Consider the following 57,671-nt stretch of genomic DNA (forward strand, 5'->3'; position numbering starts at 1 on the left):
CTGGCGGAACACCGGGCTCTGCTGCGCGCGGTCGAGCTCGATCTCGAGGGCCGCGGCGGCGGCGTGCCACCAGGGCGATCGCTCCGGACGCCAGCAGGAGTCCGGCGATGACGATCAGCGGCGTGGAGTCCGCACCCGTGATGGCGAGCGACGTGTTCGATCCGCCCTTGGGGGTGGTCGGCTTCGTCGGCGGCGTGGTCGGCGGCACGACGGTGACCGCGTTCTCGAGACCGATCTCGACGAGTCCGGCACCCTGCGTGAAGGTGGCGGTGCCGTCACCGTTGTCGGTGACACCGGTGCCCGAGAACTTCGGGGTGGCGAAGGTGACGCCCGGAGCCGTCGCCTTGACCTCGCTCAGCGTGACGACCGTTCCCTCGGGAACCTCGAGGATCGAGTAGACCGTGCCGTTGCGCACCTCGAAGGTGTCTTCGCGGGGCTCGGTCTCGCCCGGAACCATCGCGCTGTAGCTCACGGAGTACGACATGTCGACGACCTTGGCCGCACCGTCGCCGGTCACGGTCTTGGTCACGGCGAACGAGTACAGGTTGAAGTTCACCGGGTTCTCGAGCCCGACCGAGATCGTGCCCTCACCGATGGTGACCGACGCGGAGCCGTCACCGTTGTCGGTGACACCGGTGCCCGTGTAGACGGGGGTGCCGTAAGTGACGTTCGCGGCGGTCGGTGCGACCTCCGAGAGCGTAACGACGGTGCCGACCGGCAGCTCGGCGAGACCGTCGGTCTCACCGTCGGCGATCACGAGCGAACCGGTGACGGTCTCGCCCGCGGCGATGTAGGAGTAGTTCACGGTGTACTCCGCGTCGGCGACGACGCCCGCGCCGCTGCCCGTGACGACCTTGGTCACGTCGAAGCCGCCGAGCAGCTGCTCGACCGGGTTCTCGAGACCGATCTCGATCAGGCCGTCGATCATGGTGACCGTGGCCGTGCCGTCGCCGTTGTCGGTGACGCCCGTTCCGGAGAAGACCGGTGTGCTGTAGACGACGCCCTCGCCCGTGGCCTGGACCTCGGAGAGCGTGATGACCGCGCCCTCGGGCACGTCGTTCAGGTCCGCGGTCTGACCGTCGGTGACAGTGAGCGTGCCGTTCGTCGTGCCGTAGGAGTAGTTCACCGTGTACGAGGTGCCCGCGACCTGCGGGGCACCCGAACCGGTGACGGTCTTGGTGAGCGCGATGTCGCCGAGGTTGTCACCCTCGCCGCCACCGCCGGCGCCCGCGTACGGGAGCGGGGTCGCGTTGTAGGTCGTGCCGTTCACGACGGCGCTGTTGTTGAAGACGTCGCCGTTCTGCGCGCCCTCCGGCCAGTCCATCACGACCTGCACCTGGTAGATGCGGGTGCCGTCGGTATTGGCACCGTTCAGCTGGACGTCGAAAGCGGTGTCAGCAGGGCGGTCTGTCAGCGTGTAGGAACCGGCTCCGGTGCCCTGACCGAGGTAGGTCCACTTCGACGTGTCGCTGCGCTGCTCCCAGTCGACCTTGGCGATCGAGCGGACCGTCAGGCGTGACGGGTCGAACACGAGCGGGGAGTCGTAGTCATCGGTGATGATCGGGTTGGGACCGGCGCCGAGGTCTTCGCTCGGGACGTCGATGTTCCATGTCATCGAGGTACCGTCATCGTTCGGGTACCCGAACTTGGTCGGCGAACCGGGAGCGGTGTCGGGCCCAGCCGTGCCGACGCCTCCCTCGACATCGGTGACGATCGTCACGTTGTTGCCGGTCGTGAACTCGATCTGCTCCTCGGTGAACGTCTCGACGAACTTCGCGTTGAAGTTCAGCGTGCCGTGCACGTTGTTGTGATCGGCCACGAAGTCGGTGAGCGTGCAGACGAACTGGTTCGCGGTCACCTCGCAGGTGCCCACGATGTTGCCATCAGCGTCCGGCAGGTTGATCGAGGCACCGAACCCGACGAGCGCATCGGGGAAGTTGAGGGTGAAGGTGTCGCCCGGCTGCGCCGAGTCCGGCACAGCCCAGGTCGCGGCGACCTGGTACTGCGCATCCTTCACGTACGGCGGCGCGTTGACGATGTCGACGGCAGTCACGCCGTTTACCTCGGCGGCGTTCGCCGGCTGTGCCGCGAGCACCCCCGAGAACATGGCGAGGACCATGCCCATCAGTACAAGAAGTGCGCCGGTCGCGCGCGAGCGCTTTCGGAGCACTGCAGAATTCCCATTCATCCCAGTTCCCTTTTCCCGTTTCGAAGCACAGCGGTCGGCGTAAGCCCCCCGACAATAAGACGCCGTGCTCGCGCGTTCATTACGCGCTTCGTTCGTTTTTCTCCGGGCTACGGACTCTCCGTCATCGACGAGCGGCATCCGACAGAGCGTCCACACGTGTGGTGAACACCCCTCCACACGTGGTGCATCGGTGCCGCGCGCCCCAAGTCAGAACTCCGGGCCCACTAAGCAAGACGTGGTCGCTTCGGGAATCGGTCGGCGGGCGCCAAAACATTTCACTGAAGGTTTTGAACGACCGGTTCGGTAGGAGGTGGCGGCCGCCCCTAGGAGGAGGGACGGCCGCCTGACGCCGGCACCGTGGGGGCCCGGCTCTCCCGGCGTCACTAACCAAGACGAGATGGGATACCGAATATGTCGGTCGATCCGCGATATTCCCATAACCCGTTTCGCTACCCCCGCTCGGGACGCAAAAGCGACGGCCGGCCCCGCAGCAGGAGGGCCGGCCGTCGTCGAGTGGTGCGCATCCAGAAAGATGCGGATCCCCCCGATTTGCTCCGACGGGATGGGAGGACGTCGGAGCAGCACCCCGGAAGCAGGAGTCCGAAGGCGCCACTTGTAAGACGGGTTCGGGGGTGGAATCTGTCGGTGGGGCGGTGGATTTCTTGTGGTGCGGCTAGCGCGGGCATGAGAACGCCCGGGCCGGCGTGAGCCGAGCCCGGGCGTTCGGGAGGTGGATCAGGCGGTCTCGTCCAGGCGGCGACGGCGGAGCGTCAGCACGAGGCCGAGGGCCAGGGCGGCAAGAGCGGCGATCGAGACTCCGATGCCGACCATCGTGCCACCGGTGATCGCGAGGCCCGCGGTGGGAGGCGTGACGCCTCCGCCCTCTCCCGGAGCCGGCGGCACCGGGATGTCACCGCACGCCTTGTCGGTGACGGTGGTGCCGTCGACCGTGAGCTCGGCTTCGTTCACGAACCCGCCACCGGTCTCGGTGGTCGTGGTCGTGCACTCCGCCTCGACGACCGTGATGCTCGTGGCGACCGTGGTCTCGATGACCACCCGGTAGGTGTGCGTCGTCTCACCCGGCAGCGTCACGTCCGACGCGATGGTCGTGTCTTCCACGCCGTCGTAGTCGGGGTTGGTGTCGACCTCACCCGGGGTGATGTTCTCGACCTCGACATCGCCGATCTCGACGTCGCCACCGAAGTCGAGCGCGTCGACCAGGTCGTACACGCCATCGGCGGTGCCGTTGTTGACCACGTCGAGCTCGTAGGTCACGACCGAGGTGTTGTCGTCGCTGAGCTCGGTGGCTCCGACGTAGCGCTTGTCGAGCACCATGTCGAAGTTCCGGTCGATGATCACACCCGCGTCGAGCGAGAGATCGTCGGTGTCCTGCCCGAGGGTGAACACCTGCGTGGCACCGGTGGCGGTGTCGGCATCCGAATCGAGGTTCACGTCGCCCGCGTGCTGCGTCGTGAACGTCGTGTTGGAGTTCAGCCCGTTCGGGTCGAAGATCACCTGGTACTCACCCGAGGCGAGGTTGCCGAACGAGTAGAACCCGTCGGCGTCGGTGACGGTCTCGAGCGAGACGGGGTTGCCGTCGACGTCGGTTCCGACCAGGCGCACGGGGAAGCCCGCGATGCCCGGCTCGCCCTCGGACTGCAGCCCGTCGGCGTTCACGTCTTCGAACACCAGGTCGCCGACCGACGACGAGATGATCCGCACGGTGCGGATGGCGGGACCGACGCCCTGGGTGACGCCGTCGGCGCGACCCGCGGTGACGTTGTTGTAGACGTCGCCGCCGGCGTTGCCGACCGGGGTCATGGCGATGTCGACCTGGAACGGCGTCGCCGGGGTGAAGGCGCCCGCGCGCTGGAAGCGCAGGCCCGTCACCTCGTCGTTGGCCGTCGGGCAGTCGGCCGCGGTGCCCGAGCCGGACACCACGTTGCCGGAGATCGCGTCGCACCAGACGGTGGCGCCGCCTGCGGCGTTGGACGCGTGCCCGGGGGCGACGTTCAACGAGGCGGATGCCGTGGCCGTGTAGAGGATGCGGATGTTGTCACCGGCGACCGCGGTCGCGGAGTCGAGCACCAGCTGACCCTGGAAGTCGCTGTTGTTCACTCCGTTGGCGGGCAGCACATCGATCACGTCGACGTTGCTGACGTTCTGCGGGGAGTCGACGTTCGCGAAGAACACGCTCCACTGCACGGTGCGCGGCGTCTCGACACCCTCGGGGTTGACCTCGATGACGGGCTTGTTGACCGTCTTCGCGACCTTGATGCCCGTCGGTACGACCAGCTGGATCTGCACGTCGTCGTCGCGCAGCGAGGACGGGCTGTTGTCCGCTGGCGACGAGACCAGCACCTGGTTTGAGTAGACCCCGTTACGAGCCGTCTCGATGATCTCGGCGGCCACGACGATCGGAGTGATCGCGACGCCGGGCGCGAGCTCACCGAGGTCGAAGCGCACGTACTGGCGGTTTGCGGCGCATCCGATCTCCGCATCGTCCGGCGCACCCATCTGAACAGCCGCGGGGGTCACACTGGTTCCACCCTGAGTAGAGGACTCGTATACCTGGTACAGCGGAAGACAATCCTCGACGATCACGAGCGCTGGCGACCCCTCGCCCAGGCCTGTCGAGGTCAGCGACGGATCGAGGCGGTAGGTGATGGTGTTGCCCGCGGTGAACTGCGGTACGACGTTGTTGACGAACTCGCCCGTAGTGGGATTCTGAACCCACTTCTCCACACGCACTACGGCTTCGCCCTGGAAGATCCGGTCACCGAAGTTCCCTCCGTGAGTCTCCGGATTGTAGGTCGGGAGCGTGGTCTGACGCGCAGAATCCGACGCCGCCTGCGCCGCGGTCTTCACGCCCTGCGAGATCATGCGCGATGCCCAGTTACCGATCGGCGCGGGGTCGTCCGAGTCGAGCACGACCTGGCCGATCGCGAACTGCAGGTTTACATCACCGAAAGTCGTGCCGATGGGCCACTCCGTGTTGAACGTGATTCGAACGCGGTTGACTCCCTGCCAGACAGTTCGGCCTTGGCCGTCAACAGTCGGCGTCACCAAGTCGCTCGGGTCGGTCACCCACGTTCCCGTCGCGCAGTTCGCGTCAGCGCCCGGGCCCGCAGGCCCCGTGCTGTATTCGATCGTGACGTTACGCGCCCCGGACGCAGCCGTTCCCAGAACGCTAGCCGGCGTAATGACGTTGGCCTGGGTGTAGTGCGCCAGATACACCGGTTCATTGTTTCCGGGATAAAACGTCGGGTTCCACCCGTTCCATGATGGGTGGGCCGCGAGCGCGAGACGGTCAGCCTCCCACACGTCACAGGAGATGACGGTGCGCGAAAGGCCCGTTCCGGTCCCTGCCGGAGCCGACTCGCTGACGTTGATCACGCTCTGAACGGCTTGTCCCGCCATGACCACGCTGTTCCCGTCCTTACGAACGCCCGAACCGGGAGGGCCCTCGAAGGTCTGATTGCCCGAGAAAGCGCTCGCCGGTGTATTTCCCGCCTGACCATAGATCCCGGTGAACGACTTGTCGTATGTCCCTGCGGCTTGAAGTCGGATCGCAGCATCTCGTGTGTTGTTCGCGGGATCATCGACCCCTGGGGTGCCATCGATGCCGGTCATTCGAATGTTCGTGTATTCGTTGTGCGTGCCGATGACGAATCCGTTTCCGTCGGCACCGAATTCGAGGATCGCCGCCTGCGGCACGTGCACTCGAAGCTCGAACGCGGCGATCACACCGAAGTTCGCGGGCAGGGCGACCCCGCTGCCCGTCGTTGTCGGCACCGTCGTACCGCTGGTGTCGGTTCCGGTCAGTGTGATGACACCGTTCTCGCCGGGCGCTCCACCGACACAGCTGACAGCACCCGTGTCGCGGGCAGAGTTCGTTGTATTTGCGTAAGACCCCAGCGAGAGTCGAGAGTAAGGGAGTGTCGCCCGGTACCCACTTCCGGAGGTGACCAGACTGCAGTTGCGGAAGACCGGTGCGTAGGCTGCGGTCGCGGCTGCTTCCGACCCGGCAGCCGCAACCATCTGACCCCACATCGCGGCCCCGTAGAAGGAGGCCGGATCGAGGTTGTCTTCGAAGATGATCGGCGAGCTCAAAGGAGCGACGCCCTTGCCGCCCGTGGGAACGGAGATCGACACCGGGTAGGAGAGCTCGCGGCACGCCTTCAACGCATCGTTCACACAAGGAACGGTATTGAGGAAGAGCGGTCCCTGGTTCGGGTCCGTTGCAGTGGCGCGCTTCGACAGATCGAACCGCGGAGCCGCGGACACCGTCTGCGACACGGGCTCGGTCGACACGGCATCCGGGATCTGGTCGCTGGTGACGTCGAAGACGACGGGATCCATCGTGGTGCCGTTGGTCACCTCGGGCTTGACCCGCGTGACGAACGGATAGTTGAGCGAAGTGCCACCGGTCTGGTCGTCGAGCACACAGACGACCTCCTGGGTGGGGTACGACTGCCACGACGTTCCGGTGATCGGCGGGGTCAGCGCGGGCAGCGTCTGCGGCGTCGCCCCCGAACCCGGCAGGCAGAACGGTGGCAGGCTCACGAGCTCCTGGCCACGCGGAACCGTGAAGCGCACGGTCGGGGTGGTCTGGTCGTCGCCCTCGAAGCGGATGCCGAGGTTGTACGAGATCGTGTCGTTCGTGCGGATGATGTCGTTGTCGGCACTCGAGTCGTTGCCGGCGGCGTCATCGGCCGAGAACGGCGCGGTTCCCGTCGTCTGGCTGATCGTCAGCGCGAGCGTCGCCGCCGCGGATGCCGGAGCGGCGACGATGAAGCCGGCGCACAGCGCGCTCAGCGCCGCCGCCACCCCCATGGTCCTGGTCAAAGCGCGCGTGCGCGCGGTCGTGCGAGTCATGATGGCCCTTCCCCTAGCCAAGGTGATGCGCAAACAGATGCTCCCCGTGAGCAGAGAACTTCGGACGTTCTCCACCTGGTGAGACTTCGGGTAGCGCTCATTATTACGCGAAACTGGAAACTTTGTGTGAATAAATCTGTCGTTAAGTGAGGACGCTCTTAGCGCGCACGTGCGCGAGAGTCTTCAAAGCATCGGTCGCGGCCTGCGATGTGGTCACGATGTCGTCGTAGTGGTGCACGAACCCGTGCGCGTCTTCGATGACGACGGTGACGCGCACCTGCTGCGTGTCGAGTTCGGCGGGCGGGGTCGGCGACCCCACCCGCTCGAATCGCCCGCGGATCACTCCGGCACCGCGTGGTTCCGCAGTGCGGTGTCGTCGGCGAGGGTGGACAGCATCCGTCCTCTGGCCTGTGACAACCCGCGCACGCGATGCAGGTCGTGCCCGCGTTCGCGCGTGAGCACGCCCCGTTCGGGCGTGCGGTCGTGTGCCGCTGCCTGCGGCGAAGAAAGTGCTGCCATTCGAATCCCGCTCCCCCATCCATTGACCCGCTCCCGCGATCCCCGTGCCGACTACTGCAGAAAAGCTGGGTGGAGGCGAGCCGACTTGGGGAGGCTTCTCCACCCAGCCACCCGAACGAACGGGCTCGACACTGGGGAGGGTCGAGCGGGAAGAAGACTCCCCGCACTCATGTGACGGGGTCGACCCCGGAATCTGTCGGCGGAATCCGAAAGTCAGTCGCCGACGGTGCCGCGCGACGTGCCGTTGAGCATCGAACCGCCCGCGGTGCGACCGTCGAACCCGATGTCGAACGTGACCTCGGCGGCAGGGGCATGCGTCACCTCGAAGCGTCCGCCGCTCGGCGACTCGCGGTCGGTGGTGCACGATACGTCGCCGCCCTCGACGAGGCAGGTCCACCCGCTCGGGGCGGTGATCGACGCGACGTCGACCGAGAGATCCATGCGCAGCGTGCCCAGCGTGAACGACTCGTCCTGCACGGTGAGCGCCATGTCGAACTCGCTGTGCTCGGCGTCGACCGCCTCCGAGGTCAACGCCAGCGACCCCAGCGGGGTCTCGTCGAAGAACCACGTCTTCGTGACGAAGGTCACCACGACCACCGTCATGAGCACGAGCGCGGTCGCGGCGGCCGCGAGCATCGCCGTCGTGCGCGCCCACTCCTGCCAGATCGACGACCCGGAACCGCCATCAGAAGGCACATCGGCGGGAGCATCCGCCGGCGTCTCCGGCACCGAGGCATCCGCCCCATCCACCGGCAGCTCGTCGGCCTCGGCCGAGCCCGACGGGCCGGCCAGTGCCACCGCTCCCGCGAGCGGCAGTGCGGCGAGCGTCGCGAGCCCGGCGAATCGCTTCCACGACCGGCGACAATACGGGCACGTGCGGTAGTGGTCGGCCGACCGGCCGCCCTTCGTGCCCTCGGGGGTGTCGCCCACCGCATCGGGCAGCAGCTGCGCCGCCGCCACGCACTCCGGTCGAGCGTTCTCCTCGAGCAGCAGACGCAGCGTCGTGCGCCGCAGATTGCCCTTCGCCCGGCGCGACAGCGAATAGATCGCGGATGCCGGACGCGCCATGTGCTCTTCGAGATCCCGCGGCTTGCGCCCTTCGAGCACGGTCGCGACGAGCACGCGCTGCTGGTCGGACGGCAACTCGGCGAGCGCCTTGCGCACGATCGCCAACTCCGATTCGATCTCGAGCTCGCGGATGCGCGGATCGGCGTTCGACGCCGGCTCCTCGACGTTGTCGAGCGGGGCGACCTTCGACCGCGGCGAGCGGAAGTCGTCACGGATGCGATTGCGCATGGTCTGCGCGATGTACGCCGGCACGTTCTCGGTCGGGCCCGTGCCCTGCGACCACTTGGCGAGCACCATCAGCAGCGCATCGCCGAGCAGATCGTCGGCGTCGTGCGTGATGCCCGCGACCCGCTTGGAGGTGAGGGTCAGCGAGGGCATCATCAGCGCGAAGTACTCGCCCGCCGCATCGCGATCGCCGGATGCCGCCCGGCGCACGAGCTCTGCCGTCGCATCGGAATCGAGGGCAGGCGAATCGACGGCGTCGTCTTCGGGCGCCGCATCGGCGCCGGAAGCGTCGGGGGGAAACGCGTCCGTCATCACTTTCCTCATCGATTCGCAGGGGGCGGGGCGCAGCACATGCAACGCGTGCTGCCGCCGAGCGGAAACGATACACCGCCGAGCCGACGCGTGGCATCACGAAGCGTCGGCTCGGGGGCGAACTGTGGATAAGTGAGGGCGATTGTTGCGGGCCCTTTTCGGGTGGGCCCGCACTCTCAAGACGAGATCGACCCGCGAATCTGTCGGGTCGGATGGCGCGTCAGACGGCGGAGATGCGCCAGGCCGCCTCGTGCGACTCGCCGGGCTCGAGCACCACCAGGTCGACGCCCGAGTTGAAGGCATCCGGCGGGCAGGTCATCGGCTCCACGGCGAGGCCGACCCGGTTCGTCTCGGGCAACGGGGTGTCGGCCGTGTGCACCTGCACCCACGGGCAGCGCTCGTCGAACGTGATCGCGACGCCGTGGCCGTCGGCCGCGAGCACCGTCACCGCGGCGACGCCCGACGGATGCCGCTCGAGAGACGTAAACGCGTGGTCGATGAACGTCTCACCGATCAGTCGCTCCTCACGGAAATCGAACTCGGGCACCAGCTCGACGGCTTCGACGCGCACCGGGCTCAGGCGATCCTCGGTCACGAGCAGCACCTCGGATGCCGGCAGGCTCAGCGTCCAGGCATCCACCCCGCCGTCACCCGCCCACAGGTACGGGTGCGGTCCCGTGCCCCACGGCGCGGGCACGTCGTCGACGTTCGTCGCGGTCACCGTCTGGGTCAGTCCGTCGATGCCGACCGCGTACTCGGTCTGCACCGTCACGCGGAACGGATAGCCGTCCTGCGCGGGGATCGTCGCCTCGAGCGTCAGCCGATCGGATGCCGTCGACACCACGCTCCAGTCGACCCAGGCGAGCAGCCCGTGCAGGGCGTGCCCGCGCGCGGGTTCGGTCAGCGCGAGCCGGTGGTCGACACCGCCGAACGAATAGATGCCGTCGACGACGCGATTCGGCCACGGGGCGAGGGTCGCCCCGCGGTAGGCGGGGCGCACGGCATCCGCCTCGAAGGGAACGACCAGATCGCGACCCTGGAACGTCAACGCGCGCAGGGAGGCGCCGACGCTCGCGATCGTCGCCTCGTAGCCGTCGGAGAAGATCGTGAACTGGCGGCCGGAACGGGGGGTGGTGGTCATTGGATCCACGTTACTTGTGTCCTTCGTCTCGCTTCGCTCGCTCAGGAACCGGGTGTCTCACCGGTCCCTGAGCGAGGAGCGCAGCGACGAGACGAAGGGTCACAGGCCTTGGGCGAGGCGGTGGTAGGCCTGGTTCCAGCGCACCTGCTGCTGGAACTCGGGCAGGCGGGTCGTGTCGTCGATCACGAGCAGTTCGACCTCCGCCATCTCGGCGAAGTCCCGGAACGCCTCGATGCCCACGGCCGTCGACATCACGGTGTGGTGCGCGGCTCCGGCGGTGAGCCAGGCGGCGGCGCTGGTCGGGAAGTCGGGCTGCGGCTTCCAGACGGCACGGCCGACAGGGAGCTTCGGCAGCGCCGCGGTCGGCTCGACGTTCTCGACGACGTTGGCCGTGAGGCGGAACCGGTCGCGCATGTCCGACAGCGCCACCACGACCGCCGGGCCCGGGTCGGCCGTGAACACGAGGCGCACCGGGTCGTCCTTGCCGCCGATCCCCAGCGGATGCACCTCGAGCGTCGGCTGCTGCGACGACAGCGACGGCGAGACCTCGAGCATGTGCGCCCCGAGGATCACCTCGTCGCCCGGGGTCATGTCGTAGGTGTAGTCCTCCATCAGGCTCGCGCCACCGGGCAGACCCGCACCCATCACGTTGGCGACGCGCACGAGCAGCGCGGTCTTCCAATCGCCCTCGGCGCCGAAGCCGTACCCCTCGGCCATCAGGCGCTGCACCGCGAGACCCGGCAGCTGCGTCAGCGCGCCGAGGTCTTCGAACGAGGTCGTGAACGCCCCGAAACCACCCTCCTCGAGGAACGAGCGCAGACCGATCTCGATCGCCGCGCCGTCGCGCAGGGACTGGTGGCGCTCGCCCCCGCGACGCAGTTCGGGAGCCACGGCGTAGAGCTCTTCGTACTCGGCGACGAGAGCGTCGATCTCGGCATCCGAGGCGGCGGCGACGGCATCCGCCAGGTCGTTCACGCCCCAGGTGTTGACCTGCACGCCGAAGCGCAGCTCGGCCTCGGTCTTGTCGCCCTCGGTGACCGCGACGAAACGCATGTTGTCGCCGAACCGGGCCAGCTTCAGCGACCGCGCCGCCGCGAGGCCCGCCGCCGCACGCTGCCAGGTCGCGAGCTCGGCGCGCACGCGCGGGTCGCTCGCGTGACCGACGATCGTCTTGCGCGGGATGCCGAGGCGCGTCTGGATGTATCCGAACTCGCGGTCGCCGTGCGCGGCCTGGTTGAGGTTCATGAAGTCGAAGTCGATCTCGCTCCACGGCAGCGCCACGTTGTGCTGGGTGTGCAGGTGCGCGAGCGGCTTGCGCAGGCTGTCGAGGCCGGTGATCCACATCTTCGCCGGGCTGAACGTGTGCATCCAGGCGACGACGCCGATCACGCGGTCGTCGGCGTTCGCGTCGATGGCGATACGGCGGATCGCGTCGGAGTCGGTGAGCACGGGCTTCCAGACGATGCGCACCGGCACGTCGTCGGCCGCGTCGAGGATGCCGGCGATCTCCTGCGACTGGGCGGCGACCTGGGCGAGGGTCTCCGGGCCGTAGAGGTGCTGGCTGCCGGTGAGGAACCAGACCTCGTAGCCGTCGAGCGACGTGGTCAGCGGGGTGCGGGTCATGAGGCGTCCTTCTTGAGGTCCGGGCTGGGGTCCTGGCTGGTTCCCTGCGTGGGCAGGGCGGTGATGGCGGCGGCCTCGATGGCGAGGCCCGCGCGGTAGCGGTCGAGGTAGGCGGCGAACCCGGCGACGTCGGTCGGGTCGGGTTCGGCGGTGACGACGGATGCCCCGGCGAAGACAGTCTCGTCGAGATAGGCGGCGAGCGGTCGGTCGGCCTGATCGAGGTACGCGGCGAGCACCGCGATGCCCCACGCTCCGCCCTCGGCGGCGAGATCGCCGACGTCGACCGGGGTGTCGAGGGCCGCGGCGAGGAAACGCTGGGCCACACCCGCCGTGCGGAACAGGCCGCCGTGGGCGAACATCCGCTCGATCCGCACGCCGTCGTCGGCGAGGATCCGCATCCCCAGGGCGAGTGTGCCGAAGACGCCGTAGATCTGCGCGCGCATCACGTTCGCGAGGGTGAACGAGGCATCCGGGGTGCGCACGAAGAGCGGGCGGCCCTGGTCGAGTCCGACCACCGGCTCGCCGGCGAGATGGTTGTAGGCGAGCAGGCCACCGGCATCCGGATCGCCCTGCAGCGCCTCGGCGAACAGGGTGGCGAAGACCTGATCCTCGTCGACGAACTGCCCGTTCGCGACCGTGAACCGGTGGAACAGCGCCGCCCAGGCCCCGAGCTCGCTCGCGCCGTTGTTGCAGTGCACCATCGCGACCGTCGCGCCGGCGGGCGTCGTGACGAGGTCGAGCTCTTCGTGCACGGTGGGCAGCGGCTTCTCGAGCACCACCATCGCGAAGATGCTCGTGCCCGCGCTGACGTTGCCGGTGAGCGGGGCGACCGAGTTCGTCGCCACCATGCCGGTGCCCGCGTCGCCCTCCGGCGGGCAGAGCGGAATACCGGGCTGGAGCGCGCCGGTCGGGTCGAGGAGCGCGGCCCCCTCGGGGGTGAGGGCGCCGGCATCCGCCCCCGCCGGGAGCACGGCCGGGAGCAGCGGGCGCAGGTCGCGACCGGTGTGATCGCGGTAGGCCTGGAGCAGGCGCTCGTCGTAGTCGATCGTGGCGGAATCGATCGGGAACATGCCCGAGGCATCCCCCACTCCGAGCACGGTACGACCGGTCAAGCGCTCGTGCACGTAGCCCGCGAGGGTGGTGATCGACGCGACGTCGGCGACGTGGGATTCGCCGTCGAGCGCTGCCTGGTGCAGGTGCGCGACCGACCATCGCTGGGGGATGTTCACGCCCAGAACCTGGGTGAGCTCGACCGAGGCCTCGCCCGTGCTCGTGTTGCGCCAGGTGCGGAAGGGCACGAGCAGAGTGCCGTCGGCGTCGAAAGCGAGGTAGCCGTGCATCATCGCCGATATACCGATCGCCCCGAACGAGGAGGGGCGGATGCCGTGGCGCTCCTGCGCGTCGTCGACCAGTGCGGCGTACGCCGCCTGCAGCCCCGACCACACCTCCTCGAGCGGATAGGTCCAGCGGCCGTCGACGAAGCTGTTCTCCCACGTGTGCGACCCGGTCGCCAGCACCTCGGCGGTGTCGGCGTCGATCAGGCAGGCCTTGATGCGGGTCGATCCGAGCTCGATGCCGAGGGCGGTGCGGTTGCGCGCGATGACCTCGGCGGCGGTCCCCGAGCTCCGACGAACGGTCATCGGCGGGCGTCCGCACTCTGGCCGTACACGTTCTGGTACCGGTCGAACAGACGGTCGATCGCCGCCTGCGGGAGGGGGATCACCGGGCCGGCCTCGCGGGCGTAGTGCACGGTGCGGGCGACGTCTTCGACCATGACCGCGGCCTTCACGGCATCGTTCGCGTCGACGCCGATCGTGAACGGCCCGTGGTTCTGCATCAGCACCGCACGGCTGCGGTGACCGCTGAGCGTCTCGACGATGCCGCGACCGATCGAGTCGTCGCCGATGATCGCGAACGGGCCGACCGGGATCGGGCCGCCGAACTCGTCGGCCATCGCCGTGATGACGCAGGGGATCTCCTCGCCGCGCGCCGCCCAGGCGACCGCGAACGTGGAGTGCGTGTGCACGACCCCGCCGACCTCGGGCATGTGGCGGTAGACGTAGGCGTGCGCCGCGGTGTCGCTCGAGGGGCTCCGCTCGCTGCCGGGGGCGCCGGGGATCGCGGTGCCGTCGAGATCGCAGAGGATCATGTTCGAGGGTGCGAGATCGTCGTAGCTCACGCCCGAGGGCTTGATCACGAACAGGTCGGCTCCGGGCACACGGCCCGAGACGTTGCCGCCGGTCCAGACGACCAGGCCGTTGCGCACGAGTTCGCCGTGCAGGCGGGCGACATCGGCGCGGGTGCGGTCGATCGCCGCCTGGATGTCGGGGGCGTATCGGGGGGCGTCGTCGCTCATGGCACCTCGTCGTGGGCTTGACTGTGACCGGTCACAGTTCGGGTCACGGAGAGCCTACGGCGGGGTCGGTGGCGGGGTCAAGCGGGGGTCGCCTCGGGGTGGGATGCTTCGACATGCTCAGCAACCCAGTGGTCGGAACTGGGCCCCTGAGCCTGTCGAAAGGCCGCCCCGAGAAACGCCTCAGACCGACGGGGCCGCGATCGAGTCGCGCATCACGAGTTCGGGCACGATCGACTCCGCGGATGCCGCGGCATCCGCGGCGATCACCGCCGCGACCGCCCGCCGTGCGAGCTCGTCGAAGTCCTGCCGCACCGTCGTCAACCGCGGCCAGGCGTACGCCGCCTCCGGCAGATCGTCGAAGCCGACGACGCTGATCTCCCCCGGCACCGCGACCCCTGCCGCGTGCAGCGCGCCGATCAGCCCGAGCGCCATCTGGTCGTTCGCGGCGAACACCGCCGTGGCTCCGGCGTCGCGCAGCGCCTGCGCCGCCTCGAATCCGGCGCGCGCGGTCCAGTCACCGACCACGGTGAGCACGGGCTCCAGCCCCCGGGCCGCGAGCTCGGCCGCGAAGCCCTCGGCACGGGACTCCGCCTCGAGCCAGTCGGCAGGTCCGGCGAGGTGCGCGATGCGCGTGTGCCCGGCATCCGCCAGCGCCCCCACCGCCAACCGCGCACCGGCGACCTGGTCGACGCCGACCCCGCGCGCGTCGTGGCCGGCCGAGTGCAGGGTCACGATCGGAACCCCGACCGAGACGGTGTCGAGCATCCGCAACGTGCGGGCGTGCGGGGCGACGACGAGGATCCCCTCGACTCCCTGGGCGACGAGGTGATCGACCGCGGCCGACACCGACGCCGCGTCATCGGCATCCGCGAAGGCCGCGCTCACCCAGTACCCGGCGGCGCGGGCGGATGCCTCGATCGCCGCGATGCTGCGCGAGGGACCGAACTGCAGGGCGTCGGAGGCGAGGATCCCGAGCGTGCGCGACCGGCGCGTGCCCAGGGCGCGGGCGGCGTTGTTCATGCGATAGCCGAGCTCGCCCATCGCCTTCTCGACCCGCTCGCGCGTGGCGTCGGCGACATCCGGATGCTCGTTCAGCACCCGCGAGACGGTCTGCCGAGACACTCCGGCGAGCGCGGCGACATCGCGCACTCCGACCGCCCGCCCACTGTTGTCCACCACGTCGAGGAGTCTAGGCGGCGCGGCATCCCGTCCCTAACTCAGGACGATCGGGCCGAAACGCATCCGAAAGCCCCGGTTCGGGGCCCGAATCCGCAGTTTGTCCTGAGTTAGGGCCGGGCCCCGGCGAGCACAACTCCGGAGAATCGGCCCGAATCTCGGCGGAACCGAGCGAATCGGCCGAATCGTCAGCGATTCTCCGGAGTGATGAACCGGGGCGGGGCCCTTCGACAGGCTCAGGAACCCGGTTTCGGGCAAGGACCCCGTACCGGAGGTGGCGCCTTACCCCGCGACGACGGCGAGGGGGTCGGTCCACAGCGGGCGGAACGCGAGTTCGGCCGCGCCGACGAGCAGCCGGTCCGAGCCGAGGGCCGCGGTGCGCAGCTCGACGACCTCGGCGCTCTCGCTCATCGCGAGTCGCGAGACCTCGGCCGCGAGGGTGTCGTGCTCGGCGTCGTCGAGCAGCGCGAGGAATCCGCCCAGCACGACGACTGCGGGGTTGAGCACGTTCACCGCGTTGGCGAGAGCGCTGCCGAGCACCCGGGCCTGCCGAGCGACCTCGGCCTCGGCAGCGGGGAGGGCTGCCGTATCGAGCGCTGCGGCGAGCGCGGCGTCGTCGGCGTCGTCGAGGCCGAGGAGCGCCAGCAGATGCCGCCGGTTCACCTCTTCTTCGAGCACGCCGTCGGACGTGCGGCGGTCGGCGTCGTCGTCGATGCGAGGGCGGTTGTGACCGAACTCCCCCGCGTAGCCGTTCGCCCCGGTCGCGGCCCGTCCGTGGATCACGAGCCCGCCGCCGATGCCCGAGGCGCCGCCGTTGAGGTAGACGAGTTCGTCGATGTCGCGGCCGGCGCCGAAGAGGTGCTCGGCGAGCGCCCCGAGGGTCGCATCGTTGTCGACGGCGGTGCGGATGCCGGTGAGCTCCTCGACCCGCGCGGCGAGAGGTTCATCGGTCCAGGCGAGGTGCGGGGCGTTGCGCACGACGCCGTCGGCGGTGCGCACGAGCCCGGGCACGGCGACGCCGATGCCGATCACGGTGCTGTGCAGCAGAGCATCCGTCTGCCAGTGCGCCAATCGGGCGGCGACGAGCGCGGCGACCTCGGCGGCGGTCGGGGTGGCCGTGTTGACGATGCGCTCGCGCACGACGATGCGGCGGTCGAGGGCGACGGCGGCGATCTCGACCGCGTCGACCTCGGGGTGCACGCTGATCGCGACGACGGATGCCGAGGGCGCGACCACCGGCGAGGGGCGTCCGGCGCGCGACGAGGATTCCGGCGGGCGCTCGTCGACGAGTCCCGCGGCGGCGAGTTCGAAGACGAGGGCGGCGATCGTGGAGCGGTTGAGCCCGGTGGCCTCGGTGAGGGCCGATCGCGACTGGGCGCCGTCGTGATGGACGATCGACAGGATCCGCGCGAGGTTCGCTTCGCGGGAGCGCGGGGTGGTCAGGTCACGGGGCACGTTCCCACTTTAGGGGTGCGGATGCGGCCTGTCATCGGTTATGTTGCGAATCACAACTTATTGCGCCGCGGCATCCGCCCGGCCCCGCAGACCACCGCAGCACTCGCAGAGGAGCGATCATGCCCACCCCCACCCGCGCCGACAAGTTCTCGTTCGGACTCTGGACCATCGGCTACAACGGCACCGACCCGTTCGGCGGCCCCACCCGCCCGGCGCTCGACGTCGTGCACGCCGTCGAGAAGCTGTCGGAGCTCGGCGCCTACGGCCTCACCTTCCACGACGACGACCTGTTCGCCTTCGGATCGACGGATGCCGAGCGCCAGACCCAGATCGACCGCCTGAAGGGCGCACTCGCCGACACGGGCGTCGTGGTGCCGATGGTGACCACCAATCTCTTCAGCGCTCCCGTCTTCAAGGACGGCGGCTTCACGTCGAACGACCGCCAGGTGCGCCGCTTCGCGCTGCGCAAGGTGCTGCGCAACCTCGATCTCGCCGCCGAGCTCGGAGCCAAGACCTTCGTGATGTGGGGTGGCCGCGAGGGCGCCGAGTACGACTCGGCGAAGGACGTGCGCGCAGCTCTCGAACGCTATCGCGAGGCCGTCAACCTGCTCGGCGACTACGTCACCGACAAGGGCTACGACATCCGCTTCGCGATCGAGCCCAAGCCCAACGAGCCCCGCGGCGACATCCTGCTGCCGACGCTCGGCCACGCGATCGCGTTCATCGACTCCCTCGAGCGCCCCGAGCTCGTGGGCGTCAACCCCGAGGTCGGGCACGAGCAGATGGCCGGCCTCAACTTCACCGCGGGCATCGCCCAGGCGCTGTACCACGGCAAGCTCTTCCACATCGACCTCAACGGTCAGCGCGGCATCAAGTACGACCAGGACCTCGTGTTCGGCCACGGCGACCTGCACAACGCGTTCTCGCTCGTCGATCTGCTCGAGAACGGCGGCCCCGGCGGGGTTCCGGCCTACGACGGCCCCCGCCACTTCGACTACAAGCCGTCGCGCACCGAGGACGAGACCGGCGTCTGGGACAGCGCCGCCGCCAACATGCGCACCTACCTGCTGCTCAAGGAGCGCGCCGCGGCCTTCCGCGCCGACCCCGAGGTGCAGGAGGCGCTCGCCGCCGCGAAGGTCGCCGAACTCTCGACGCCCACCCTGAACGAGGGCGAGAGCTACGACGACCTGCTCGCCGACCGCGCGGCCTACGAGGACTTCGACGCGAACGCGTACCTCGGCGGCAAGGGATTCGGCTTCGTGCGTCTGCAGCAGCTCGCCACCGAGCACCTGCTCGGCGCCCGCTGAGTCCGGCGATGGCACTCGTCCTCGGGGTCGACTCCTCGACCCAGTCCTGCAAGGTGGTCGTCGTCGACTCCGTGACGGGTGCCATCGTGCGCTCCGGCCGCGCCCCTCACCCCGACGGCACGTCGGTCGATCCCGAGGCGTGGTGGGTCGCGCTCCAGCAGGCGATCGCGGATGCCGGGGGCCTCGACGACATCGAGGCGTGGGCCATCGGCGGTCAGCAGCACGGCATGGTCGCGCTCGACGCCGAGGGCCGCGTCATCCGCGATGCGCTGCTGTGGAACGACACCCGTTCCGCGCAGGCGGCCGACGATCTGATCGGCGAGTTCGGGGCATCCGTCCTCGCCGATCGCACCGGCCTTGTACCGGTGGCGTCGTTCACGATCACGAAACTGCGCTGGCTGCGCGATCACGAACCCGACAACGCCGCCCGCGTCGCCGCCGTCGCGCTGCCGCACGACTGGCTCACCTGGCGACTGCGCGGCTTCGGACCGGAGCGGCCCGACCTCGAGGAGCTGGTGACCGACCGATCGGATGCCTCGGGCACCGGTTACTGGAATCCCCGCACCGGGGAGTACGACCGCGAACTTCTCGTCGCCGCGCTCGGCCACGACGCCGTGCTGCCGCGGGTGCTCGGCGCCCGCGAATCGGTGACGGATGCCGCGGGCCGGCGCGTCGCGCCCGGTGCCGGCGACAATGCTGCCGTCGCCCTGGGCGTCGGTGCCCGGACGGGCGACGTGGTGGTGTCGATCGGCACCTCGGGAACGATCTTCGCGGTGACCGACCGGGGCGTCGCCGATCCGAGCGGGATCGTGGCGGGCTTCGCGGATGCCGCCGACGGCTACCTGCCCCTCGTCTGCACCCTCAACGCCGCACGCGTGCTCGACGTGATCGCGCGCCTGCTCGACGTGGACCACGACGGATTGAGCACCCTCGCGCTGGAGGCGTCGCCCGGAGCGGGCGGTCTCGAACTCGTGCCGTACTTCGAGGGCGAGCGCTCCCCCAACCTGCCCGAGGCGACCGCGAGCCTGAACGTCATGACGCTCGCCTCGACGACGCGCGAGAACCTGGCGCGGGCCGCGGTCGAGGGGATGCTGGGCGGGCTGCGCTTCGGTCTCGACGCGCTCCGCGAGCTCGGCATCCCTCTCGATCGGGTGCTGCTCGTCGGCGGAGGCGCACAGTCCCGTGCCGTGCGGGAGATCGCGCCGCTGGTCTTCGGGCTGCCGGTCGAGGTGCCCGAAGCGGCGGAGTACGTCGCGGTCGGCATGGCCCGGCAGGCGGCATCCGTTCTGGATTGACCCGCGGGCGGGGTCAGGTGATCGTCGCGACGAAGACCGGGGTCATCGCGGCCATCATCGCGGCCGAGATGACCATGGTGACCGCGCGCGAGACGGCATCGCCCGTCGGGCTGCCCTCGGTGAGCTGCTCGATGCGCTTCTTGAGCTGACCCGACGAGATCGGGCCCACCTCGTCGCGCAGCAGCGGATGCGCCGCACTCATCCCCTGCAGGATCGCGAGCAGCGCGAGATCGGCCTGGGTCGGCGCGAGCGTTCCCGCGATCACGGCGGCGAGACGCGAACGCAGCAGCGTCTCGGGACCGGGGTCGGACTCGGGAGTGCGCTCGGCGCCCCAGCCGAAGAAACCCCGCTCACCCCGCGCCAGAACCCCCTGCGTGACCAGGGATTCGGCGACCTCGTCGAGAGGATCGAGCTTCGATCGCATCACGAGCGACTGCAGCTTCTTGCCGTTGACCGGCGCGAGGCGGGAGAGCGCGGCGTCGAGCACCGGATGCCCGGTCGGCTCGGCGGAGACGATCGTGATCGCGGGGTTCTTGCCCTCCCCCACGGTCACGCGATGATGCAGCACGAGGTCGACGATCACGGCCGCGACCTCACCGAACAGGCGGTTGGTGCTCACGCTCGACTCGACCCGACCATCCGGCCGGAGCAGCAGCAGGTGGAGTTCCTCGACGATCAGCATGACCTCACGGTATGCCGCGGCATCCGCCCGCCGCATCCCCCGTGAGGCGGATGCCGTGGGAGGGGGTAGGGCCCTTCGTCTCGTCGCTTCGCTCCTCGCTCAGGAACCGGGTTTCTTCCGGTCCCTGAGCGAGCGCAGCGAGACGAAGGGCCCGCCCCGAGTTACTCGGCCGCGGCGATCTTCTTCACGTCGTCGCTGTTGAGCAGACGGAACGCGAGGGCCGCGAGGGCGCCGCCGACGATCGGGGCGACGATGTAGAGCCACAGCGAGCTCCAGGCGAAGTGACCGCTGACCGAGAGGCCGAGCGCGACCGCCGGGTTGAAGCCGCCGCCCGAGATCGAGCCGACCGTCGTCGCACCGACGAACACCACGCCACCGATCGCGAGGCCGTAAAACGAGTTGCCCGCGGTGCCCTTGGCCGTGGCCACGTTGAGCACGACGTACACGAGGAAGAACGTGAAGATCGCTTCGACGAGGAACGCCGGACCGACCTGCACGACCATGGCCTCCTTCTCGGGCGCCCACCAGACGGCGCTGACGAGCGCGGCGAGCACGCCACCGATGGCCTGAGCCACGATGTAGGTGATCAGGTCGGCGACGCTGAGGCCGCCGCGCACGAAGACACCGACCGTGACGGCCGGGTTGAGGTGGGCGCCGGAGATGTGCCCGGTCGCGAAGATCAGCACGGCGAGCGCGAAGCCGATCGCGAGCGGGGTCAGCGCGCTGCCGCTGTTGACCGCGCCGATGATGCTGAGAACGAAGAGGAAGGTGGCGAGCCCTTCGGCGACCGCCTTGCGTGCCGTACCGGTCATGGAGATTCCGTTTCTCGAGTCTGGTGGTGCGCGATCCCCCCGGATCGCCGGCTGAAAACTATCGGCATCCCGTCGGGGCGTGTCGCGCGACGCGCGGCATTCCTGAGAAATCGCTGAACGAATCTCACCCTGTCAAGCCCGTCGTCGGACGGCTGCCGCGCCCCTAGTGTTCCGAGGATGACAACCGAAAAGGCCCCTGCGGCCGAAGCCCCGACGCGACTGCGGCGGGCGATCACCGGTCCACTCCTGTTCGCCTTCATCCTGGGCGATGTCCTCGGTGCCGGCATCTACGCGCTCATGGGCGTGCTGTCCGAGAAGGTCGGCGGGATGCTGTGGGCACCGCTGCTCGTCGCACTCCTGCTCGCGCTGCTCACCGCAGGGTCGTACGCCGAACTCGTCACGAAGTATCCGCGCGCCGGTGGCGCCGCGGTCTTCGCCGAGCGGGCTTTCCGCAGTCCGGTCATCTCGTTCCTCGTCGGCTTCAGCATGCTCGCCGCCGGTGTCGTGAGCGCCGCCGGCCTCTCGATCGCGTTCGCCGGCGACTACCTCGGCACCTTCATCGACCTGCCGACCACACCCGTGGCGATCGCCTTCCTCGCCGTCGTCGCGCTTCTCAACGCCCGCGGCATCCGAGAATCCCTCGGAGCGAACCTGGTCATGACCGCCATCGAGCTCAGCGGTCTGGTCATCGTGATCGCCGTCGTCTCGGTGTTCTTCTTCGGTGGCGGGGGCGATGCCTCCCGCGTCGTCGAGACACCGGAGGGCACCCCCGCTGCACTCGCCGTGCTCGCCGGCGCCGTGATCGCGTACTACTCCTTCGTCGGCTTCGAGACCTCCGCGAACATGATCGAAGAGGTCAAGAACCCCAGCCGCACGTACCCGCGCGCACTGTTCGCCTCGCTCCTCACCGCCGGCGTCGTCTACGTGCTGGTCGGTCTCGCGAGCTCGATCGCCCTGCCGGCCTCCGAGCTGCAGGAGTCCTCCGGCCCCCTACTCGCGGTCGTCGAGGCCGCCGGGGCCAGCATTCCCTCCTGGCTGTTCAGCCTCATCGCTCTCATCGCCGTCGCCAACGGCGCACTGCTCACGATGATCATGGTCAGCCGCCTGACCTACGGCATGTCCGAGCAGAAGCTGCTGCCGGACGTGCTCTCGCGTGTGCTGCCGAAGCGCAAGACGCCATGGGTCGCGATCCTCGTCACCACGCTGGTCGCGATGGGCCTCACCCTCGTCGGCGACCTCGAGACGCTCGCCGCGACGGTCGTGCTCCTCCTGCTGATCGTGTTCCTCAGCGCCAACGTCTCGGTGCTGGTGCTGCGTCGCGACAAGGTCGACCATCCGCACTTCCGGGTGTGGACGTTCGTCCCCGTGCTCGGCATCCTGTCGTGCATCCTGCTCTTCACGCAGCAGAGCCCCGAGGTCTGGCTGTTCGGCGCCATCCTGCTGGCCGTCGGAGCCGTGCTCTTCCTGCTCACCCGCCTCGCGCGACGACGCGCCGATACGACCACCCACCACCCCACCGAGGAGAACACCCATGAGCACGCAGAATGACACCGCGAACGACGGCGCGAACGACGGCGAGGACTTCGAAGCGAACCGTCACGACCAGCTCACGTCGGCGCCCGAGTCGACCGAAGCCGATGCCGCTCCGCGCATCGACGTGAGCGAGCACGACGGCACGACGCGCATCGACATCCGCGACGACGCCGAGGTTCGACCGGGCGCCGGCCCGGGGATGCCGGAAGCCGACGGCGAGTAGCCCCGGCTCTCGGGCTCAGATCACTCGACGGGCGGCTCGACGCACGGCAGTGCGGCGGCGTTGACCGCTTCGCGATACTGCTCGGCGGTGAACGGCAGACCGAACTCGGGAGCGGTCTGGCCGTCGGCGGCCGGAGCCTTCGAGCCGATGGCCGCGAGCTCCCAGGCCAGGGACTGCGCGATACCCGCACCCGCGGTCGAGTTGTTCAGCACCACGGCGACGGTGAATCCGCTCGCCGGGTCGGAGTACGCGGCGGTCGCGTAACCGGGAGTCCACCCGTGCTGACCGACCATCGAACCGACCAGGAACGCGCCACCCGTGGCCTGGTACCAGGACTCGGCACCGTCGAACGCGGGCAGCGGCGCGGCGAAGCGGTCGGGCTCTTCCTTCGTGCGCAGCACCTGACGGGCTTCGGCCTGCGCATAGCGGCCGAGGTCGGCGATCGTCGAGACGGCACCCGAATCGGTGAACCCCGAGCTCGACGACATCTTCGTGATGTCGACGGGGGCGCTGCACGCGAAACCGCCCTCGACCGGGTTCAGGTAGTGGCCTTGGAGCACGTCGCCGGTGGACGGCGTCGCGGAGGTCGAGGGCGGGAGCGACGTGTTCGCGAGACCGAGCGGCTCGGTCACGTACTCGGCGATCAGCTGCGACGCCGACATCCCGGAGGCGCGCTCGAGCGCGAGACCGAGCAACAGGTACCCGGCGTCGGAGTCGCGGTACGTCGTCGCCACGGGAGTGCGCGGAGCGGCGAGGCCGAAGCCGGCCAGCTCGAGCGGAGCCCACACGCGGTCTGGAGTGTTCAGCCACTCCGCCTTGATCTTCTCCTCGGATGAGCCGAGGCCCGAGGTGCCGTTGCAGAGGTCGAGGAGGGTGACGTCCTCGAGGTCGGGCACGCCCGACACGTAGTCGGGAACGGCGCCGTCGAGGTCGACGGTGCCCTCGTCGGCGAGCGCGTAGAGCACGTCGCACGTCATGAGGCGCGTGACATCGGCGATGCGGAACGACATGTCGACATCGACCGGAGTCTCACCACCGGGCTCCTGGGAGCCGACGCCCGTCACCCACTGGCCGCTCCACGGGGCCCAGACCCCGACGATCGCGGCCGACGAGCCCGACGCGCGGATCGCGTTGTCGACGGCCTCCTGCATCTGCGCGGTCATGTCGTCGGGCAGAGCGCCGTCGACCTGCGCCGGAGGCTCGTAGGTGAAGCTGTCTTCGGAGGTGCATCCGGTGAGGACGAGTCCGAGCACGACCGCACTGGCCGCGGCGGCGCGCCAGCGGCGCGACGAGAGAAGCTGCATGTAGGAAACCCCCGAAGATGTGTCTCCCGATTCTAGAGCGCCGAGCCTGAAAGACGACATCGAGCCCCGGCATCCGCCGACGTTCTATGGTGATCTGGTGCCCCACATCTTCGATGACGCCGTGACCGCCGCCGTCCTGCACCACATGAACGACGACCACACCGACGACAACCTGCTCATCGCCCGTGCGTTCTCGACGGCATCGGATGCCGAGGTGACGGATGCCGTCATGACCGGGTTCGACGGCGACGGCGGCACCTGGCAGGTCACCCGTGCCGGCGAGACCACGGAGCTCGTCGTGGCGTGGCCGGGCGGATCGATCACCGAGCGTCCCGAGGTTCGTCGGGAGATCGTCGCGCTCTACGACGCGGCCTGCGAACGGCTGGGCATCGAGCCCCGTCCGCACGCCTGATCCGGGGGCGTCACAGGGTTTCGCCAAAGGTAAGGCTGCCCTTACACTGAAGGCATGCCCGAGATCCTCTCCTTCTCCGCCGCCCTGCGCGAGCGCTCGTCCGGATCGCACTCCCGCAGCGAGACCGCCGGCTTCATGTCCGACCTCCTGAAGGGCGAGGGCTCCCGCGAGGACTACATCTCGCTCGTCGCCCAGCACTACTTCATCTACGAGGCGCTCGAAGGTGCCGGCGACCGCATGCGCCAGGACCCCGTGGCCACCGTCTTCATCAGCGACAAGCTCACGCGCCTGCCCGCGCTCGAGGCCGATCTCGAGTTCCTGCTCGGCGCCGACTGGCGTTCGCAGATCGTGCCGCTGCCCACCACGCAGCGCTACGTCGAGCGCATCAACCAGGTCGGCGCGACCTGGGCGGGCGGATTCGTCGCCCACCACTACACCCGGTATCTCGGCGACCTCTCGGGCGGCATCTTCATCGGCCGCGTGATGGCCCGCCGCTTCGGCTTCGAGACCAACGGCATCGGGTTCTACCTCTTCGACGACATCGCCGACCCGGCGGCCTTCAAGGACGTCTACCGCGAGCAGCTCGACGCCGCCCCGTGGGACGAGGCCGAGCGCGAGCGCGTCATCGACGAGGTGCTGCTCGCCTACCGCTTCAACACCGAGCTCTTCGAAGACCTCGACCGGGCCCGCGCCGCGGCGTAGGTCCTTGGGGCGCCCTTCGTCTCGTCGCTGCGCTCCTCGCTCAGGAACCGGGTCTCATTCGGAACCGGCCCCTGAGCGAGCGCAGCGAGACGAAGGGTCAGGCCTTCGGGATCTCGGGCGTCGAACGCGCGATCCAGGCCTCGCGCATGAACCGCCGCACGTCCTCGTCGACGCGGATGTCGCTCGGACGCAGCGCGCGGGACAGGTACAGGCCGTCGAGCGAGGTGAGGCGGCTCAGGGCGACGTACGTCTGTCCGGGGGCGAACGCCCCGGATCCGAGGTCGATCACGGCGCGATCGTAGGTCTTGCCCTGCGACTTGTGGATCGTGACCGCCCACGCCAGCCGCAGCGGGAACTGCGTGAACTCGGCCACCACGTCACGGCTGAGCTTCTTGGTGTTCTGGTCGTAGGCGTACCGGAAACGCTCCCAGACCGCCGGCTCGACGTCGACCTCCTCGCCGTCGATGTCGACGCGCACCGCACCGCCGAGAATGCGCAGCACCGTGCCGATCGTGCCGTTGACCCACCGCGGCGGCTCCCCCGACATGGCGGTGTCGTTGCGCAGGAACATGACCTGCGCGCCGACCTTGAGCTTGAGCTCCGACTCCGCCGGCAGCGACGCCTCGCCGCGGCCGAAGTCACCGCTGACCTCCGCCCGTGCGGTCTGCTCCTTGCCCGGGAGCGCGGCGAGGTGGCGGCTGTTGATGCCGTTCACGATGTCGTTGCGGGTGGCGAGGGTGATCATCGGCACTTCCCCGGGCTCGGGGTCGGGAGGGGTGCGCGCGCCCTGCGTGTTGAGCACGCCCGCGATCTCGGCGGTGACCCGCCCGTAGCGCACGGCGTTCAGCATCGCCTTGAAGCCGTCGTCGGACTGCCGGTGGATCTGCACGAGTTCTCGCACGTGCAGCTCGGCGCGGGTGTCGACGGCGAACAGACCGTCCTGGTCGGAGGAGCCTTCGCCGCCGCCGGTGCCGGCCCACACGTGCGCATCGAAGAACCAGAACGAGCGGTAGTGGTCCTTGACGTAGCGGGCCTCGTCGCCGCGGGGCGGCACGGGCGCCAGCTGGTACGGGTCGCCGAACATCACGACCTGCACCCCGCCGAACGGCTCGCCCCGACGCCCGCGCGCCTGACGCAGCGAACGATCGATGGCATCCATGAGGTCGGCGTTGACCATCGAGATCTCGTCGATGACGAGCGTCTCGATCGCGTTGAGGATGCGCCGGGTCGCGTCGTTCTGATCGATGTCGCCGTCGGCGATGAGGCCGATCGGCAGCCGGAACAGCGAGTGGATCGTCTGTCCTTCGACGTTCAGCGCCGCGACGCCGGTCGGCGCGCAGATCGCGATCTGCTTCTTGGTGTTCCAGGCGAAGTACTGCAGCAGCGTCGACTTGCCGGTGCCCGCGCGCCCGGTGATGAAGACGTGCTCGTTCGTGTCCTCGATGAGTCGGAAGAGCTCGTGCTGTTCTTCGGACAGGGCAGGAAGGGACACGGTTCTCGCAGAGGAAGACGGACGGATGCGGGCGCCCCACCATGCTACGGCTCGCCGCGCGACGCGAGGTGTCGGCGCTCGGCTTCGTCCCAGGACGCTTCCCTAGACTGACCCCATGGACGGGGTGGAGTCTTCGGCGCGCAAGCGCGCGCGCGTGGGGGTCGATCTCACGATCCTCGCCCTCGTCGGCATCGTCCTGATCGCGGCCCTCGGCGCCGGCGGAGCCGTGCTCTACAAGGACTACTACAGTCCGTCCGCGTTCGTCACCCGCTACCTCGACCTGCTGTCCTCCGGCCGCGCCGCCGACGCACTGCGCGTTCCGGGCGTCGCCGTCGACCGCGAGACCCTGGATGACGCGGGACTCTCACCCACGGCATCCGAGGCCCTGCTGCGCCACGCGGCGCTCGCTCCGCTCACCGACGTGCGCATCGAGTCCGAGAAGGCCGTCGACGACGGCTTCGCGGTGACCGTCGGCTACTCGGCCTCCGGTCACCCCGGAAAGACGACGTTCACCGTCACCCAGGACGGCTGGGAGGGCGTGGCCCCGCGCTGGCGGTTCGACGACAGCCCGCTCGCCGTCGTCGATCTCACGCTCCGCGGTGCCGACCAGTTCTCGGTCAACGGCTTCGCGGTCGACCGACGGCAGGTCTCGGCCGCAGGGATGGACGCCGCTCCCCTCGACCCGTTGCCGCTGCTCGTCTTCACCCCGGGCCTGTACGCGGTGACGGTCGACACCGCCATCTCGGAGTCGTCGGGCATCGGCGTGCTCGCCGACACGCCCCTCGCCACCACCCCGCTCGACGTGCAGACGACGCCCACCGCGGAGTTCCTCTCGGTCGTGCAGGAGCGGGTCGAGGAGTATCTGACGAGCTGCACCTCGCAGGAGGTGCTGCAGCCGACCGCCTGCCCCTTCGGCATGGAGGTCAAGAACCGCATCGCCACCCTGCCCGCGTGGTCGATCGTCACGCAGCCGACGGTGACCGTCGAGCCCGACGGTTCGCAGTGGCGGATTCCGCCGACGGATGCCGTGGCCCACGTCGAGGTCGAGATCCGTTCCCTGTTCGACGGGTCGATCCAGACGGTGTCGGAGGACGTGCCGTTCCAGGTCAACGGGACGATCGTGATCCTCGCCGACGGCACGGCGTCGATCCGTGTCGGTTCGCCCGAGGACGCCCCGGCCGGCTAGTCGGCGGGTGGGGGCGGGCCCGCGGGTCGCCTTGCTCGGTCCCTGCGTGCTTTCACCAGCCCTCGCCGTCGGCGATTGCGCGGAGAAACTCCTCGAAAGTGCCGCCGAGCTCACGAATCTCATCGAGATCGTCGGAAGCCAACGGGATGGACACGAAACGAGTCCGATCAGCGTTGATGATCCCGAACCCCGTGGACCCGCCGTTCGAGCCGATGAGCACTACGCCCGCATCCCGCGGCCCGTCATAACCTCCAGCGATGATCTCGTCGCCTGTCCATAGATAGACGTCGTTCCCGGTGTTTCCGACGGGCCCACCGTAGCCGTCACCGACAAGAAGAAACTGGACGAAGTCAGCCGGCAGCGCGATACCGATCGCACGTTCGATTCTCTCGATGTCGGACACGGCGAGGGCGTCACCATTGAGTGAATCACCTCGCAGGAGCGGCGACAGTCTGGCTTTCATCCGGCCAGTGTATGTGCCGAGCTCAGCTGCGCCCGGCCTCGGCGTTCTGACGGTCGCGCTCGGCGATGCGGGCGAGCTTGGCGTTGTACTCCTCGAGCTCCGCGTCTCCGGTGCGGTCGGCGTGACGGTCGCGGCGCTTCTGCAGCTTGGTGTCGCTGCGGCTCCACTGGATCGCGACGGTGATGGCGAGGATGAGCGTGGGGATCTCGCCGATCGACCAGGCCACGCCGCCGCCGATGTACTGATCGTCCATCGGGTCGGGCCCCCAGGTGCGGCCCATCGAGCCGAACCAGTCGGCGACCATGAGGCCCTCCTGCATCATGATCGCGACGCCGAAGAACGCGTGCATGGCCATGATGGCGATCAGGGTGATGAGCCGGCCCGGATACGGCAGGCGGTACGGGATGGGGTCCTCGCCGATGAGCGTCAGCACGAAGAGGTAGCCCGAGATGAGGAAGTGGATGACCATCCACTCGTGCCCGAGGTGCTCGAACATCGACCAGCGCACGAGGTCGGTGAAGTAGAACGCCCACAGCGACAGGATGAAGATGCCCGCCGCGACGAACGGATGCGTGACCACCTTCGAGAACGGCGAGTGCACCGCCCAGAGGATCCATTCGCGGCCGCCGCGCGTGCCGTCGTCGCGCTTGTGGATCGCGCGCAGCGCGAGGGTCACCGGGGCACCCGACACCAGCAGCAGCGGGATCGCCATCGACAGCATCATGTGCCCGAGCATGTGCACGCTGAACAGGTACTCCTGGTACGCGTTGATCGGGCCGCAGGTGACCCAGACCAGCAGCAGCATCCCGAGCACCCAGAAGACGGTGCGGTGGATCGGCCAGCGGTCGCCGCGGCGCTGCAGACGGATGACGCCGGCGATGTAGAGGAAGAGCCCGAACCCGGCGGCGACGAGCCACAGGATGTCGAGGTCCCACGAGGTGAACCAACGGTCGAGGGTGAACTCCGGCGGCACGTTCGAGCGTGTCAGCACCTCGGCGGGGGTCTGCGCGAACGCGGCCTCCTCACCGGTCGGCGGGGGCGTGCGGGCGAGGGCCGCGGCAGCACCCGAGGCGAGCCCCATGAGGGCGACCTCGCAGAGCACCAGCATCCAGAACCAGGCGGATGCCCGGGGGCCGTCGAGCTTCGGGATCAGACGCGCGCGGTACCAGGCGCCGAGCAGGCCCATACCGCCCAGGAGCACGACCTTGGCGAGCAGGATCGCGCCGTACGGCGTCGCGAGCTGGCTCCAGTCACCGAGGGCGACGACCGAGCGGGCGACGCCCGAGATCGCGACGACGAAGAACGCGGCGATCGCGAGCGACGAGTAGCGTCGCACGAGCTGCGCACCGTCGACGCCGTCGCGTCCGCGCAGCAGCACGATCAGCAGCAGACCGCCGAGCCACACCGCGGCGCCGATCGTGTGCAGCAGGATCGAGTTGACCGCGACCGTGTGGCCGGCGAGGTCGCCCGAGTGCCCCTGCGTGGCGAGGGGGAGGAAGGATGCCGCGGCCAGGAGCGCCGTGATGAGCGTCGGCGTCCAGGTGCGCCAGGCGAAGGCGAGCACCGTGATCACGGAACCGAAGATGGTCGTGATCAACCACGACTGCCCCAGGGCCGTCTCGAGCAGGTAGCGGCCGAGCTGTGCGCCGAACTCGCGCTCGATGCTGAGCTGCGGGTTGAACGCGGCCATGAACGTGAGAAACGCGGTGAACCCCGCCGAGATCGTGAAGACCGCCGCACCGATCGAGGCGATGTTGAGGGCCGTGTCGAACGGCTTCTCGCCGCTCTTGAGCGCGAACAGGGCGAGCACGAGCGAGCCGAGCATCGCGGCGGCCGCGACGTTCATCGTGAGCTTGACGATCGGGGTCGCCCACATGACGAAGGGGCCGGGATCCTGCAGCAGCAGGGGTGCCGCTCCCCCGCCGACGATCAATGCGGCGACGACGCCGACGATCGCGGCGACGGCGAGGATTCCGATGCCGGCGAGGCGGTAGGCCGACGCGCTCGATCGGGTCGTCGCGGCGCGGGTGTTCACCCCTCCAGCCTAAGCCGCGGCATCCGTACCGGCTGACGTGGCGCTGGATGCCGCAGGCGCTCTGCCGGGAACGCAGAAGGCCGCCACCCCGAGGGGCGGCGGCCTTCGACAGGAAGCGTCTTACTTGACGGCTGCCTTCAGCTTGGAACCAGCGGTCACCTTGACGCGCTTGCCGGCCGGGATCTTGATCTCGGCGCCGGTCTGCGGGTTGCGGCCGGTGCGAGCGGCGGTGTCGACCTGCTCGAACGAGATCCAGCCCGGGATCGAGACCTTGCTGCCCTTGGCAACGGCGTCGGAGACCGTGGAGAACAGCGCGTCGAGGACACCCGAGACGGTGGCCTGGCTCTGGCCGGTGGCGCTGGCGATGCTCGCGACGAGCTCGGTCTTGGTGATGGACTTGTCAGCCATGTCATCCTCCAGCGACGAGGATCTCGTCGCATCGTTGTGTGGATCGGGGCGGATGCCCCTGGTCGAGTGACCGCCTTGAATGTATCAATGACCACCCCCATTTCCGCGTCATTTCGCGGGTTTTGGTCATTTATTGGGCGTGTTGCACGACTTTTGTCACTCCAGTCACAGGTTTTCGGGCGTGTCCCGACGCTTTTCAGGGCCGGTGCGCCGCGATCACGGCCTGCGCCGTGCGCTCGAAAGCGGGCGATACGCGGTCGTCTCCGTCGAGGTATCCGCCGACCAGAGCGGCGTCGCGGAGCAGCACGAGCGAGGCCGCGACCTCGGCCGGCCGCTCGAGACCGGCCGCTCCGGCGACCTGTTCGAGGGTGCTTCGGAACCACTCGCGGTGCTCGTCGATCATCGTGCGTACGGGTCCTTCGCCGTCGGGGTACTCGGCTGCGGCGTTGATGAACGGGCAGCCGCGGGTGTGCCGCAGGCGGATGTCGGCGACGATGCCGTCGATGACGGCGTCGATGAGCCGCGTGGGGTCGGTGACGGCGGATCCCGCCTCGGCGAACATGTCGCGCAGCATCCGATCCTCGTTCTCGAGGTAGGCGAGCACGAGGTTCTCCTTGCCGCCGAACTGCTTGTACAGCGTGGCGCGCGTGACCTCGGCCTCGGCGATCACGCGGTCGACGCCGACCGCGTGGATGCCCTCCTCGTAGAAGAGGCGCGTGGCGGCCTCGATCAGGCGTGCGCGGGCGGGGCTCGGGCGCTTCGTGGTGTCGGTGCTCATGGTGGGTCCTCCCCTCATCGTGGCATCCGTTCGTCGATTTCTCGATTCTCGGGAATACCTTGCGGTAGATAGAACGTTCGGTCTACTATCAGCGTAACGCACTTCCACCCCGCAGGACCGAACACAGGAGAAGATCATGAACAGCACCGACAAGACCCCCATCGTCCTCATCCACGGACTCTGGATGACCCCGAAGAGCTGGAACACGTGGGCCGAGCGCTTCCGCGCACAGGGCCACGAGGTCATCGTTCCCGGATGGCCCGGCATCGACGACCGCGCCGTCGACGACATCCGCCGCGACCCCTCGGCACTCAAGGGCATCGGCCTGAAGCAGATCGCCGACAACTACGAGCGCATCATCCGCGCACTCCCCGTGAAGCCGATCATCATGGGCCACTCCTTCGGCGGCGTGCTCACGCAGATGCTCGCCGACCGCGGCCTCGGCGCCGCCTACGTGGGCGTCGCTCCCGGACAGACCGCCGGCGTCACCGCCCTCCCCCTCTCGACCCTCTGGACCGGTACGCCGATCCTCTCCAACCCCTTCGGGCGCAACGGCGCCAAGCCCCTCTCGAAGCGCCACTTCCACTTCACCTTCGGCAACGACCTGTCGCGCGCGGCATCCGACGCCCTGTGCGAGGAATACGCCGTCAACTCGTACAACCGGGTGTTCTTCGAGGGCGTGACCTCGGTGCTCAACGAGAAGGGCGGCGTCACGCACGTCGACTACGCCCGCGCCGACCGTGCTCCGCTGCTGCTCATCGCCGGCGAGATCGACCACGTCGTGCCCCCGGCCATCGTGCGGGCGATCGAGAAGAAGTACCGCGCCTCGGGCAGCCCCGCGATCGTCGACTACATCGAGTACCCCGGACGCACCCACCGCCTCGTCAGCCAGGACGGCTGGGAGCAGATCGCCGACCACGCCCTCGCCTGGGCGGTGCAGCACGCCGAGGCATCCGTGGCGTGAGGGGTGCGGCCCCGCACCCCGTTGGGCGGAGAACTCCCGGTTGGGCGGAGAATAGGCCCTTAATCCTCCGCCCAACCGGGAGTTCTCCGCCCGACTCATGACGCAAGGTGGAGCCGCTGGGCCACGGCGGCGAGGATCTGGGCCTGAACCGATGCCCACTGGTTCATGAGCTGGTCGTACCCGATCCGGATGACGTGGTAGCCGCGCAGCATCAGTTCGGTGTCGTGGGCGATGTCTCGCGATCGTTGCACCCCGACGTGGTGACCGCCATCGATCTGAATCACGAGACGCTCGCCGATCACGAAGTCCACGCGATGACAGAACAGCCACACCTGAGGCGTGATGGGAAGCCGCAACCATGCGAGCCGAGTGCGGAAGATCGTCTCGGTTCCGGCATCCGCGAACGGCGTCGCATCCGCGAGCAGCCGACGCGCCGCCGGAGGCAGACGCACCCGGGCGAGCGCGTCCGGGTCGACCACCCGCATCCGCAGCGCGGACTCCCAGGTCGCGAGCGCATCTTCATACGGCTGACAGCGCGCGATGAGGACCAGCGCATTCTCGATCGAATCCTCGAGCACCTCCGGATCTCGGAGGAAGAGCGGCTTGCTCCAGTGCACGACACCCTGGACTGCGCCCGCGTGGCCTGATGCCGGAGGAGCGGCGACGTGCACGCCGTCTGCGCTCGAGACCCAGAGCCCCCGACGCGCCGCGAGTGTGATGCAACTCAGCACCACACCGCGCCTCGCCGCCGCGATGAGCATCGGATCGCAATCCGGGCGCGCCACCCAGCCGCGGCACGCCGAGATCAACGACGCACTACGGATCGCCTGCCTCAACGAATGCTCCGTGACGCCAGCCAGACGCAGCGTCGAGATTCGGGCGATGCCCCCTCGCGCAACGACCTCTCTCACCGCATGCATCCGTTGAGGATGCCCGTCGCGCACCGTCGCGAGGGGCACCAACGCCGGGTTCTGTGGACATGCAGCCGCTCGCACGAGATGTGGAGAGCAACACGTCGGGCGGAGAACTCACCGTAGGGCGGAGGTTTGGGCTCCAAGCATCCGCCTACGCGGAGAAGTCCGCCCATCGCGTCGCCCAGCACCACCCCACACACGCAGAAGGGGCGAGGATCCGAAGATCCTCGCCCCTTCCGGACCCCTCGACGAACTCAGGGACCGAAAATGCTACTTACCAGCTGGACTTGGTCACGCCGGGCAGCTCGCCACGGTGCGCCATGTCACGGAAGCGGACACGCGAGATGCCGAACTTCGTGAGGACACCGCGGGGGCGGCCGTCGATGACGTCACGCGAACGCACGCGAGCCGGCGACGCGTTGCGCGGCAGCTTCTGCAGGCCGACGCGTGCGGCCTCGCGGGCCTCGTCGGTGGCGTTCGGGTCGACCAGGGTCTTCTTCAGCTCGGCGCGACGCTCGGCGTAACGCTCGACGATGACCTTGCGCTGCTCGTTGCGAGCGATCTTGCTCTTCTTAGCCATTGATCAACGCTCCTCTCGGAATTCGACGTGCTTGCGGACGACCGGGTCGTACTTCTTGAGCACGAGGCGGTCGGGGGTGTTGCGGCGGTTCTTCTTGGTCACGTACGTGTAACCCGTACCCGCCGTCGAACGCAGCTTGATGATCGGACGTACGTCCTGAGCCTTCTTGGCCATTAGAGCTTCACACCCTTCGCCTGGAGGTCCTTGACCACGTTCTCGATGCCGCGGACGTCGATCACCTTGATGCCCTTGGCGGACACGTTGAGCGTGATCTTACGACCGAGCGACGGAACGAAATAGGTCTTCTTCTGCACGTTCGGGTCGAAGCGACGCTTCGTCCGGCGGTGCGAGTGCGAGACGTTGTGACCGAAACCGGGAACAGCTCCGGTCACCTGGCACACTGCTGCCATGATGACTCCTTCTATACCGTGAGGCCGGACGGCCCCACCCAAGATCCCTTGTCTGCACGCCATCCGCCCCTCGGGACGAACAGCATGCGAACTGCGCACAGGAGTGTGCACAGACAATCGCCAATGCTATCACAGCGCCGAGGGATGCCGAGAACGCCGAAAGGCCCGCGGATGCCGGAGCACCCGCGGGCCTTCGAGACCGGGGAACCTACTCGGTGACCGGGATCGACGCCGACTTCAGGGCGTCGACCGTGGAGGTCTGCGCGTCCTTCAGCGCATCGGCGAGGGTGCCGCTGCCGCTGACCGCGCCCTTGAAGCCGTCGGAGACGTCGGCGTAGGTCTGCGTCATGGTCGGACCCCACACGAAGTCGGGCGAGACCTGCGTGGCCGCCTCGGCGAACACGTCGTAGATCTTCTGTCCGCCGTAGAAGTCGACGCCGTCGGCGTAGACCGGCAGCTTCAGGCCGGCGGTGGTGGCCGGGTAGAGGTTCGCGGCCTCGGCGAGAGCGGTGAGCGCCTCCTCGGAGGTGTTCAGCCACAACGCGAACTTCGTCGCCTCGTAGACGTGCTCGCTGCCCTTGAGGACCGCGGTCGACGACCCGCCCCAGTTGCCGGCGACGGAGTCACCCGCGCTCCACTGCGGGAGCGGCGCGACGGCCCAGTTGCCCGCCGTGTCGGGGGCGCCGCTCGAGATGGAGTTCGCGCCCCAGACGGCGGAGTTCCACGTCCAGACCTCGCCCGAGTTGTAGGCGTTGTTCCACTCGTCGGTCCAGGCCGGGACGGTGGCGACGAGGTCGTCGTCGAGCAGGCCCTGCCAGTAGTCGGCGACCGAGACGGACTGCTCGCCGTCGAGCGAGACGGTCCAGCCGGCGTCATCGCTCGAGAACCACTGTCCACCGTCCTGCCACACGAAGCCGGCGAACTGGTTGATGTCGGACTGCGAGAAGTTGGTGATGTAGCCGCCCAGCGCGCGGATCTGCACCGCGGCCTCGCGGTACTCGTCCCACGTGGTGGGGATCGGGATGTCGTTCTGCTCGAACAGGTCGGCGCGGTAGAACAGCGCCATCGGGCCGATGTCCTGCGGGATGCCGTAGACGCCCTCGGTGCCGAGCGTCACCTGCCCCCAGGCCCAGTCGACGAAGTCGCCCTCGGCGGCCACGACGTCTTCGCAGGCGCTGAGGTCTTCGAGGCCGTCCTGCACGAGGAAGTTCGGCAGAGCGTCGTACTCGATCTGGCCGAGGTCGGGAGCGTCGCCCGCCTGGAGCTGGTTGAAGAAGTTCTGGTACGTGCCGCCGTTGCCGTTGGGGCCGGTCTGCACCTTCACCTGGATCTCGGGGTTCTCGTCGTTCCAGATCTTCACCACGTCTTCGATCCCGGGGATCCACGACGTGAACTCGAGCGTGACGTCGCCGTCCGCCGGGGTGCAGGCGGCGGCGTCGCCCCCTGTCGAGGTGTCTCCGCCTCCGGCGGAGCATCCCGTGAGCACGAGCGCCGCAATGGCGATCGCACCGGCTGCCTTCTTCTTCGAATGCTGCATTTCTGACCTTTCTCGGGTGGTGCATCGCCGGACGGGCCATCCGCCCGGCAACCTGCTCACTTCAGGGCGCCGGCGCCCAGACCGTTGCGCCAGAAGCGCTGGAGCAGGAGGAACGTGACGATGAGGGGGATGACCGACAGCAGGGCGCCGATCAGCACGAGGCCGCGCAGCTCGGGGAGCTGGTTCAACTGGTTGTTCCAGTTGTAGAGGCCGTAGACGACGGGGAAGAGCTCTTCGCTGCGCAGCATGATCATCGGCAGGAAGAAGTTGTTCCAGATCGCGACGAACTGGAAGAGGAACATCGTCACCAGCGCCGGGGTCATCAGGCGGATGCTGACGGTGAAGAACGTGCGGATCTCCCCCGCACCGTCGAGACGGCTCGCCTCGAGGAGCTCGTCCGGCACCGACGACGCCGCGAAGATGCGTGCGAGGTACACGCCGAAGGGGCTCACGATCGAGGGCAGGAAGACCGACCAGAAGGTGTTCGTGAGGTTCGCCTGGCTGAAGATGAGGAACAGCGGCAGGGCGAGCGCGGTCGCAGGCACGAGCACGCCGCCGAGCACGATGTCGAAGAGCGCGTTGCGCCCCGGGAACCGGTACTTCGCCAGCGCGTACCCGGCCATTGCGGCGAGCAGCGTCGCGATCGCGCCGCCGAGCGCGGCGTACAGCACCGAGTTCAGCATCCACTTCAGGTAGACGCCGTCACGGTAGGCGAACAGCTCGACGATGTTGTCGAAGAACTTCACGTCGGCGAACCACAGCGGGGCCGTCGTGAGGATGTCGCTGTTGTCCTTGCTCGCCGCGACCAGCAACCACCACAGCGGCAGCAGGAAGTACACGGTGAACACGGCCATGATGAGCATCGCGGCACCGCGCGAGATGCCCGATTCGCGTGCGGCGCGTCCGGTCGAGCGGCGCGCCCCGATGATCGTCGCGGTGGTCATGCGTTCTGCTCCTTGCGCTGCATGTACTTCATGAATCCGAACGAGAGCACGAAGGTGGTCACCGCGAGCACGACCGAGAAGGCCGCCGCGAGGTTCGTGTTCGGGATGGATGCCGTCGCGAACACGGTCATGTTCGGGGTGAACGTGCTGGTGACCGCCGAGCTGAACGAGCGGAAGACCTGCGGCTCGGCGAGCAGCTGCAGCGTGCCGATGATCGAGAAGATCGCGGTCATCACGATCGCCGGTCGCACGAGCGGGATCTTGATCGACCAGGCGATGCGCCACTGCCCGGCGCCGTCGAGGCGGGCCGCTTCGTACAGCTCGGTCGGGATCGACAGCAGCGACGAGTAGATGATGAGCATGTTGTAGCCGACGTAGACCCAGGTGACGACGTTGGCGATCGACCAGAGCACCAGATCGGCGCCGAGGAAGTCGATGTTCTTGGTGATCGCGGTGAAGGGCGACAGGTTCGGCGAGAACAGCGAACCCCACATGATCGCGGCGATCACGCCGGGAACCGCGTAGGGCACGAAGAACGCGAGCCGGAAGAAGCGCTTTCCCTTGACCAGCGGCGAGTCGAGCAGCAGCGCGAAGAGCAGCGCGAGGCCGAGCATGATCGGCACCTGCACGACGCCGAAGAGCAGCATCCGCCCCATCGAGTTCCAGAAGGCCGAGTCCTGGAAGACCTGCACGTACTGGGCGAAGCCGCCGAAGACGAGCTCGGCCTTGCCGAAGGTGCCTTCGCGGCGCACGACGAGCAGCGACTGCCAGAACGCGTAGGCGATGGGGGCGACGTAGAACAGCGCGAACAGCACGCCGAACGGCAGGAACAGGAAGGCGATCGCGCCCTTGTGAGGGATGCGGGATCGACGCCGACCCGGCACCGCGCCGGTCTTCGCCGGCGCTGTGAGCGTGGTGGTCATACATCCTCCTTGATGATGCGGACCGCCCCGGCGGGGACGGTGACGATGCCGGTGGCGGCGGAGCCGGTGAGGAGCTCGGTGCCGGTCGCTGCGACCTCGACGGGGTCTGCACCGTGGTTGATGACGAAGCGGTAGGCGGCATCCGCTCCGACGCGGCGCACGACGTCGACGTCGGGTCCGGCGCCGGGTGCCGCGGCGATGCCCGCCGCATCGGCGAGCCGGGCGACGAGCGCGCGGTAGGCCTCGGGCGACGGCTGGGTCGCGAGGTACCAGGCCTCGCCAGCGCCCTGCGCCCGGCGGGTGATCGCGGGGTGACCGGCGGAGGGGCCGTCGACGAAGGAGGCGATGGCCTCGGCATCCGTCGTGCGCAGCCGCTCGCTCCAGACGGATGCCGTCGAGCCGTCGCTCAGCGCGACGCTCTGCCCCGGCACGAGCGGCGCGAACTCCTCGGAGCGGATGCCGAGCAGCTCGCGGAACGCGCCGGGGTAGCCGCCCGTGCGCACGCGATCCTCGGCGTCGACGATGCCGCTGTAGAAGGTGACGAGCACGGTCGCTCCGCGCTCGACGGCGCGGGCGATCACGGCCGCCTCCTCGTCGCGCACGAGGTGCAGGGCCGGCACGACGATCAGGCGGTAGTCGTCGAGGTCGGTGCCGGGGCGCACGACGTCGGCGACGATCCCGGCATCCGCCAGGGCGGTGTGCGCGGCGTGCACCTGGTCGAGGTAGCGCACCTCTTCGCTCGGGCGCCCCTCGTTCTCGACGGCCCACCAGTTCTCCCACGAGAACAGCACCGCGGCGTCGGCGACGACGCGTGTGCCGGCGACCTCACCGAGGCTCTCGAGCATGCGGCCGAGTTCGACGGTTCCGCGCCACAGGTCGCTGTCGGTTCCGGCGTGCGGCAGCAGGGCCGAGTGGTACTTCTCGGCGCCCTGGGTCGAGGCGCGCCACTGGAAGAAGCAGATGCCGTCAGCGCCGCGGGCGACGTGCGAGGCGACGTTGCGGGTGAGCTCGCCCGGGGCCTTGGCGAGGTTGACGGGCTGCCAGTTGACGGCGCTCGTCGAGGTCTCCATGAGCAGCCAGGGGTCGCCTTCGGCGAGGCCGCGGGTGAGGTCGGCGGCGAACGAGAGTTCCTGGCGCGGGTTCTCGAGGCGACGGTCGAGGTAGTGGTCGTTGGCGACGAGGTCCATGTCGGCGGTCCACGACCAGTAGTCGAGGGCACGGATGTGGGCGGTGACCATGAAGTTCGTCGTCACGGGGATGTCGCTGTGCGCGCGGATGATCTCGGCCTCGGCGCGGTACAGCGCGAGCTGCTCGTCGGAGCTGAAGCGCTGGAAGTCGAGCACCTGGCCCGGGTTGCGCAGCGAGAGCACCTGCGCGGGAACCTGCACCTCGTCGAACGAGCCGTAGCGCTGACTCCAGAAGCTGGTGCCCCAGGCGGTGTTCAGCGCGGCGATGTCGTCGGCGTAGCGGTCGCGCAGCCAGGTGCGGAAGGCGCCGGTGCTGGTCTCGCAGTAGCAGAGGGCGTTGTGGCATCCGAGCTCGTTCGAGACGTGCCAGAGGGTGACGGCGGGGTGCGAGCCGTACCGCTCGACGACGCGGCGCGTGACCTCGGCCGCGTAGGCGCGGAAGACGGGGCTGCTCGGGCAGTAGGCCTGACGGCCGCCCTGGTGGAAGACGGTGCCGTCGATGCCCTCGGGCAGGATCTCGGGGTGCGTGGTCGTGAGCCACGGGGGCGGGGAAGCCGTGCCGGTGCCGAGATCGACGCGGATGCCGGCGGCGTGCAGCTGCGCGATGATCTCGTCGAGGCCGGAGAAGTCCCAGCGGCCCTCGCCCGGGTTGATCGTCGACCATCCGAAGATGTTGATTGCCACGAGTCCGACGCCCGCTTCGCGCATGAGGCGGATGTCTTCGGGCCAGACGCTGCGGTCCCACTGCTCCGGGTTGTAGTCGCATCCGAAGACGAGACCCTCCCCCTCGGACAGAGAGGAGATGAGGGTGGGCGCGGCGGCGGGCATTCGTTTTCGCTCCTTTGCGGAAGAGATGTGTGCACGTGCACAGTTTGGTTCACGAAAAGACCGGGATGATTTTCTGTGAACGTGCACACATCGTCACATGTCCGGCGGCTCGACGTCAAGTCCAGTCGCTAGGCTGAGCATCATGAGCTCCTCGACGCGCCGCCGCAGCACCGTGCACGACGTCGCGCGCGTGGCCGGCGTCTCGCGCGGAACCGTCAGCCGCGTGCTCAACGGCGGCTACGTCTCGGACTCCTCCCGCACCGCGATCGAAGAGGCAATCCGCGAGGTCGGCTACGTGCCCAACACCGCCGCGCGCAACCTCGTGCGTCAGCGCACGCAGGCCATCGCGTTCATCGTGCACGAGCCGCACGCGCTGTTCCTCGAAGACCCCAACATCGGGGCGATCATGCTCGGCACCAACGAGACGCTCTCCGAGGCCGACTACCAGATGGTGTGCCTCGTGGTCGACTCCGACCGCGACACCGAACGCGTCGCCCGGTACCTGAACGGTGGCTTCGTCGACGGCGCCGTGATCGTCTCCGCCCGTGCGCAGGACCCCATCACGAAGGCCGTCATGCGCCTCGACCTGCCCGTCGCCTACGTCGGCCACCCGCCCGACGTCGATGCGGCCTGGGTCGGCGTCGACAACCACGGAGCCGCCCGCGCGATCACGTCTCGGTTGCACGCGACCGGACGCCGCCGCATCGGCATGATCGCCGCGGCGTTGGACCGCGACTCGGGCGCCGACCGCCTCGCCGGGTTCACCGAGGCCCTCGGCGCCGACTTCGACCCCGCGCTCGTCGAGCCCGTGCCGCTGTACTCCTACGCCGACGGCGCCGCGGCCATGACCCGCCTGCTCGAGCGCGCGCCCGACATCGACGGCGTGTTCGCCGCATCGGATGCCGTCGCCGCCGGCGCCATCTGGGCGCTGCGCGAGGCCGGTCGCCGCGTGCCCGAAGACGTCGGCATCGTCGGCTTCGACAACAGCACCTGGGCGATGCGCACCACTCCCCTGCTCTCGACGGTCGACCAGCCCGCCGAAGGACTCGGTGCGGCGGCCGCGGCATCCGTGCTCGCACAGCTGCGCGACGACGAACCCGCCGCCCGCACCGGCATCATGCTCGACACCCCCGTCGTCTGGCGCGACTCCGCCTGACGGGTGAGGCGTCTCGGGGCGGGACGCTTCGACAGGCTCAGCGACCCAGTGGTGCGGCGCCCGTCAGGAACTGGGTCCCTGAGCCTGTCGAAGGGCCCCACCACGCGACGCCTCCTCGGCGCCGCGGCCCCAGCGGAACGGCGAGACCGTCGGATCGTCGGCGATCCAGAAGCGCCAGGGAAAGGCACCCGTCCCGGCGATCCCGGCCACGCCCACCCGCGGCCCCGACGCCACCTCGACCGGTTCGTCACTCAGCCAGAGCTCGGCGTGCGCTCCGTGCCACTCCGCGCCCGTGACCGCGTCGATGCCGTCGTGGAGCGGATGCCTCAGCCCCACCGCCTGCCCGAACCGCCCGGGTCCGCGCGCGAGATCCCGCAGCACCCGGGGCGTCAGCGCCGCGTCGAAACCGCGGCGGTGCGCGGCGGCATCCGCTCCCCCGACGATCTCCCCGGCGCGCAGCAGCACACCACCGGCGACGCCCTCCGGTCCGCACACGACGTTGACGCACGAGTGGATGCCGTGGCTCAGGTACACGTAGAGATGCCCCGGCTCGCCCCACATCGTGGCGTTGCGGGCGGTGCGCCCCATGCGGGCGTGGGAGCCGGGATCGGCGAACTCCCCCGTGCCCTGCCCGTGGTAGGCCTCGACCTCGGTGAGGCGCATCCGCACCTCGACGGCCGGCTCACCGGGCACCGCGACGACCGTGCGCAGCTCGGCGCCCAGCAGTCGCGGGGCGACGTCGACCGGCAGACCGCTCAGCTCGTCGCGGGTCGCCCGGTGCAGAGCGCCGACCATCTCAGAAGCGCGGGGCCGTCTGGCACCACGAGGCGTCGAAGCCGGTGAGCACAGGCATGGCGTCACCCGTGCGCAGGTCGATGAGGTGCGTCTCCATCGTCTTCGGCAGCGGGAGCAGCATCTCGTCGTAGGGGTTGTCGGTCATGTTCGGGGCGACCACCACCGCGGCGTACTGGCCACTGGGCGAGGCGCAGGCCTGCAGGATCGAGTCCGTCGAGGGAACCTCGATCAGCGGGCTCGCCGTGCCGTCGTCGTCGACCTTCACGACCGCCTGGCCGGTCGGGATGCCGAGGTCGTTCCGCTGCACGACGTGCCGCAGCGTGCCGCCGGGGAACGGGGTGATGGTCGAGGCGATGCCGTAGTCGGGGTTCGATGCGGCGAGCGGCTGCTCCGATCCGTCGGCCAGATTGAGCTCGACGACCGTGCCGTCGAGGCGCTCGACGATCGCGGTGTAGGTGCCGCGGCTGATGCCCTGGATGTTCGCGGCCAGACCGAGCGACTGCACGCCCGCATCGCTCGAGCGGTCGACGAGCGACAGCGCGCCGTCGAAGTCGATGAACAGCACCGCGGCGCTGTCGGGTACGAACTGCCACGCGAATATGCTGGCCTCGGTGTCGCCGACCTCGATGACCTGCGGCTCGGAGTCCTTGTCGTTCAGCGACTGGGTCACGAGCACGCTCGCGCGGCCCTCGGTGTCGCTGAGCTCGCGGTCGGAATAGCTGTAGCCGACGAGTCCGCCGCGCTCCGACACCTGGATCGATCCGACGTAGCCCTCGCCGGGCAGGGGCAGCTCGCGCTGGTTGCCGCCGTCGTGGTCCATCACGAGGATGTGCGAGCCGTCGTCCTCCTCGACCGTCACGACCAGCTGCGACGAGGTCGCGCGGAAGTCGTTGATCTTGTCGGCGGCGAACACCGGCACGCCGTTCTCGCCGGTGAGGTCGGTCTGGAAGATCTTGTCTTCCTTGTCGCTGCGGTTGAGCAGGAAGATGCTCGAGGGCGGCGTGGTGAACGTCGTCGTCAGGTCGTTCTTCGGCCCGCCCGATGCGCCGGTCGCGTCGGCGACCGTGACGGTGTACTCCGTCTCGTCGTCGAGCGGCACGGTGAAGCGGATGCCGATGCCCCGACCCGCGGCATCCACCGTGAACGGCACCGACGGTTCGACCGTCACCTGCGCGGGGTCGATCGCCGCGAGCGACTGGTTGGCCGTGAGGATGAGCCGACTGCCCGAGGCGTCGATCGCGTGCGCCGGGTCGACCTGCACCTCGGTGATGCGCGGACCCTGCGTGAGGCTCACGACGCCGAGACCGGCGCCCACCAGCACCAGGATGCCGAGTACCGCGGCGAGCGCGATCCCGAACCGGCGCGAGCGCTTCGGGGCGGCCTGGACGGACCCGGTTTCCTGAGCCACGGGTTTCGCAGGCTCCGCGAAACTGGGTCCCTGAGCTTGTCGAAGGGACCCGCCCCGAGGCTCCTCGACGGCCGGGGATGCTTCGACAGGCTCAGCAACCCAGGTTTCCGGGGCGTCAGCGGAACGGGGTTTCGGGGCGTCAGCGGAACGGGGTTTCGCGGCGTCAGCGGAACGGGGTTTCGGGGTGTCTGACTCCGGGGCATCCGCAGCCCCGGGTCCCTGACCTTGTCGAAGGGCCCCGCCCCGAGACTCCTCCTCGGCCGCCTCCGCCGCCGCGGCGGCCTCGCGGGCGGCGCGCATCTCGGCGCGCGTGCGCGGGACGGCGGGGCCCTCGGGCCGCTCGTCGTCAGTACTCATACGGGTCTCCCGGCTCGTCGATCGCGACGACCTCGGTGGGGACGATGCTCAGCTTGCCGTCGGCATCCGTCTTCACCGTTCCCGTGACCTCGACCCACTGTCCGGTGTCGTACGCGCTCGCGTCGACGTCGACCGGCAGCGTCGCCGGCTGCGCGTCGATCACGCAGTGCGTGATGACCATGCGCGTGAGGTTGACCTCGCCGTCCTTCACCGCGTCGGGGGTGACGAACCCGACCAGCGAGACGGATGCCCCGTCGTAGGCCGCCGTGTTCGTCGCCGTCGCGAAGACGCTGGCCCAGTCCCCCACCCCGAAGGTGGAGGTGTCGGCGATGCCGAGCGTGACGTCGTCCGAGCCGGCGAAGAGCGCCGTCTGCTCGCCGACGCGCGACATCGCGAGTTCGACCGAGAGCGACGCCGGCGGCAGCACGAGGGCTGCCGCGACGACGCCCGTCGCGAGGATGCCACCGGTCACCGCTCCGGCGGCGGCGAGGGCGCGGCGCGGGGTGGGCGCGGCATCCGCGTCGTCGTGCGCGGTGCCGTGATCGTGACCGTGATCGGCCTCGTCGCCCAGCGGCAGGGTGCACGACCAGATCGCACCCAGCAGGGTCACGACCGCCGCGGCGCACGCGAACCACACCGACTCGGGGCTGATGTAGAGGGTGAGGCGGCCCGTGACGCCGAGGCCGAGCGTGACGATCGACACGAAGGTCGCGAGCCCGATGCCCAGCCACCGCGTGCCGAGGGCACGCAGGCGGGAGCGCGAGGGGGCGTGCGTGTGTTCAGCGTGCGTGTGCTCAGAGGTCGTGTTCTCAGACAAGGACGTTCACCCCGATCCCGATCGCGAAGGCCGAGGCGACCACGACGCCGACGATGCCGAGCAACGTGCGCGCCGTGAAGGTCGTGCGCATGAGTGCGAGCATCTTCACGTCGACGAGCGGTCCGACCAGCAGGAAGGCGACGAGCGCTCCCGACGAGAACGTCGAGGCGAACGACAGCGCGAAGAACGCGTCGACGTTCGAGCAGATGGCGACCGTCATCGCGAGCGCCATCATGGCGACGATCGACAGCACGGGGTTCGCGCCGATCGCGAGCAGCATGTCGCGCGGAATGAGCACCTGCACGGCCCCGGCGAGTGCCGAGCCGATCACGAGTGCGGGCATCACCGCGCGCAGCTCGATGAGGAACTGCGTCAGGCTGCGCTTGACCGGGGTGCCGTGCTCGTGGGTGACGCGGTCGCACGTGTCGACGAAGCGCTGCGTGAGCATCGCGTCGGGCGAGGGGTGGCGGCTGTAGATCCAGCCGATGAGGTTCGCGATCAGGTAGCCGCCGACGAGACGGGCGACGAGGATGCCGCCGTCCCACCCGAATGCGGCGTGCGTGGTGAGGATCACGATCGGGTTGACGATCGGCGCCGCGATGAGGAAGGTCATCGCCTCGGCCGGCGCGAGGCCGCGCATCATGAGTCCGCGGGCGAAGGGCACGTTACCGCACTCGCAGACCGGGATCAGCATGCCCAACAGCGACAGCACCGCACGGCGGGCCCACGCGCGCTTCGGCAACCAGCGGTGGATGACGTCGGCCGGCAGCCACACCTGCACGACGATCGACAGCAGCACGCCGAGGATCACGAACGGCAGGGCCTCGATCAGCACGCTGAGCGCGAGGGTCAGCCCGTCCTGCGCGCGGGTGGGCAGCGATGCCGGGAACAGCTGAGGCAGGAACGCGTCGACCAGGAACAGGGCCGCGATGATGACGGCGCCCAGGATCACGCCGATCCACGCCGAGCGCGGCGACCGCGTCGAGCCGTGGGCGTGCGCGTGGCGCTGAGGGGTGAGCAGAGTCACGCGGTCGCGGCCCTCTCGGCGTCGCGCTTGTTGGTGCAGGGGGCGCACAGTCCGAAGATGTCGACGACGTGCGCGGCATCCGTGAATCCGTGCAGTGCGGCCGTGCGGTGCGCCCACTGCTCGACGTCCTTGGCCTCGATCTCGACCGTGAGTCCGCAGTTGCGGCAGATCAGGTGGTGATGATGGCCCTGCGTGGTGCAGGCGCGATAGAGCGCCTCGCCCTCGGGGCTCTGCAGCGAGTCGGCGTCGCCGGAGGCGGCGAGACCCGCGAGCGCGCGGTACACGGTGGCCAGGCCGATGCCCGTGTTGTCGTCGCGCAGCGAGGCGTGCAGGTTCTGCGCGCTCACGAAACCGCGCGCGTCGGCGAGTGCTTCGCGCACGCGTTCGCGCTGCCAGGTGTTCCGCTGAGCCATACCGACGATTCTAGGCGTCGGGGATCGGCGAGGGCTGGGAGTCGTGGGTCGTCCACTCTTGAACGCCGTGCAACTGAATCCGTCGTTGTTTCCGCGCCCTAGCAGTCACCGCCCAAGACCGCACTGATCGTAGGACGGGTATTCGCTCCGCTAATGGAACAAGCTACGCGCGCACGTTTGTGGTCGCTATCGCGAGCGCTCACCTTGAGATCTCCGCTGCGGATTCTTAACGGCCGAGGCAGCGAGATCTGGCCTGACCACTTGAGTCAACGCTGACAGGCTTGGCCGGACCCGAACGTACGGATGACCAGCTGAGGCCTCCCAACCACGCACAGCTGTTACGACTGCACTGAAAGCGATAGTTTGCGACGGACGCAAGCCCAGGGACCCATAGAGTGTGGAGCATGAGGTCGAGGAGAAAGAAGAGTACGGACGCTGCTGGGCTGCCGCCCGCGCCCGAGTCAAAGATGCCCGTGCTGGCGACAGACGTGTTCACGCCCTCGGTTCCCGCAAGTCGCGGTTTTGTCGGGCGGAAGACCGAGATGAAGGACCTGACGAATATGGGCCTTCGGGTTCCGGGAACGCAGATTGTCGTGTGGGGAGAATCCGGCGCAGGGAAATCGTCTCTTGTTAACAAGGTTCTGGTCGACGAAGGGCACACAGCCGTAAAGACTGCCTGCACACCTGACTCAACGTACGAGCAGATCCTTGCGGGGGCGTTCTCTGGCACCGGTGCATTCTTCGTAACCGAAAGCTCAGAACACACTGATGAAACGCTCGCCATCAGCGGAACCGTCGGCAGTGAGCTGATTGGGGCGAAGGTCGCATCCAACATTTCGCTGAGCACCATCCAGGGGAACAAGCGCGAGCCGATCGCTCGCCCGCAGCTCACTCCGCAACGACTCGTAGCCGAGCTTGGTGCTCGCGAGTATTCATGGGTGATCGAAGACTTCCATAAGGTCAACCCATCGGAGCGATCGAGAATCGCTCACGCCCTGAAAGTGTTCTCGGACGAGGGATCGAAGTATCCCAAGACGCGCGTGATCGTTCTCGGCGTCTCAGAGTCGGTGGACGAACTCGTGCAGGACGCGATCAACGTAGGCAAGCGCCTCATCGATGTTCCAGTTCCTCCTCTAAGCCACGACGACCTGGGGAAGATACTTGATACCGGCGAGCGGCTTCTCAACCTCGACTTCTCGGAGGTGAGAGCCCGACTCCTCGACACCGCGGTTGGCACGGCCAGCATCACGCACGCCCTGGCCCTTGCCTGTTGTTCTGAGCGTGCTGTCGAGCATGCCAGCAGCGAAAGGGTCAGCTTCACTGTGGAAGACTTCACGGAAGCGTCCCAAAGCTACGTGCGGACCCGATCGAGCACGGTCAAGTCCCGGTTCCGGAGCGCGCTCAAAGTCCACCGCAAACGAGTTTACGACAACACCGAGATTATTCTCCGCGCGCTCACTGAGTTGCCCGAAAGCGGCGGTACAGTCGGGGAAATCTTGGCTGTCATTCGGCGGGATCACAAGGGATACCCCTCGGGCAACGCTACGAAGTACCTTCGCGAGTTGCAGGAAGAACAGCGAGGCGCGCTCATCCGAAAGACCTCGGCGGGCGTGTTCCGGTTCGACGAGCCATTGCACCATGCGTACGCAAAGTCGTTCTTCGGCCCGCTGCCGGGAGCAACGATGCCGAAGGACAAAAACAGAAGCGAATGGGACTCCGCCGTACAAATGCTTTTGATAGCGCGCTGGAACGATATTCGCGACGACTTCTCTCCCGCGGAATTCATGACCGACGAAGAGCCGCCCGAAGATTGGCAGCGCGAGGATAGGGCGTAACTAGACGACGATCATCTGAGTTCGAGCGGGTCAGGAACCCTCCAACGCGATGCATCGGCGACACCTTGCGACATCGCCCTGGATCGTGAGCGATGGGGAACAGAAGACGTTTGGCGACTCAGCCATGAACTGGCGCCTGAACTTCCCGCAGACAGCACCTCAGGCGAAACACCCGCTGCGGCCGGACTCACTGCTGGTGCAATACTGGCGCCGACCAATCGTCGGTTGACGGTTATCGGAAACGCGCTAGTCAGCTGGATGGCATAGGAAGTTCACGTTGCCGCCTGACGCCATAGGTCCGGAGGACGAGCGTGCCATACGACCCAGGGAGATACGCGCGATCAAAGCGACCGCCGAGTTCTGTTGTGTCGTAGGTTCGTACGTGGTGGAGATACAGCTGCTGAAGACGCTGTGCGGAGGAACCTCTACCAGACAACCGTCACTGACGCGCAATACCTCTCCCACCTTGGGCTTGCGCTACGACCGAGGGACCGCACGCACGATCACCTCCGTCGCGCCAGATGAAGCATCCATCTGGCGCCGCGCTATACCGCTAGGCTCCACCCGTCAGGGAGGGTACAAGCTAACGTCCTAGGCCGTTTAAAAGGTCGAATGTTGCCGCCCAGTAATCGAACTCATCCCGGAACCGCGACTGGGGGCTCACGTCAGACTTGCACCCGCACGCGCTTCACGCGGGCCCGGGTTTTCTGCACCACCCAGCACACGACGTAGATCGTGAACGACAGAGTGGTGATGTACGGGCTGACGGGCAGGGTGCCGGCCAGGGCGAGCAGGATGCCGCCCACCGCCGAGACGAAGCCGAACAGGGCGGCGAGCAGTGGCACGGCCACGGGCCCGGCGGTCACGCGCATTGCGGCGGCGGCGGGGGTGACGAGCAGCGCCATCACGAGCAGCGCACCGATGATGTGCACGCTGACGGCGACGATGAGGCCGAGCAGCACCATGAACAGCAGGCTCACGGCACGGGTGGGCACACCGCGGGCGGCCGCCGACTCGGGGTCGAGCGAGTCGAAGCGCAGCGGGTTCCACATGATGAGCAGACCGAGCAGCACCACCAGGCTGATCCCCATGAGCCAGCCGAGGTCGGGGCTCGACACCGAGACGATCTGACCGGTGAGCAGGCTGAACCGGTTGGCGCTGCGGCCGTCGTAGAGCGACAGGAACAGGATGCCGAGGCCGAGGCCGAACGGCATGAGAACGCCCACGATCGAGTTGCGGTCCCGGGCCTTCGCGCCGAGGACGCCGATCAGTATCGCCGCGACGAGGGCTCCACCGAGCGACCCGAACACCACGCTGCCGCCGAACAGCAGCGCGGCCGCGGCGCCCGCGAACGACAGCTCGCTCACCCCGTGCACGGCGAAGGCGAGGTCGCGCTGCATCACGAAGACGCCGATGAGTCCACCGACGATGCCGAGCACGGCCCCCGCGATGATCGAGTTCGAGAGCAGGGCCACGAGCTCGCCGTAGTCCTGGAACGAGAAGACGTCGCTCCAGTCGACCAGAGGCCTCATGCTGCTCCTCCGTGCGCGTGCTCGTGGTCGCCGTGATCGTGGTGGGGCTCGGCATCCGGAACGCCCACGACCACCAGCCGGTCGCCGGCGCGGAGCACGAACACCGGGGTGCCGTAGAGGTCGGTGAGCACGCGCGTCTGCAGCACCTCGTCGGGGGTGCCGAGCAGGAAGCGCCCACCGGCGATGTAGAGGATGCGGTCGACCTTGCCGAGGATCGGGTTGATGTCGTGGGTGACGAACATCACGGCCGCCTCTCGCTCGCGGCGCTGCCGGTCGATGATGTCGGTCACGGCGACCTGGTTGGCCAGGTCGAGGTTCGAGAGCGGCTCGTCGCACAGCAGCAGGGCCGGCTCGTCGGCGAGTGCCTGACCGACCCGCAGCCGCTGCTGCTCACCGCCGGAGAGGAGTCCGACGCGGCGATCCGCGAAGTGGGCGGCCCCGACCGACTCGAGCAGGCGGTCGACCTTCGCACGGTCGCCGCGGTGCGGCACCGGGAACCCGAAGCGGCTGCCGTGCACGCCCAGGGCGACGAGGTCGCGGGCCCGCATGCTCGTATCGGGGGCGAGCGAGCGCTGCTGCGGGATGTAGCCGATGCGCGAGTTCCCACGGTGCACGGGCTCACCCGCGACGCGGATGGTTCCCGACGACAGCGGCTGCAGACCGAGGATGCTGCGCAGAAGGGTGGTCTTGCCCGAACCCGAAGGGCCCAGCACGGCGATGAACTCGCCGGGCTGGACCGTCAGATCGAGTCCCGACCAGAGTTCGCGGTCTCCACGGTGGAGCGAAGCATCCGCGATCTCGAGGACGGGGCGCCGACTCACGACTGGGTCGCGGCGGCGAGGCTCTGGATCGCGTCACTCATCCACTCAGAGTACGACGATCCGTCCTCGAGCAGCTCCGTGAAGGCGATCACGGGGATGCCCGCGGCCTTCGCGGCATCCTCGACGCGCTGCGTCTCGGAACCACCGGTCTGCGCGTTGGTGAGGAGAGCGGCGACCTCGCCGCTCTCGATCACGTCGAGCGCCTGCAGCAGAACGGCGGGGGCGACATCGGTGCCCTCCTCGACCGACTCCGCGAAGCCCTCGGGGGTGACATCGGTGAACCCGGCGGCCGCGGCGAGGTAGCCGGGCAGCGGCTCGGTGATGAAGACGTCGACGCCCGAGGCATCCGCCTTGATGGACGCGAGGTCGGCTTCGAAGCCCTCGAGCTCGGCCGTGAGCTCCGCCGCGTTCGCGGCGAACTCGTCGGCGCCGTCGGGGTCGAGCTCGGAGAGCTCGTCGGAGATCGCCTCGACGACGTGGATCATCGTGTGCGGGTCGAACCACACGTGCTCGTTGAAGCCCTCGATGTGGTCGTGACCCTCGTGGCCCTCTTCGCCCTCGGCGTGCTCGTGGTCGTGCTCCTCCTCGGCAGGCGCCTCGGTCGCTGCGTCGTCGGCGGCATGGTCCTCGTCGGCATGGTCGTCGTGAGCCTCGTTGCCGGGGTAGTCGTGCGAGTACTCGACGGCCGTGACGACGTGGGGGTCGTTCGCGTCCTGAAGGAGCGTGTCGATGAACGCGTCGTATCCGCCGCCGTTCTCGATCACGAGGTCGGCCTTCTGCACCGTGAGGCGGTCGCGGGCGGTGGCCTCGTAGGAGTGCGGGTCCTGCGAAGCGGAGGTGATGATCGACTCGACGTCGATGCGGTCGCCGCCGATCGTCGAGGCGATGTCGCCGTAGACGTTGGTGCTCGCGACGACCGTGATGGTGCCGTCGTCGCTCGCGCCCTCTCCCGCAGCGGCGGTGGAGCATCCGGCCAGCGTCAGGGCGGCGACGGATGCGAGGGTCAGGGCGAGCACGGGCTTCTTCATGCTCTCACTCTAAACGCTAATGAGAACCATTATCAAATCGGCATCCGCAGATCTCTCGATCGCTGCCCGCCGAGCCACCCCTCTACGGCCGAACCACCCCTGTCCGCACTGTTCAGAAAGGGGTGGCTCGCACAGAAAGGGGTGGCTCGGCGATCAGGAGAACGTCAGGCGAGCAGCGCCGCCGGGGCGATCCAGACCGTGGCCTCGCCGGGAAGCGACGAGCCCTCGAGCGGGATGCTCGTGAGCACGACGTCTGCGGCGTCCGCTCCCAGATCGAACGGCTCGGTGCCGAAGTTCGTGACGATCTGCCATCCGTTCGGACGCGCGAAGCGCAGCACGTCGGCTCGACCGGTCTCGACCCACTCCAGCGTCTCGCCCGTCTGCAGCGGATGCCGCAGGCGCAGCGCCTCACGGTACAGCGACAGCGTCGATGCGGGATCGGACGCCTCGGCATCCACCGCGTGATCGGCGAACCACTCCGGCTGGGGCAGGTGCGCGGCGGCCGCGCCGAACCCGAACGAGACGCCGTCGGCGCTCCACGGCAGCGGCACGCGGCATCCGTCCCGACCCAGTCCGTCGAACTCCGCCCCGCGGAAGAACGCCGGGTCCTGTCGCTGCTCGGGCGAGATCTTGGCGACCTCGTGCAACCCGAGTTCCTCGCCCTGGTACAGGTAGGCGCTGCCGGGCAGGCCGAAGAGCAGCAGCGACGCGGCCGTCGCGCGACGCAGACCGCGCTCGCGATCGAGCAGCTCGGACGGGCCGCCGGCCGCGACCCACTCCGTGCCCTGCTTCACCGCGCGACCCTGCAGCGGTGCGAGACCGTAGCGGGTGGCGTGGCGGGTGACGTCGTGATTCGAGAGCACCCACGTCGTCGACGACCCGCTCTGCCGGGCCTGCGCGAGGTTCTCGTCGACGATCTCGCGGAACTGCGCGGCGTCGAAATCGGCCTCGAGCAGGTCGAAGTTGAACGCCTGCCCGAGCCCCTCGGCCGAGGCGTAGCGGGCGCGACGCTCGGGCGTATCGACCCACGCCTCGGCGACTGCGGTGCGCGGCGGGTCGTACGAGTTGAAGACCTGCCGCCACTCGGCGTAGATCTCGTGCACGTCGTCGCGGTCGATCAGCGGGTGCGAGCCCGAGGAGCGGTCCATCGCGTCGAGCTCGGCTCGCGAGGGCAGCGGCTCGCTGAGGTCCTTGGTGAGCATGTGCGCGACGTCGATGCGGAAGCCGTCGACCCCGCGGTCCGACCAGAAGCGCAGGGTCTTCAAGAAGTCCGCACGCACCTCCGGGTGATCCCAGTTGAAGTCGGGCTGCTCGGTGGCGAAGTTGTGGAAGTACCACTGGCCGTCCTCGACCCGCTCCCACGCCGACCCGCCGAACACCGAGACCCAGTCGGTGGGCGGCTCGGCGCCGTCGGGCCCCGTGCCCTCGCGGAAGATGTACCGCTCGCGCGCGGCCGAACCGCGGCCCGCGGCGAGCGCCTCCTGGAACCACGCGTGCTGATCCGACGAGTGGTTCGGCACGATGTCGACGATGACGTGGATGCCGCGAGCGTGCAGCGCCTCGACCATCGCGTCGAAGTCGGCGAGGGTGCCCAGTCGCGGGTCGACGTCGCGGTAGTCGGCGACGTCGTAGCCGCCGTCGGCGAGCTCGGACGGGTAGAACGGGCTCAGCCAGACCGCATCGATGCCGAGCGCCGACAGGTAGTCGACGCGCGACAGGATGCCGGGGATGTCGCCGAGCCCGTCGCCGTTGGCGTCGGCGAAGCTGCGGGGGTAGATCTGGTAGACGGCGGCCTGCCGCCACCACGCTGCCGTCTTGTCGTCTTCGCGGGTCTCGGTGAGAAGCGAATCGGTCATATCGGGGAGTGCTCCTTCGTTTCTTGCGGTGGTTCTCGTGTCAGCCCTTCGACAGGCTCAGGGACCCAGTGTTGGGTTGCTGAGCCTGTCGAAGCATCCCTAGCCCTTGACGGCGCCCTGCGTGACGCCCTCCATGACGAAGCGCTGCGTGAACAGGTAGGCCAGGATCGCCGGAGCCATCGCCATCAGGTACGAGGCGAACGACACGTTGTAGTTGTTGCTGAACTGGGTCTGGAACAGGTTCTGCCGCACCGGCAGCGTCTGCAGCGCCGGGTCGGAGATGATGAGCGACGGCATCATGAAGTCGTTCCAGGCGTAGAGGAAGGCAAAGATCCCGACCGTCGCACTCATGGGCGCGAGCAGCGGGAAGATCAGCTTCCAGAACGTCTGCCACGTGGTGGCGCCGTCGATGCGGGCGCTCTCCTCGAGCTCGATCGGGATCGATCGCAGGAACGCCGTGAACAGCAGCACGCTGAAGCTCAGCTGGAACATCGTCGCGAGGATGATCACGCCGAACGGGTTGTCGAGCCCGAAGCGTCCGGTGAGCTGGATCTGCGGCAGGGCGACGACCGGGAACGGGATGAACATCGCCGCGAGCAGGTAGAAGAACGAGTAACGGAAGAGGCGGCGGTCCCAGTTGCGCACGATCGCGTACGAGGCGAACGCCGCGAGCACGATGGTCGCGATCACGGTGCCGGCCGTGACGAGCAGGGAGATGCCCGCGCCGACCGGGAACTTCGTGAGGTTCCACGCCTCGACGAACCCGTCGATGCTGAACGGCGCCGGCAGCGAGAACGCGTTGCCGTCGACCGCCTGGCCCGTGGTCTTGAACGCCATCGAGAGGGTGACGTACAGCGGGAGGAGAACGGTGACCGCGCACAGGATCAGGATGATCGTGCCCGACCAGTTGACCCGTTCCATGCGCACGCGGGGCTTCTTGCCCGCGACCTGTGTGGTGATGGTCTGCGTCGACATCAGAGTGCGTTCCTTCCGCGCGTCAGCGACAGCTGGAGGAGGGAGATGAGGACGGCGACGATGAAGAAGATGGTCGCGTTGGCCATCTGATAGGCGTAGTCGCCGCCGTTGAAGCCCGCGATGATCGTCATCGCGACGCTGCGGGTGGAGGTTCCGGGGCCGCCGTTGGTGAGGCCGACGATGATGTCGTAGGCGTTCAGGAAGCCCTTGAACCCGAGGATGACGTTGATCACGACGTAGCCCATGACGAGCGGGAGCGTGATGCGGGTGAGCTGCTGCGTCTTGCTCGCGCCGTCGATGCTCGCCGCCTCGTAGACCTCGCCGGGCACCGAGAGCAGGCCGGCGATGTAGATCAGCAGCGTGCCGGGCACGGCCTGCCAGGCGGTGACGATGACGATCGCCACCCAGGCCAGGTCGGGGTTGGCGAGCAGGCTCGTCTGCAGCCACGGGATGCCGGTGGCCGCCCCCGCGGCGGGGATCGAGTTCGAGAACAGGAAGTTGAAGACGTACGCGATGATGATGCCCGAGATCACCATCGGGATCACGAAGATCGTGCGCAGCCCCGTCTTGAAGCGGATGCGGGAGGTGAGCCCGACCGCGAGCAGGAACGCGACCACGTTGACCACGATGACCGTGGCGATCGAGAACCCGAACGTGAAGAGGTAGCTCTGCAGGATCGCCGGGTCGCTGAACATGGCGATGTAGTTCGTGAAGCCGTTGAAGCTCCACTCGCCGATGCCGATCGAGTCGGTGAAGCTGAAGAAGATGCCCATCACCCCCGGCACCGTGATCGCGAGGGTGAAGATCACGAGCGTCGGCAGCAGGAACAGGTAGTAGATCGGCTCGACCCGGCGGGTGCGAGGACGGATGCCGCGCTTGCCGCCCGTGATGATCGCCGTGGTGTCGGTCGGAATCGTCGGGGTGATGGTCATGATGCCGGCTCCTCTGCCGAGGCGTTGTCCTGGGTCGAGGGGATCGGCGCGCGGAACGCGATGCGCGCCCAGTCGGCGTCCATGGTGCGCAGCGTGTTCTGCGTCGAGGCGCCCAGCACCATCGCCTGCGCGTAGTTGAAGATCGGCAGGGTCTTGGGCACGAGCACCGAGGGGCCCTGGTAGATCTTGCCCTCGTCGTAGTACTCGATCATCCCCTCGATGCGCGGGTCGTCGGGGGCCGGGGCATCCGTCGTCGGGGTGAAGCCGAGCTGCGAGGCGTTGTACTCCTCGATGTTCTCGGGCTGATACAGGAACTCGAGGAAGTCGCGGGCGGCCTCCTGGTGGCGTGACCCCTCGGGGATCATCGCCGCGAGGTCCATGTTGACGCGCACCTCGAGGTCGCCCGGGTCGTCGGTCATCGGCAGCGGGAACGTTCCGAGCTGCAGGTCGGGTGCGGTCTTCGCGATCTCGCTGAACGCCCACGGCCCCTGCAGGTACATGGCCGCCTCGCCCTTCGCGAAGGCGAGGTTGCCGTCGCCGTAGGCCCTGCTCGCGGCATCCGCGTTGGTGTAGTTCTCGGCGAGCTGCATCATGCGATCCATGGGCTCGGCGAAGTCCTTCTCGAACGAGACCGGGGCGTCGGGCCCGACCTCGGTGCCCTCTTCGGCGAGCGCGTCGAAGAAGTCGATCACGTCGACCGATCCGCCGGCGGTGTAGTCGTACCAGCCCTGACCGACAGTCCAGTCGTCCTTGAAGGTGCCGTAGAACGGGTCGATGCCCGCGGCCTTGAGCTGATCGCAGACGGCGATGAGCTCGTCCCAGGTGGTCGGGACCTCGAGGCCCTGGGCCTCGAAGATCTCCTTGTTGTAGATGACGGATGCCGCCATCACCGAGTACGGCAGGGCGCTCGTGCGACCCTCGCAGGAGCCGTACTGGTCCATGAGCGGCTGCAGGTCGTCGCGCACGCTCGCCGCGGCGTCGGTGTCGGAGAGATCGGTGAGCGCGCAGCGCTGCACGAACCGGGCGATCTCGTAGTTGTAGTTGGCGAGCATGATGTCGGGCGGGTTGCCGCGCACGAAGCTGGCCGAGACGACGTCGACGCCCGAGGTGTCGATCTCGACCTTCACGTCGTCCTGCGAGGCGTTGTACTCGGCGACGCGTTCGGTCATGAACTCGATCGCTTCGCGCTTGCTGAAGGTGAAGCGGATGGTCTCCGCTCCCGAGCCGGCTGCGCAGCTCGTGAGGGCGGCACCGATCAGCGTGAGGCCGAGGCCCCCGGCGATCAGCCGCAACGCGCGTGTTCGTTCTCCAGACACCGTCGTCCTTCCGGTTTTTAGATCCGATAACTAAATCTAATGAGCGAATTTACTCCGCTGGAAGGTACTCTCTCATTCAGACGACAGGAAGGCAAGAGCGTGGCAGACATCACCGCGGGGCTCGGCACGGGGCGTGCCAGCGTCGGCGCCGTGCTCGACTTCGCCTGGAGTGCGGGCGAGTTCACCGCCACCGACGTCATGGCCGCGACCTCGCTGACCCGCTCCACAGCCATCGATGCGATCGACACGCTCGTCGGCGCCGACGTGCTGCGCGAGCTGCCGAACGCCCGCGTGGCCGGCAGCTATCGCTCCGGCCGACCCGCCCGGCGCTTCGCCCTCTCCCCCGACCTCGGCGTCGTCGTCGGGATCGACGCGGGCGACACGCACCTCTCCGTCACCGTCGCCGACCTGCTCGACCGGAATCTCGTGCACCATCGCGTCGAGGTGTCGCAGACGCAGCCCGCCGCCGATCGTCGCGCGCTGATCATCGAACGCCTGGGCGCCGCTCTCGACGAAGCCGGAGTGTCTCGGGATCAGGTGCTGGCCGTCTGCGCCGGCGTCGCCGCCCCCGTCGATCGCAACGGCATCTCTCCCCCGCACCCCGACGGCTTCTGGGAGCGCACGAACCCCGGGCTCGCCGAGGCGCTGCGCGACTGGGCTCCGGTCGTGCACGTCAAGAACGACGCACAGCTCGCGGCGATCGCCGAGGGCGCGGTCGGCCGGGCGATCGGATGCCGCGACTACGTCGCCCTGATCGCGAGCGAGCGCTACGGCGGCGGTGTGGTCGTCGACGGGCATGTGCTGCACGGCGCCCACGGCGGCGTCGGAGAGGGCGTCGTGTTCGACCACATCATGGGCGTCGGCTCGGCCGTCGGCCTCCCCTACTCGGTGCAGGATGCGGCACGGGATGCCGTCGCCTCGGGCACCGTGTCGCCGTCATCGGCGTTGGGGCGGCTCGTGGCGGCAGAGCGCATCGACCCGCGCCTCGTGCTCACGCTCGCCGCGTCGGGCGACCCCGATGCCCTGCTCGTCACCGAGCACGTCGGCGCCGTCGTCGCCCGCATCGTCGGCGTGCTCGGCAGCATGTACGACCCGGCTCGCGTGATCGTGTGCGGCGCCGTGGCCGAGAGCATCGAACCCGTGCTCGAGGTCGCCCGCCGTCTGCTGCCCGAAGAGCTGCACCTTCCCGCGCCCCTCGTGCTCGCCTCCGAGCTCGGCGCCGAGGTCGTGTCGGTCGGCGCCGTCGCGACCGCCCGGCGTGCGGCGCGCGAGAGCTCGGTGCCGCTTCTCGCGGAGCAGCGTCTGTCGGTGCTCGCGTAGCGCCGCGGCATCCGTTTCCGACCGTGAGGAGTCACGACATGCCGCAGGCGGATGCCGATTGGCGGCGTGTCGTGACCCCTCACGCGGCGGCGGCCCAGCCACGCCGATCGCCGTCGACGATCGAGCTGCTCCTCGACGCCGCCGCCGAACAAGCCGTGCGAGCCGAGTGGGAGGCTCTCGCCGCGCTCGGTCTGTCGAGCCTCGCCGGACACACCTCGGCGAG

At 68.6% G+C, this 57,671-nt stretch carries 51 protein-coding genes (1 of these 51 running past the window's edge); 12 read left to right on the forward strand and 39 right to left on the reverse strand.

The window, feature by feature from the left end; genetic code table 11:
* The 11 genes from ACTJKK_RS15085 to ACTJKK_RS15135 all read right to left on the reverse strand — a co-directional run.
* Window positions 1–2,119, reverse strand: a 2,119-nt coding sequence (locus ACTJKK_RS15085; protein ID WP_440748573.1) for an Ig-like domain-containing protein, incomplete at its 3' end; no start/stop codon positions are given.
* A gap of 804 nt (window positions 2,120–2,923) precedes the next feature.
* Window positions 2,924–7,066 carry an SdrD B-like domain-containing protein gene (locus ACTJKK_RS15090; protein WP_440748574.1) on the reverse strand — a complete coding sequence of 1,381 codons (4,143 nt, stop codon included), beginning with the start codon at window positions 7,064–7,066 and terminating at the stop codon, window positions 2,924–2,926.
* Between the two features lie 142 nt (window positions 7,067–7,208).
* Window positions 7,209–7,385, reverse strand: a complete 177-nt coding sequence (locus ACTJKK_RS15095) for a hypothetical protein (RefSeq protein ID WP_440748575.1) — start codon at window positions 7,383–7,385, stop codon at window positions 7,209–7,211.
* A gap of 20 nt (window positions 7,386–7,405) precedes the next feature.
* Complete coding sequence (locus ACTJKK_RS15100; protein WP_440748576.1) at window positions 7,406–7,585, reverse strand: hypothetical protein; 180 nt, start codon at window positions 7,583–7,585, stop codon at window positions 7,406–7,408.
* 213 nt (window positions 7,586–7,798) lie between these two features.
* Window positions 7,799–9,190, reverse strand: a complete 1,392-nt coding sequence (locus tag ACTJKK_RS15105) for an RNA polymerase sigma factor (RefSeq protein ID WP_440748577.1) — start codon at window positions 9,188–9,190, stop codon at window positions 7,799–7,801.
* Window positions 9,191–9,410: 220 nt separating this feature from the next.
* Window positions 9,411–10,331: an aldose 1-epimerase family protein gene (locus tag ACTJKK_RS15110; protein WP_440748578.1), complete on the reverse strand. Its 921-nt coding sequence runs from the start codon at window positions 10,329–10,331 to the stop codon at window positions 9,411–9,413.
* 99 nt (window positions 10,332–10,430) lie between these two features.
* Window positions 10,431–11,954 (reverse strand): L-arabinose isomerase, encoded by a 1,524-nt coding sequence (gene araA, locus ACTJKK_RS15115; RefSeq protein ID WP_440748579.1) that lies wholly within the window; start codon window positions 11,952–11,954, stop codon window positions 10,431–10,433.
* Window positions 11,951–13,594: a xylulokinase gene (locus ACTJKK_RS15120; protein WP_440748580.1), complete on the reverse strand. Its 1,644-nt coding sequence runs from the start codon at window positions 13,592–13,594 to the stop codon at window positions 11,951–11,953. Before ACTJKK_RS15120 ends, araA begins: the two co-directional genes overlap by 4 nt.
* Window positions 13,591–14,310 carry an L-ribulose-5-phosphate 4-epimerase gene (locus ACTJKK_RS15125; protein WP_440748581.1) on the reverse strand — a complete coding sequence of 240 codons (720 nt, stop codon included), beginning with the start codon at window positions 14,308–14,310 and terminating at the stop codon, window positions 13,591–13,593. The genes ACTJKK_RS15120 and ACTJKK_RS15125 overlap by 4 nt, the downstream gene beginning before the upstream one ends.
* A 180-nt stretch (window positions 14,311–14,490) precedes the next feature.
* Window positions 14,491–15,489, reverse strand: a complete 999-nt coding sequence (locus ACTJKK_RS15130) for a LacI family DNA-binding transcriptional regulator (protein ID WP_440748582.1) — start codon at window positions 15,487–15,489, stop codon at window positions 14,491–14,493.
* A gap of 279 nt (window positions 15,490–15,768) precedes the next feature.
* Window positions 15,769–16,941, reverse strand: coding sequence for an ROK family transcriptional regulator (locus tag ACTJKK_RS15135; protein WP_440748583.1), 1,173 nt, complete (start codon window positions 16,939–16,941; stop codon window positions 15,769–15,771).
* 119 nt (window positions 16,942–17,060) lie between these two features.
* Here ACTJKK_RS15135 and xylA point away from each other — a divergent pair, with 119 nt between their 5' ends.
* Window positions 17,061–18,248 carry a xylose isomerase gene (gene xylA / locus ACTJKK_RS15140; RefSeq protein ID WP_247624237.1) on the forward strand — a complete coding sequence of 396 codons (1,188 nt, stop codon included), beginning with the start codon at window positions 17,061–17,063 and terminating at the stop codon, window positions 18,246–18,248.
* 8 nt (window positions 18,249–18,256) lie between these two features.
* Window positions 18,257–19,543, forward strand: coding sequence for a xylulokinase (gene xylB / locus ACTJKK_RS15145; RefSeq protein WP_440748584.1), 1,287 nt, complete (start codon window positions 18,257–18,259; stop codon window positions 19,541–19,543).
* Window positions 19,544–19,556: 13 nt separating this feature from the next.
* On the opposite strand, the gene ACTJKK_RS15150 is transcribed toward xylB, so the two are convergent.
* Together ACTJKK_RS15150 and ACTJKK_RS15155 are read right to left on the reverse strand one after the other, a co-directional pair.
* Complete coding sequence (locus ACTJKK_RS15150) at window positions 19,557–20,225, reverse strand: GOLPH3/VPS74 family protein (RefSeq protein WP_440748585.1); 669 nt, start codon at window positions 20,223–20,225, stop codon at window positions 19,557–19,559.
* Between the two features lie 161 nt (window positions 20,226–20,386).
* Entirely contained in the window at window positions 20,387–21,037 is a 651-nt protein-coding gene (locus ACTJKK_RS15155; RefSeq protein WP_440748586.1) for an MIP/aquaporin family protein, read from the reverse strand.
* A gap of 177 nt (window positions 21,038–21,214) precedes the next feature.
* On the opposite strand from ACTJKK_RS15155, the gene ACTJKK_RS15160 reads away from it, so the two are divergent.
* Together ACTJKK_RS15160 and ACTJKK_RS15165 are read left to right on the forward strand one after the other, a co-directional pair.
* On the forward strand, window positions 21,215–22,585 hold the full coding sequence (locus tag ACTJKK_RS15160; RefSeq protein ID WP_440748587.1) for an APC family permease: 1,371 nt from the start codon (window positions 21,215–21,217) through the stop codon (window positions 22,583–22,585).
* On the forward strand, window positions 22,569–22,793 hold the full coding sequence (locus ACTJKK_RS15165) for a multidrug transporter (protein WP_247633572.1): 225 nt from the start codon (window positions 22,569–22,571) through the stop codon (window positions 22,791–22,793). The genes ACTJKK_RS15160 and ACTJKK_RS15165 overlap by 17 nt, the downstream gene beginning before the upstream one ends.
* Before the next feature lie 20 nt (window positions 22,794–22,813).
* Here ACTJKK_RS15165 and ACTJKK_RS15170 read toward each other — a convergent pair whose 3' ends face one another.
* Window positions 22,814–24,097, reverse strand: coding sequence for a serine hydrolase domain-containing protein (locus ACTJKK_RS15170; protein WP_440748588.1), 1,284 nt, complete (start codon window positions 24,095–24,097; stop codon window positions 22,814–22,816).
* Window positions 24,098–24,194: 97 nt separating this feature from the next.
* Here ACTJKK_RS15170 and ACTJKK_RS15175 point away from each other — a divergent pair, with 97 nt between their 5' ends.
* Window positions 24,195–24,509 (forward strand): DUF2470 domain-containing protein, encoded by a 315-nt coding sequence (locus tag ACTJKK_RS15175; protein WP_247633570.1) that lies wholly within the window; start codon window positions 24,195–24,197, stop codon window positions 24,507–24,509.
* Between the two features lie 54 nt (window positions 24,510–24,563).
* Window positions 24,564–25,211 carry a heme oxygenase (biliverdin-producing) gene (locus tag ACTJKK_RS15180; protein ID WP_247624229.1) on the forward strand — a complete coding sequence of 216 codons (648 nt, stop codon included), beginning with the start codon at window positions 24,564–24,566 and terminating at the stop codon, window positions 25,209–25,211.
* A 97-nt stretch (window positions 25,212–25,308) separates the two neighbouring features.
* Here ACTJKK_RS15180 and ACTJKK_RS15185 read toward each other — a convergent pair whose 3' ends face one another.
* Window positions 25,309–26,703, reverse strand: a complete 1,395-nt coding sequence (locus tag ACTJKK_RS15185; protein ID WP_440748589.1) for an ATP-dependent DNA helicase — start codon at window positions 26,701–26,703, stop codon at window positions 25,309–25,311.
* A 115-nt stretch (window positions 26,704–26,818) separates the two neighbouring features.
* On the opposite strand from ACTJKK_RS15185, the gene ACTJKK_RS15190 reads away from it, so the two are divergent.
* Complete coding sequence (locus ACTJKK_RS15190) at window positions 26,819–27,889, forward strand: hypothetical protein (protein ID WP_440748590.1); 1,071 nt, start codon at window positions 26,819–26,821, stop codon at window positions 27,887–27,889.
* A 52-nt stretch (window positions 27,890–27,941) separates the two neighbouring features.
* Here ACTJKK_RS15190 and ACTJKK_RS15195 read toward each other — a convergent pair whose 3' ends face one another.
* From ACTJKK_RS15195 to ACTJKK_RS15210, 4 genes are all read right to left on the reverse strand, one after another.
* Window positions 27,942–28,352 (reverse strand): SMI1/KNR4 family protein, encoded by a 411-nt coding sequence (locus tag ACTJKK_RS15195; RefSeq protein WP_440748591.1) that lies wholly within the window; start codon window positions 28,350–28,352, stop codon window positions 27,942–27,944.
* 22 nt (window positions 28,353–28,374) lie between these two features.
* Window positions 28,375–30,387 carry a cytochrome c oxidase assembly protein gene (locus tag ACTJKK_RS15200; protein WP_247633567.1) on the reverse strand — a complete coding sequence of 671 codons (2,013 nt, stop codon included), beginning with the start codon at window positions 30,385–30,387 and terminating at the stop codon, window positions 28,375–28,377.
* A 120-nt stretch (window positions 30,388–30,507) separates the two neighbouring features.
* Window positions 30,508–30,795, reverse strand: a complete 288-nt coding sequence (locus ACTJKK_RS15205; protein WP_247624225.1) for an HU family DNA-binding protein — start codon at window positions 30,793–30,795, stop codon at window positions 30,508–30,510.
* A 196-nt stretch (window positions 30,796–30,991) separates the two neighbouring features.
* On the reverse strand, window positions 30,992–31,573 hold the full coding sequence (locus tag ACTJKK_RS15210) for a TetR/AcrR family transcriptional regulator (RefSeq protein ID WP_247957140.1): 582 nt from the start codon (window positions 31,571–31,573) through the stop codon (window positions 30,992–30,994).
* A 136-nt stretch (window positions 31,574–31,709) separates the two neighbouring features.
* Here ACTJKK_RS15210 and ACTJKK_RS15215 point away from each other — a divergent pair, with 136 nt between their 5' ends.
* A complete protein-coding gene (locus ACTJKK_RS15215; RefSeq protein WP_440748592.1) occupies window positions 31,710–32,537 on the forward strand; it encodes an alpha/beta hydrolase in 828 nt (275 codons plus the stop codon).
* A 95-nt stretch (window positions 32,538–32,632) separates the two neighbouring features.
* Here ACTJKK_RS15215 and ACTJKK_RS15220 read toward each other — a convergent pair whose 3' ends face one another.
* The 8 genes from ACTJKK_RS15220 to ACTJKK_RS15255 form a co-directional block, all read right to left on the reverse strand.
* Window positions 32,633–33,268, reverse strand: coding sequence for an endonuclease domain-containing protein (locus tag ACTJKK_RS15220; RefSeq protein ID WP_440748593.1), 636 nt, complete (start codon window positions 33,266–33,268; stop codon window positions 32,633–32,635).
* A gap of 457 nt (window positions 33,269–33,725) precedes the next feature.
* Complete coding sequence (gene rpsN / locus ACTJKK_RS15225; protein ID WP_017829734.1) at window positions 33,726–34,031, reverse strand: 30S ribosomal protein S14; 306 nt, start codon at window positions 34,029–34,031, stop codon at window positions 33,726–33,728.
* A gap of 3 nt (window positions 34,032–34,034) precedes the next feature.
* Window positions 34,035–34,205 (reverse strand): 50S ribosomal protein L33, encoded by a 171-nt coding sequence (gene rpmG / locus ACTJKK_RS15230; protein ID WP_046014935.1) that lies wholly within the window; start codon window positions 34,203–34,205, stop codon window positions 34,035–34,037.
* Window positions 34,205–34,441: a 50S ribosomal protein L28 gene (gene rpmB / locus ACTJKK_RS15235; RefSeq protein WP_017203559.1), complete on the reverse strand. Its 237-nt coding sequence runs from the start codon at window positions 34,439–34,441 to the stop codon at window positions 34,205–34,207. Before rpmB ends, rpmG begins: the two co-directional genes overlap by 1 nt.
* 208 nt (window positions 34,442–34,649) lie before the next feature.
* On the reverse strand, window positions 34,650–35,978 hold the full coding sequence (locus ACTJKK_RS15240; protein WP_440748594.1) for an ABC transporter substrate-binding protein: 1,329 nt from the start codon (window positions 35,976–35,978) through the stop codon (window positions 34,650–34,652).
* Between the two features lie 56 nt (window positions 35,979–36,034).
* Complete coding sequence (locus ACTJKK_RS15245) at window positions 36,035–36,922, reverse strand: carbohydrate ABC transporter permease (RefSeq protein WP_247624220.1); 888 nt, start codon at window positions 36,920–36,922, stop codon at window positions 36,035–36,037.
* The gene (locus ACTJKK_RS15250; RefSeq protein WP_440748595.1) at window positions 36,919–37,845 is read right to left on the reverse strand and encodes a carbohydrate ABC transporter permease; all 927 of its coding nucleotides are present in this window, start codon (window positions 37,843–37,845) and stop codon (window positions 36,919–36,921) included. Before ACTJKK_RS15250 ends, ACTJKK_RS15245 begins: the two co-directional genes overlap by 4 nt.
* Window positions 37,842–39,860: a beta-galactosidase gene (locus ACTJKK_RS15255; protein ID WP_440748596.1), complete on the reverse strand. Its 2,019-nt coding sequence runs from the start codon at window positions 39,858–39,860 to the stop codon at window positions 37,842–37,844. The genes ACTJKK_RS15250 and ACTJKK_RS15255 overlap by 4 nt, the downstream gene beginning before the upstream one ends.
* 142 nt (window positions 39,861–40,002) lie before the next feature.
* Between ACTJKK_RS15255 and ACTJKK_RS15260 the strand changes: the two genes are divergently transcribed.
* A complete protein-coding gene (locus ACTJKK_RS15260; protein WP_247624217.1) occupies window positions 40,003–41,016 on the forward strand; it encodes a LacI family DNA-binding transcriptional regulator in 1,014 nt (337 codons plus the stop codon).
* 63 nt (window positions 41,017–41,079) lie between these two features.
* Here ACTJKK_RS15260 and ACTJKK_RS15265 read toward each other — a convergent pair whose 3' ends face one another.
* The 5 genes from ACTJKK_RS15265 to ACTJKK_RS15285 form a co-directional block, all read right to left on the reverse strand.
* The gene (locus ACTJKK_RS15265; protein ID WP_440748597.1) at window positions 41,080–41,811 is read right to left on the reverse strand and encodes a DNA-3-methyladenine glycosylase; all 732 of its coding nucleotides are present in this window, start codon (window positions 41,809–41,811) and stop codon (window positions 41,080–41,082) included.
* A gap of 1 nt (window position 41,812) precedes the next feature.
* Window positions 41,813–43,219: a hypothetical protein gene (locus ACTJKK_RS15270; protein WP_440748598.1), complete on the reverse strand. Its 1,407-nt coding sequence runs from the start codon at window positions 43,217–43,219 to the stop codon at window positions 41,813–41,815.
* A 346-nt stretch (window positions 43,220–43,565) separates the two neighbouring features.
* A complete protein-coding gene (locus tag ACTJKK_RS15275) occupies window positions 43,566–44,393 on the reverse strand; it encodes a TIGR03943 family putative permease subunit (protein ID WP_440748599.1) in 828 nt (275 codons plus the stop codon).
* Window positions 44,386–45,351, reverse strand: coding sequence for a permease (locus ACTJKK_RS15280; protein ID WP_440748674.1), 966 nt, complete (start codon window positions 45,349–45,351; stop codon window positions 44,386–44,388). The genes ACTJKK_RS15275 and ACTJKK_RS15280 overlap by 8 nt, the downstream gene beginning before the upstream one ends.
* A gap of 65 nt (window positions 45,352–45,416) precedes the next feature.
* The gene (locus ACTJKK_RS15285; RefSeq protein WP_247624213.1) at window positions 45,417–45,833 is read right to left on the reverse strand and encodes a Fur family transcriptional regulator; all 417 of its coding nucleotides are present in this window, start codon (window positions 45,831–45,833) and stop codon (window positions 45,417–45,419) included.
* A gap of 473 nt (window positions 45,834–46,306) precedes the next feature.
* On the opposite strand from ACTJKK_RS15285, the gene ACTJKK_RS15290 reads away from it, so the two are divergent.
* On the forward strand, window positions 46,307–47,668 hold the full coding sequence (locus ACTJKK_RS15290) for a hypothetical protein (RefSeq protein WP_440748600.1): 1,362 nt from the start codon (window positions 46,307–46,309) through the stop codon (window positions 47,666–47,668).
* Between the two features lie 665 nt (window positions 47,669–48,333).
* On the opposite strand, the gene ACTJKK_RS15295 is transcribed toward ACTJKK_RS15290, so the two are convergent.
* The 7 genes from ACTJKK_RS15295 to ACTJKK_RS15325 form a co-directional block, all read right to left on the reverse strand.
* On the reverse strand, window positions 48,334–49,200 hold the full coding sequence (locus ACTJKK_RS15295; protein ID WP_440748601.1) for a metal ABC transporter permease: 867 nt from the start codon (window positions 49,198–49,200) through the stop codon (window positions 48,334–48,336).
* Window positions 49,197–50,021, reverse strand: coding sequence for a metal ABC transporter ATP-binding protein (locus ACTJKK_RS15300; RefSeq protein ID WP_247624211.1), 825 nt, complete (start codon window positions 50,019–50,021; stop codon window positions 49,197–49,199). Before ACTJKK_RS15300 ends, ACTJKK_RS15295 begins: the two co-directional genes overlap by 4 nt.
* On the reverse strand, window positions 50,018–51,049 hold the full coding sequence (locus ACTJKK_RS15305) for a metal ABC transporter solute-binding protein, Zn/Mn family (protein WP_440748602.1): 1,032 nt from the start codon (window positions 51,047–51,049) through the stop codon (window positions 50,018–50,020). The genes ACTJKK_RS15300 and ACTJKK_RS15305 overlap by 4 nt, the downstream gene beginning before the upstream one ends.
* A gap of 164 nt (window positions 51,050–51,213) precedes the next feature.
* On the reverse strand, window positions 51,214–52,905 hold the full coding sequence (locus ACTJKK_RS15310) for a glycoside hydrolase family 13 protein (RefSeq protein WP_440748603.1): 1,692 nt from the start codon (window positions 52,903–52,905) through the stop codon (window positions 51,214–51,216).
* A 99-nt stretch (window positions 52,906–53,004) separates the two neighbouring features.
* Window positions 53,005–53,880, reverse strand: a complete 876-nt coding sequence (locus ACTJKK_RS15315; protein WP_247633552.1) for a carbohydrate ABC transporter permease — start codon at window positions 53,878–53,880, stop codon at window positions 53,005–53,007.
* Window positions 53,880–54,812, reverse strand: a complete 933-nt coding sequence (locus tag ACTJKK_RS15320; RefSeq protein ID WP_247633551.1) for a carbohydrate ABC transporter permease — start codon at window positions 54,810–54,812, stop codon at window positions 53,880–53,882. The genes ACTJKK_RS15315 and ACTJKK_RS15320 overlap by 1 nt, the downstream gene beginning before the upstream one ends.
* A complete protein-coding gene (locus ACTJKK_RS15325) occupies window positions 54,809–56,128 on the reverse strand; it encodes an ABC transporter substrate-binding protein (RefSeq protein WP_440748604.1) in 1,320 nt (439 codons plus the stop codon). The genes ACTJKK_RS15320 and ACTJKK_RS15325 overlap by 4 nt, the downstream gene beginning before the upstream one ends.
* A 99-nt stretch (window positions 56,129–56,227) precedes the next feature.
* Here ACTJKK_RS15325 and ACTJKK_RS15330 point away from each other — a divergent pair, with 99 nt between their 5' ends.
* Complete coding sequence (locus ACTJKK_RS15330) at window positions 56,228–57,448, forward strand: ROK family protein (RefSeq protein WP_440748605.1); 1,221 nt, start codon at window positions 56,228–56,230, stop codon at window positions 57,446–57,448.
* 38 nt (window positions 57,449–57,486) lie between these two features.
* Window positions 57,487–57,671 carry the 5' portion of a 2'-5' RNA ligase family protein gene (locus ACTJKK_RS15335; protein ID WP_440748606.1) on the forward strand. It continues 400 nt past the right edge of the window, so only the first 185 of its 585 coding nucleotides appear in the window; it begins with the start codon at window positions 57,487–57,489; its stop codon lies off the right edge, out of view.

The sequence above is a fragment of the Microbacterium sp. 22179 genome (assembly GCF_052045715.1).
GTDB lineage: Bacteria > Actinomycetota > Actinomycetes > Actinomycetales > Microbacteriaceae > Microbacterium > Microbacterium galbinum.

Coding starts and splice junctions, on each gene's coding strand:
- ACTJKK_RS15260 (WP_247624217.1), top strand. CDS start 40,003: ATGAGCTCCTCGACGCGCCGCCGCAGCACCGTGCACGACGTCGCGCGC.
- ACTJKK_RS15305 (WP_440748602.1), bottom strand. CDS start 51,049: ATGAAGAAGCCCGTGCTCGCCCTGACCCTCGCATCCGTCGCCGCCCTG.
- ACTJKK_RS15120 (WP_440748580.1), bottom strand. CDS start 13,594: ATGACCGTTCGTCGGAGCTCGGGGACCGCCGCCGAGGTCATCGCGCGC.
- rpsN (WP_017829734.1), bottom strand. CDS start 34,031: ATGGCTAAGAAGAGCAAGATCGCTCGCAACGAGCAGCGCAAGGTCATC.
- ACTJKK_RS15170 (WP_440748588.1), bottom strand. CDS start 24,097: ATGCAGCTTCTCTCGTCGCGCCGCTGGCGCGCCGCCGCGGCCAGTGCG.
- ACTJKK_RS15105 (WP_440748577.1), bottom strand. CDS start 9,190: ATGACGGACGCGTTTCCCCCCGACGCTTCCGGCGCCGATGCGGCGCCC.
- ACTJKK_RS15155 (WP_440748586.1), bottom strand. CDS start 21,037: ATGACCGGTACGGCACGCAAGGCGGTCGCCGAAGGGCTCGCCACCTTC.
- xylB (WP_440748584.1), top strand. CDS start 18,257: ATGGCACTCGTCCTCGGGGTCGACTCCTCGACCCAGTCCTGCAAGGTG.
- ACTJKK_RS15205 (WP_247624225.1), bottom strand. CDS start 30,795: ATGGCTGACAAGTCCATCACCAAGACCGAGCTCGTCGCGAGCATCGCC.
- ACTJKK_RS15190 (WP_440748590.1), top strand. CDS start 26,819: ATGGACGGGGTGGAGTCTTCGGCGCGCAAGCGCGCGCGCGTGGGGGTC.
- ACTJKK_RS15255 (WP_440748596.1), bottom strand. CDS start 39,860: ATGCCCGCCGCCGCGCCCACCCTCATCTCCTCTCTGTCCGAGGGGGAG.
- ACTJKK_RS15125 (WP_440748581.1), bottom strand. CDS start 14,310: ATGAGCGACGACGCCCCCCGATACGCCCCCGACATCCAGGCGGCGATC.
- ACTJKK_RS15160 (WP_440748587.1), top strand. CDS start 21,215: ATGACAACCGAAAAGGCCCCTGCGGCCGAAGCCCCGACGCGACTGCGG.
- rpmG (WP_046014935.1), bottom strand. CDS start 34,205: ATGGCCAAGAAGGCTCAGGACGTACGTCCGATCATCAAGCTGCGTTCG.
- ACTJKK_RS15315 (WP_247633552.1), bottom strand. CDS start 53,880: ATGTCGACGCAGACCATCACCACACAGGTCGCGGGCAAGAAGCCCCGC.
- ACTJKK_RS15215 (WP_440748592.1), top strand. CDS start 31,710: ATGAACAGCACCGACAAGACCCCCATCGTCCTCATCCACGGACTCTGG.
- ACTJKK_RS15150 (WP_440748585.1), bottom strand. CDS start 20,225: ATGCTGATCGTCGAGGAACTCCACCTGCTGCTGCTCCGGCCGGATGGT.
- ACTJKK_RS15165 (WP_247633572.1), top strand. CDS start 22,569: ATGAGCACGCAGAATGACACCGCGAACGACGGCGCGAACGACGGCGAG.
- ACTJKK_RS15310 (WP_440748603.1), bottom strand. CDS start 52,905: ATGACCGATTCGCTTCTCACCGAGACCCGCGAAGACGACAAGACGGCA.
- ACTJKK_RS15180 (WP_247624229.1), top strand. CDS start 24,564: ATGCCCGAGATCCTCTCCTTCTCCGCCGCCCTGCGCGAGCGCTCGTCC.
- ACTJKK_RS15295 (WP_440748601.1), bottom strand. CDS start 49,200: ATGAGGCCTCTGGTCGACTGGAGCGACGTCTTCTCGTTCCAGGACTAC.
- ACTJKK_RS15090 (WP_440748574.1), bottom strand. CDS start 7,066: ATGACTCGCACGACCGCGCGCACGCGCGCTTTGACCAGGACCATGGGG.
- ACTJKK_RS15240 (WP_440748594.1), bottom strand. CDS start 35,978: ATGCAGCATTCGAAGAAGAAGGCAGCCGGTGCGATCGCCATTGCGGCG.
- ACTJKK_RS15100 (WP_440748576.1), bottom strand. CDS start 7,585: ATGGCAGCACTTTCTTCGCCGCAGGCAGCGGCACACGACCGCACGCCC.
- araA (WP_440748579.1), bottom strand. CDS start 11,954: ATGACCCGCACCCCGCTGACCACGTCGCTCGACGGCTACGAGGTCTGG.
- ACTJKK_RS15285 (WP_247624213.1), bottom strand. CDS start 45,833: ATGGCTCAGCGGAACACCTGGCAGCGCGAACGCGTGCGCGAAGCACTC.
- ACTJKK_RS15195 (WP_440748591.1), bottom strand. CDS start 28,352: ATGAAAGCCAGACTGTCGCCGCTCCTGCGAGGTGATTCACTCAATGGT.
- ACTJKK_RS15210 (WP_247957140.1), bottom strand. CDS start 31,573: ATGAGCACCGACACCACGAAGCGCCCGAGCCCCGCCCGCGCACGCCTG.
- ACTJKK_RS15250 (WP_440748595.1), bottom strand. CDS start 37,845: ATGACCACCACGCTCACAGCGCCGGCGAAGACCGGCGCGGTGCCGGGT.
- rpmB (WP_017203559.1), bottom strand. CDS start 34,441: ATGGCAGCAGTGTGCCAGGTGACCGGAGCTGTTCCCGGTTTCGGTCAC.
- ACTJKK_RS15245 (WP_247624220.1), bottom strand. CDS start 36,922: ATGACCACCGCGACGATCATCGGGGCGCGCCGCTCGACCGGACGCGCC.
- ACTJKK_RS15110 (WP_440748578.1), bottom strand. CDS start 10,331: ATGACCACCACCCCCCGTTCCGGCCGCCAGTTCACGATCTTCTCCGAC.
- xylA (WP_247624237.1), top strand. CDS start 17,061: ATGCCCACCCCCACCCGCGCCGACAAGTTCTCGTTCGGACTCTGGACC.
- ACTJKK_RS15320 (WP_247633551.1), bottom strand. CDS start 54,812: ATGACCATCACCCCGACGATTCCGACCGACACCACGGCGATCATCACG.
- ACTJKK_RS15265 (WP_440748597.1), bottom strand. CDS start 41,811: ATGGTCGGCGCTCTGCACCGGGCGACCCGCGACGAGCTGAGCGGTCTG.